General features: G+C 72.0%; 48 protein-coding genes, 1 tRNA gene and 1 pseudogene. 30 read left to right on the forward strand and 20 right to left on the reverse strand.

Annotated features, from left to right (window positions below; all coding sequences use genetic code 11):
* Positions 1 to 92 precede the first annotated feature (92 nt).
* Positions 93 to 635: an isopentenyl-diphosphate Delta-isomerase gene (gene idi / locus N798_RS10110; RefSeq protein ID WP_035948177.1), complete on the forward strand. Its 543-nt coding sequence runs from the start codon at positions 93 to 95 to the stop codon at positions 633 to 635.
* On the opposite strand, the gene N798_RS10115 is transcribed toward idi, so the two are convergent.
* The gene (locus tag N798_RS10115; RefSeq protein WP_035948178.1) at positions 586 to 1,014 is read right to left on the reverse strand and encodes an SRPBCC family protein; all 429 of its coding nucleotides are present in this window, start codon (positions 1,012 to 1,014) and stop codon (positions 586 to 588) included. The genes idi and N798_RS10115 overlap by 50 nt on opposite strands.
* A 117-nt stretch (positions 1,015 to 1,131) precedes the next feature.
* Here N798_RS10115 and N798_RS10120 point away from each other — a divergent pair, with 117 nt between their 5' ends.
* From N798_RS10120 to N798_RS10150, 7 genes are all read left to right on the forward strand, one after another.
* Positions 1,132 to 3,108 (forward strand): cytochrome c oxidase assembly protein, encoded by a 1,977-nt coding sequence (locus N798_RS10120; RefSeq protein WP_052117147.1) that lies wholly within the window; start codon positions 1,132 to 1,134, stop codon positions 3,106 to 3,108.
* Between the two features lie 2 nt (positions 3,109 to 3,110).
* On the forward strand, positions 3,111 to 4,028 hold the full coding sequence (locus tag N798_RS10125; RefSeq protein ID WP_035948179.1) for a carbon-nitrogen family hydrolase: 918 nt from the start codon (positions 3,111 to 3,113) through the stop codon (positions 4,026 to 4,028).
* Positions 4,029 to 4,156: 128 nt separating this feature from the next.
* Positions 4,157 to 4,804, forward strand: coding sequence for a fasciclin domain-containing protein (locus N798_RS10130; RefSeq protein ID WP_035948180.1), 648 nt, complete (start codon positions 4,157 to 4,159; stop codon positions 4,802 to 4,804).
* 41 nt (positions 4,805 to 4,845) lie between these two features.
* Complete coding sequence (locus N798_RS10135) at positions 4,846 to 5,658, forward strand: DUF4397 domain-containing protein (protein WP_035948181.1); 813 nt, start codon at positions 4,846 to 4,848, stop codon at positions 5,656 to 5,658.
* A 1-nt stretch (position 5,659) separates the two neighbouring features.
* Entirely contained in the window at positions 5,660 to 6,406 is a 747-nt protein-coding gene (locus N798_RS10140) for a class F sortase (RefSeq protein ID WP_229708398.1), read from the forward strand.
* A 22-nt stretch (positions 6,407 to 6,428) separates the two neighbouring features.
* On the forward strand, positions 6,429 to 6,986 hold the full coding sequence (locus tag N798_RS10145) for an RNA polymerase sigma factor (RefSeq protein WP_229708397.1): 558 nt from the start codon (positions 6,429 to 6,431) through the stop codon (positions 6,984 to 6,986).
* A complete protein-coding gene (locus N798_RS10150; protein WP_035948183.1) occupies positions 6,983 to 7,927 on the forward strand; it encodes an anti-sigma factor in 945 nt (314 codons plus the stop codon). Before N798_RS10145 ends, N798_RS10150 begins: the two co-directional genes overlap by 4 nt.
* Positions 7,928 to 7,987: 60 nt before the next feature.
* Here the strand turns inward: N798_RS10150 and N798_RS10155 are convergent, their stop codons facing one another.
* Both N798_RS10155 and N798_RS10160 read right to left on the reverse strand, forming a co-directional pair.
* On the reverse strand, positions 7,988 to 8,797 hold the full coding sequence (locus N798_RS10155; RefSeq protein WP_035948184.1) for a PIG-L deacetylase family protein: 810 nt from the start codon (positions 8,795 to 8,797) through the stop codon (positions 7,988 to 7,990).
* Between the two features lie 66 nt (positions 8,798 to 8,863).
* Entirely contained in the window at positions 8,864 to 9,538 is a 675-nt protein-coding gene (locus tag N798_RS10160) for an ankyrin repeat domain-containing protein (protein WP_229708395.1), read from the reverse strand.
* 63 nt (positions 9,539 to 9,601) lie between these two features.
* Here N798_RS10160 and N798_RS10165 point away from each other — a divergent pair, with 63 nt between their 5' ends.
* From N798_RS10165 to N798_RS17390, 3 genes are all read left to right on the forward strand, one after another.
* Positions 9,602 to 10,996, forward strand: a complete 1,395-nt coding sequence (locus N798_RS10165) for an FAD-binding oxidoreductase (RefSeq protein WP_035948186.1) — start codon at positions 9,602 to 9,604, stop codon at positions 10,994 to 10,996.
* A gap of 53 nt (positions 10,997 to 11,049) precedes the next feature.
* On the forward strand, positions 11,050 to 11,310 hold the full coding sequence (locus tag N798_RS10170) for a DUF6458 family protein (RefSeq protein ID WP_035948188.1): 261 nt from the start codon (positions 11,050 to 11,052) through the stop codon (positions 11,308 to 11,310).
* Positions 11,311 to 11,613: 303 nt separating this feature from the next.
* Positions 11,614 to 12,246 (forward strand): hemerythrin domain-containing protein, encoded by a 633-nt coding sequence (locus N798_RS17390; protein ID WP_052117151.1) that lies wholly within the window; start codon positions 11,614 to 11,616, stop codon positions 12,244 to 12,246.
* An 18-nt stretch (positions 12,247 to 12,264) separates the two neighbouring features.
* Here N798_RS17390 and N798_RS10185 read toward each other — a convergent pair whose 3' ends face one another.
* Both N798_RS10185 and N798_RS10190 read right to left on the reverse strand, forming a co-directional pair.
* Complete coding sequence (locus N798_RS10185) at positions 12,265 to 12,618, reverse strand: YciI family protein (RefSeq protein ID WP_035948192.1); 354 nt, start codon at positions 12,616 to 12,618, stop codon at positions 12,265 to 12,267.
* A gap of 229 nt (positions 12,619 to 12,847) precedes the next feature.
* On the reverse strand, positions 12,848 to 14,719 hold the full coding sequence (locus N798_RS10190; RefSeq protein WP_035948194.1) for an acyl-CoA dehydrogenase: 1,872 nt from the start codon (positions 14,717 to 14,719) through the stop codon (positions 12,848 to 12,850).
* A 177-nt stretch (positions 14,720 to 14,896) separates the two neighbouring features.
* Here N798_RS10190 and N798_RS10195 point away from each other — a divergent pair, with 177 nt between their 5' ends.
* From N798_RS10195 to N798_RS18130, 3 genes are all read left to right on the forward strand, one after another.
* The gene (locus tag N798_RS10195) at positions 14,897 to 15,598 is read left to right on the forward strand and encodes a hypothetical protein (protein ID WP_035948196.1); all 702 of its coding nucleotides are present in this window, start codon (positions 14,897 to 14,899) and stop codon (positions 15,596 to 15,598) included.
* 314 nt (positions 15,599 to 15,912) lie between these two features.
* Positions 15,913 to 16,839: a serine/threonine-protein kinase gene (locus tag N798_RS10200; protein WP_052117153.1), complete on the forward strand. Its 927-nt coding sequence runs from the start codon at positions 15,913 to 15,915 to the stop codon at positions 16,837 to 16,839.
* Positions 16,840 to 17,063: 224 nt separating this feature from the next.
* A complete protein-coding gene (locus N798_RS18130) occupies positions 17,064 to 18,044 on the forward strand; it encodes a peptidoglycan-binding protein (protein WP_035948197.1) in 981 nt (326 codons plus the stop codon).
* A gap of 61 nt (positions 18,045 to 18,105) precedes the next feature.
* Here the strand turns inward: N798_RS18130 and N798_RS10210 are convergent, their stop codons facing one another.
* The 3 genes from N798_RS10210 to N798_RS10220 form a co-directional block, all read right to left on the reverse strand.
* Positions 18,106 to 19,836 (reverse strand): hypothetical protein, encoded by a 1,731-nt coding sequence (locus tag N798_RS10210; protein WP_035948198.1) that lies wholly within the window; start codon positions 19,834 to 19,836, stop codon positions 18,106 to 18,108.
* Between the two features lie 134 nt (positions 19,837 to 19,970).
* Positions 19,971 to 20,044: transfer RNA gene (locus N798_RS10215), tRNA-Gly, on the reverse strand.
* 32 nt (positions 20,045 to 20,076) lie between these two features.
* Positions 20,077 to 21,078, reverse strand: coding sequence for a helix-turn-helix transcriptional regulator (locus N798_RS10220; RefSeq protein ID WP_052117155.1), 1,002 nt, complete (start codon positions 21,076 to 21,078; stop codon positions 20,077 to 20,079).
* Between the two features lie 62 nt (positions 21,079 to 21,140).
* Between N798_RS10220 and N798_RS10225 the strand changes: the two genes are divergently transcribed.
* The 4 genes from N798_RS10225 to N798_RS10240 all read left to right on the forward strand — a co-directional run bounded on the left by N798_RS10225 (position 21,141) and on the right by N798_RS10240 (position 24,296).
* Positions 21,141 to 22,655, forward strand: coding sequence for a DHA2 family efflux MFS transporter permease subunit (locus tag N798_RS10225; RefSeq protein WP_156971701.1), 1,515 nt, complete (start codon positions 21,141 to 21,143; stop codon positions 22,653 to 22,655).
* Positions 22,656 to 22,733: 78 nt separating this feature from the next.
* Positions 22,734 to 23,309: a dCTP deaminase gene (gene dcd / locus N798_RS10230; protein ID WP_035948232.1), complete on the forward strand. Its 576-nt coding sequence runs from the start codon at positions 22,734 to 22,736 to the stop codon at positions 23,307 to 23,309.
* Between the two features lies 1 nt (position 23,310).
* Positions 23,311 to 23,649 (forward strand): divalent-cation tolerance protein CutA, encoded by a 339-nt coding sequence (gene cutA, locus N798_RS10235; RefSeq protein ID WP_198030738.1) that lies wholly within the window; start codon positions 23,311 to 23,313, stop codon positions 23,647 to 23,649.
* Positions 23,646 to 24,296: an alpha/beta hydrolase gene (locus N798_RS10240; protein ID WP_052117157.1), complete on the forward strand. Its 651-nt coding sequence runs from the start codon at positions 23,646 to 23,648 to the stop codon at positions 24,294 to 24,296. The genes cutA and N798_RS10240 overlap by 4 nt, the downstream gene beginning before the upstream one ends.
* On the opposite strand, the pseudogene N798_RS10245 reads toward N798_RS10240, so the two are convergent.
* Together N798_RS10245 and N798_RS10250 are read right to left on the reverse strand one after the other, a co-directional pair.
* Positions 24,293 to 24,727: pseudogene (locus N798_RS10245) on the reverse strand (ATP-binding cassette domain-containing protein); the annotation flags it as partial. The gene N798_RS10240 and the pseudogene N798_RS10245 overlap by 4 nt on opposite strands.
* A 156-nt stretch (positions 24,728 to 24,883) precedes the next feature.
* Positions 24,884 to 26,311 (reverse strand): MFS transporter, encoded by a 1,428-nt coding sequence (locus N798_RS10250; RefSeq protein ID WP_052117159.1) that lies wholly within the window; start codon positions 26,309 to 26,311, stop codon positions 24,884 to 24,886.
* Positions 26,312 to 26,343: 32 nt separating this feature from the next.
* Between N798_RS10250 and N798_RS10255 the strand changes: the two genes are divergently transcribed.
* Entirely contained in the window at positions 26,344 to 27,783 is a 1,440-nt protein-coding gene (locus N798_RS10255) for an amidase (RefSeq protein ID WP_035948201.1), read from the forward strand.
* 13 nt (positions 27,784 to 27,796) lie between these two features.
* Here N798_RS10255 and N798_RS10260 read toward each other — a convergent pair whose 3' ends face one another.
* From N798_RS10260 to N798_RS10270, 3 genes are read right to left on the reverse strand one after another with little or no spacing between them, the layout of a single operon-like run.
* Positions 27,797 to 29,227, reverse strand: coding sequence for an ABC transporter substrate-binding protein (locus N798_RS10260; protein ID WP_084100470.1), 1,431 nt, complete (start codon positions 29,225 to 29,227; stop codon positions 27,797 to 27,799).
* 29 nt (positions 29,228 to 29,256) lie between these two features.
* Positions 29,257 to 30,132, reverse strand: coding sequence for a carbohydrate ABC transporter permease (locus N798_RS10265; protein WP_084100473.1), 876 nt, complete (start codon positions 30,130 to 30,132; stop codon positions 29,257 to 29,259).
* Positions 30,129 to 31,103, reverse strand: a complete 975-nt coding sequence (locus tag N798_RS10270; protein WP_229708393.1) for a carbohydrate ABC transporter permease — start codon at positions 31,101 to 31,103, stop codon at positions 30,129 to 30,131. Before N798_RS10270 ends, N798_RS10265 begins: the two co-directional genes overlap by 4 nt.
* Positions 31,104 to 31,289: 186 nt before the next feature.
* On the opposite strand from N798_RS10270, the gene N798_RS10275 reads away from it, so the two are divergent.
* From N798_RS10275 to N798_RS10295, 5 genes are all read left to right on the forward strand, one after another.
* Positions 31,290 to 32,408: an ABC transporter ATP-binding protein gene (locus N798_RS10275; RefSeq protein ID WP_035948204.1), complete on the forward strand. Its 1,119-nt coding sequence runs from the start codon at positions 31,290 to 31,292 to the stop codon at positions 32,406 to 32,408.
* A gap of 1 nt (position 32,409) precedes the next feature.
* Complete coding sequence (locus N798_RS10280) at positions 32,410 to 33,057, forward strand: ABC transporter permease (protein ID WP_035948205.1); 648 nt, start codon at positions 32,410 to 32,412, stop codon at positions 33,055 to 33,057.
* Positions 33,054 to 33,872 (forward strand): ABC transporter permease, encoded by an 819-nt coding sequence (locus tag N798_RS10285; RefSeq protein WP_035948206.1) that lies wholly within the window; start codon positions 33,054 to 33,056, stop codon positions 33,870 to 33,872. Before N798_RS10280 ends, N798_RS10285 begins: the two co-directional genes overlap by 4 nt.
* Positions 33,873 to 34,022: 150 nt before the next feature.
* The gene (locus N798_RS10290) at positions 34,023 to 34,946 is read left to right on the forward strand and encodes an ABC transporter substrate-binding protein (protein ID WP_035948207.1); all 924 of its coding nucleotides are present in this window, start codon (positions 34,023 to 34,025) and stop codon (positions 34,944 to 34,946) included.
* Positions 34,947 to 35,020: 74 nt separating this feature from the next.
* Positions 35,021 to 36,550, forward strand: a complete 1,530-nt coding sequence (locus tag N798_RS10295) for an LLM class flavin-dependent oxidoreductase (RefSeq protein ID WP_035948209.1) — start codon at positions 35,021 to 35,023, stop codon at positions 36,548 to 36,550.
* 78 nt (positions 36,551 to 36,628) lie between these two features.
* Here the strand turns inward: N798_RS10295 and N798_RS17395 are convergent, their stop codons facing one another.
* The 3 genes from N798_RS17395 to N798_RS10310 form a co-directional block, all read right to left on the reverse strand.
* Complete coding sequence (locus N798_RS17395; protein WP_084100478.1) at positions 36,629 to 38,068, reverse strand: HNH endonuclease signature motif containing protein; 1,440 nt, start codon at positions 38,066 to 38,068, stop codon at positions 36,629 to 36,631.
* A gap of 213 nt (positions 38,069 to 38,281) precedes the next feature.
* Positions 38,282 to 42,235, reverse strand: coding sequence for a heterodisulfide reductase-related iron-sulfur binding cluster (locus N798_RS10305; protein ID WP_035948210.1), 3,954 nt, complete (start codon positions 42,233 to 42,235; stop codon positions 38,282 to 38,284).
* Between the two features lie 214 nt (positions 42,236 to 42,449).
* The gene (locus N798_RS10310) at positions 42,450 to 43,427 is read right to left on the reverse strand and encodes an LLM class F420-dependent oxidoreductase (RefSeq protein WP_035948212.1); all 978 of its coding nucleotides are present in this window, start codon (positions 43,425 to 43,427) and stop codon (positions 42,450 to 42,452) included.
* Positions 43,428 to 43,686: 259 nt separating this feature from the next.
* Here N798_RS10310 and cysK point away from each other — a divergent pair, with 259 nt between their 5' ends.
* Together cysK and epsC are read left to right on the forward strand one after the other, a co-directional pair.
* A complete protein-coding gene (cysK, locus tag N798_RS10315; protein WP_035948213.1) occupies positions 43,687 to 44,622 on the forward strand; it encodes a cysteine synthase A in 936 nt (311 codons plus the stop codon).
* A gap of 4 nt (positions 44,623 to 44,626) precedes the next feature.
* On the forward strand, positions 44,627 to 45,259 hold the full coding sequence (gene epsC, locus N798_RS10320; protein WP_371870445.1) for a serine O-acetyltransferase EpsC: 633 nt from the start codon (positions 44,627 to 44,629) through the stop codon (positions 45,257 to 45,259).
* Between the two features lie 5 nt (positions 45,260 to 45,264).
* On the opposite strand, the gene N798_RS10325 is transcribed toward epsC, so the two are convergent.
* The 4 genes from N798_RS10325 to N798_RS10340 form a co-directional block, all read right to left on the reverse strand.
* A complete protein-coding gene (locus N798_RS10325) occupies positions 45,265 to 47,649 on the reverse strand; it encodes a CHAT domain-containing protein (protein ID WP_035948215.1) in 2,385 nt (794 codons plus the stop codon).
* A gap of 199 nt (positions 47,650 to 47,848) precedes the next feature.
* Positions 47,849 to 48,352, reverse strand: a complete 504-nt coding sequence (locus N798_RS10330; protein ID WP_035948216.1) for a hypothetical protein — start codon at positions 48,350 to 48,352, stop codon at positions 47,849 to 47,851.
* Positions 48,349 to 48,978, reverse strand: a complete 630-nt coding sequence (locus tag N798_RS10335; RefSeq protein ID WP_035948217.1) for an RNA polymerase sigma factor — start codon at positions 48,976 to 48,978, stop codon at positions 48,349 to 48,351. The genes N798_RS10330 and N798_RS10335 overlap by 4 nt, the downstream gene beginning before the upstream one ends.
* On the reverse strand, positions 48,975 to 50,573 hold the full coding sequence (locus tag N798_RS10340) for a S8/S53 family peptidase (RefSeq protein ID WP_156971702.1): 1,599 nt from the start codon (positions 50,571 to 50,573) through the stop codon (positions 48,975 to 48,977). Before N798_RS10340 ends, N798_RS10335 begins: the two co-directional genes overlap by 4 nt.
* Positions 50,574 to 50,787: 214 nt before the next feature.
* On the opposite strand from N798_RS10340, the gene N798_RS10345 reads away from it, so the two are divergent.
* From N798_RS10345 to N798_RS10360, 4 genes are all read left to right on the forward strand, one after another.
* Entirely contained in the window at positions 50,788 to 52,230 is a 1,443-nt protein-coding gene (locus tag N798_RS10345; RefSeq protein ID WP_052117162.1) for a chymotrypsin family serine protease, read from the forward strand.
* Between the two features lie 2 nt (positions 52,231 to 52,232).
* Positions 52,233 to 53,159 carry a phosphotransferase family protein gene (locus N798_RS10350; RefSeq protein ID WP_035948219.1) on the forward strand — a complete coding sequence of 309 codons (927 nt, stop codon included), beginning with the start codon at positions 52,233 to 52,235 and terminating at the stop codon, positions 53,157 to 53,159.
* Positions 53,156 to 54,052: a T3SS effector HopA1 family protein gene (locus tag N798_RS10355; RefSeq protein ID WP_035948220.1), complete on the forward strand. Its 897-nt coding sequence runs from the start codon at positions 53,156 to 53,158 to the stop codon at positions 54,050 to 54,052. The genes N798_RS10350 and N798_RS10355 overlap by 4 nt, the downstream gene beginning before the upstream one ends.
* Before the next feature lie 35 nt (positions 54,053 to 54,087).
* Positions 54,088 to 54,624 (forward strand): glycoside hydrolase family protein (locus N798_RS10360; RefSeq protein WP_156971703.1); only part of this gene is annotated, 537 nt, incomplete at its 3' end.

Genomic DNA, 54,624 nt, shown 5'->3' on the forward strand with positions numbered 1-54,624 from the left:
CGGCTGCGCGCCCTGCGCCGGGCCGTCGTCCCCGCGGCCCGCGTGGCCCCCGGCGTCTTCCGGGCCGCGGTCAACCAGCTGGCGCGGCCGGCATGAGCGCGCACCCCGGCACCGAGGAACGCGTCGTCCTGCTGTCCGAGGACGGGCAGCCCATCGGCGACGCCCTCAAGAGCGAGGTGCACCACACGGACACGCCGCTGCACCTCGCGTTCTCCTGCTACGTCCTCGACGACGCGGGGCGCCTCCTGGTGACGCGGCGCGCGTGGTCGAAGCTCACGTGGCCCGGCGCCTGGACCAACAGCTGCTGCGGCCACCCCGCACCGGGCGAGGAGGTCGAGGACGCCGTGCGCCGACGGCTGCGGCAGGAGCTCGGCCTCGAGGTCGAGGGACTGCGCGCCGTGCTGCCCGACTTCCGCTACCGCGCGGTGATGCCGGACGGCGTCGTCGAGAACGAGGTGTGCCCGGTCTTCGTCGCGCGGTGCACCGACCCAGGCTCGGTCGCGCCCGACCCCGACGAGGTGGCCGAGCACGAGTGGGTCGACTGGGCGACGTTCCGCGCCGACGCCCTCGAGGGGCGCCGTGAGGTCAGCCCGTGGTGCCTGCTCCAGCTCGACGTCCTTCCGCCCGAGCTCTGATCCGCCGCAGGCCAAGCCACAGGACGGGCGCGTAGGCGCTCGCCCACCACGGGGCCGACAGCTCCACGCGGCACCCGGACCCCCGCTCCCTCACGGTGTGTCCCGTGGCCGGTATGCCGCCCACGCGCCACGACCAGTGCCGCACCGCTCCCTCGGGGACCCAGTCCTCGACCCGGAAGGGAAGTGTGGGACCGGCCACGGTCCGGACGTGCCCGGTCGCGCCGGCGGTGAGGACGCCGCTTCCGTCGTCGAGCGTGGCCGCGCGCACGGTCGGCCCCCACGTCGGCCACTCGGCGAGCCGGACGAGCAGGTCCCACGCGACGTCGGCGGGCGCCTCGACGTCGAGGCCGAGGGTGAGGGAGGCGGTCGGAGGTCTCACGGCCGCCCCAGTCTCGCAGCACGAGAGGGCCGGTGGGCAGCGAGCGAGGACGGGTCGGGGCCGACCGGCCGACGGGTGGCGGACCGGGCCCGCCGCGCGCTGCCTACGCTGGGAGCCATGAGCACCGCGCCCGCCACCGCCCGCACACCGATCGGCCCCGCGGCCGTCGTGGGTGTGAGCGGCCTCGTCGTCGCCCTCGTCGCGGCGTCCCTCGCGGGTGTGCTCGCGCCGCTCGTCCTCGACGACCCGGGCCCGCTCGTGCGCTGGGCGCTGCCTCTCGTGCGCGTCGTGAGCGACCTGTCCTCGGCCGCAACCTTCGGCCTGCTCGTCCTCGCTGCCTTCCTCGTGCCGGAGCGACGCACGACCGAGCGCCGCGTCCAGGCCTCGCGCCTCGCCGCCGTCACCGGCGTCGTCTGGTTCGTCGCCGCGGGGCTCGGCGTCTTCCTCACCTTCGCCTCGCTCGCCGGCCTCCGCCTCGGCGACCCCGAGCTCGGCCGGCAGTTCCTGACCTTCGTGTGGTCGCTCGAGGTGACCCGCGTCCTCTCGATCTCGACCGGTGTCGCCCTCGTCGTCACGACTGGCGCGCTCCTCGCACGGACGCGGACGGCATACGCGTGGCTCGCCGCCGTCGCGCTCGCGGGCATCGTCGTCGTCGCGCTCACCGGCCACTCGGCCGGCAGCGCGAGCCACGAGGACGCGGTCAACTCTCTCGGCGTGCACCTCCTCGGCGTCACCGTCTGGGTGGGCGGGCTCCTCGCCATCGCCCTTATGCAGCCCCGCATCGGTCAGGACCTCGCCGCGACCGTCTCCCGCTACTCGGTGCTCGCGGGGTGGGCCTACGCCGCGGTCGCGGTCACCGGTCTCCAGCAGGCCGTCATCCGGCTCGGCGGGCCGTCGGGCGTCGCGTCCGCCTACGGCGCGATGGTCGTCGCCAAGACCGTCATCCTCGTGACGCTCGGCGTCATCGGCTGGCAGCAGCGGCGCCGGGTCATCGTCTCGATCAGCCGCGACGGCAGCGGGTTCGCCCGTCTCGTCCTCGTCGAGCTCGGGCTCATGGGAGCGGCGTTCGGGCTGGGCGCCGTCCTCAGCCGGACGCCCCCGCCCGTCCCCGACTCCGAGCAGTCGCCGAGCGCGGTGCTCTCGATCACCGGCTTCCCCGACCCCGGACCGATGTCGACGTCCGACTGGCTCACCCAGTGGCGGCCGAACTGGCTCATGCTCGCGATCGCCGCCGTCGCGGTCGGGCTCTATCTCGCCGGTGCCCGCCGCCTCGCCCGCCGCGGCGACTCGTGGCCGGTCCATCGGGTCGTGCTGTGGACCCTCGGCTGGCTCGCCTTCGTCTGGGCCACGAGCGGAGCGCCGGACATCTGGGGCCGCGTGCAGTTCTCGGTGCACATGGTCATGCACATGGTCGTCGCGATGATCGTGCCGCTACTGCTCGTGCCCGCGGCCCCGCTCACCCTCGCGCTGCGTGCCCTGCCCGCGCGACCCGACCGCACCTGGGGACCGCGGGAGGTCATCCTCCAGGTCGTCCACTCGCGGGCGATGCAGCTCTTCGCCAACCCGGTCGCCGCCGCCGTGCTCTTCTTCGGCAGCCTCGCCGCCTTCTACTGGTCGCCGCTCTTCGAGCTGGCCCTGACGACGCACACCGGGCACCTGCTCATGCTGGCCCACTTCCTCCTCACCGGCTACCTCTTCACTTGGGTGCTCATCGGCATCGACCCCGGTCCGCCGAAGTGGTCGCCGGCGATCCTGCTGCTCATCCTCTTCGCGACGATCACCTTCCACGCCTTCTTCGGGGTCGCGCTCACGGGCACGTCGTTCGTCCTCGCACCCGACTTCTTCGAGCAGATCAACCTGCCGTGGGGTCCCGACCCGCTCGCGGACCAGCAGCGCGCCGGCGAGATCGCCTGGGGCTTCGGCGAGGCGCCGACCCTGGTCCTCGCGATCCTCGTCGCCCGGCAGTGGTTCCGCCGCGAGAGGCAGGAGAGCGTGCGGCTCGACCGGCAGGCCGACCGTGACGACGACGCCGCGCTGCGCGCCTACAACGAGCGGCTCCAGCGGCTCGGCTCGCAGGCCAAGGAGGTCGACTGACGATGCGCATCGCCCTGGTCCAGGTGGCCTACGACGACGACGAGACGCTCGACGCCCGGGTCGAGCGGGTATCGACGATGGTGCGCTCGCTTGCGTCCGCAGATGTGGGGGCCAGGTCGTCAGAACGCCGGACGCAAGGGGCCCCGTCTTCCGTTGCGTCCGCAGGTGTGGTGGGTATGCCGTCAGAACGCCGGACGCAAGGGGCGTCGGGGGTTCCTGACCTCGTCGTCCTGCCCGAGCTCTGGGCCCCCACCGGGTTCGACTACCGGCGCTGGGAGGACGCGGCCGAGCCTCTCGACGGCCCGTGGGTGCAGGCGATGACGGCGCTCGCGGCCGAGACCGGGGTCACCCTGCACGCCGGCTCCTTCGTCGAGCGGCTGCCCGAGCCCGGGGCCGACGGGCGAACCCTCGCCAACACCTCGCTGCTCGTCACCGCGGAGGGTGGGCGGACGGCATACCGCAAGATCCACCGGTTCGGGTTCGGGTCGGGTGAACCCAAGCTGCTCGAGGCCGGCGCAGACGTCGTCACGGCCGAGGTGCCGTCGGGCGGCGACGGGTCGGTCACCGTGGGGCTGTCGACCTGCTACGACCTGCGCTTCCCCGAGCTCTACCGCCGGCAGGTCGACGCGGGCGCGCAGGTCTTCCTCGTGCCGGCCGCGTGGCCGGCAGCCCGCGTCGGGCACTGGACCCTGCTCGGCCGTGCCCGGGCCATCGAGGACCAGGCGTTCGTCGTGCAGTGCAACACCGCGGGCACGCACGCCCGCACCGAGATGGGTGGTCACAGCCAGGTCGTCGCTCCGACCGGCGAGGTGCTGGCCGAGGCCGGCAGCGGTGAGGAGGTCCTCATCGTCGACATCGACCCGGGGCTCGTCGCGAGCACGCGTGAGGGCTTCCCGGTGCTCCCCGACCGCCGTCTCTGAGGCTGTCGCGGAGCCCTCGAGAAAATTCTTGTACAAAGTTTGTCCAAGGTGCATCCCTGCGTGGGGTCGGCCCGGAAGTAGGGGCATGGACGCCTCCCCGGCGCCCCCGAACCCAGGGAGTACCACCGATGTCAGCTCGCAGGATCCTTTCCGCCCTCGCCGTGGCCGGCCTCGCCGGTGCGCTCGCCGCCCCCGCCGCGTCCGCCGCCCCGACGTCCACGACCGCACCGACCGGGACGCGTAGCCTCGCCGCCGTCCTCACCGCGGACGGCAACCAGTTCGACCGCAACTGGTACGACTACGACATCGTCACCGAGGCGGCCCTCGCCGTCCTCGGCGCCAAGCCGACGAGCAAGGTCGGCGTCCTCGCCGACGGCACCGTCCCGCTCACCGCCTTCCTCCCCAACGACCGGGCGTTCCAGTCGCTCGTCGCCGACGTCGCGGGCTCGCGGTTGTCGTCCGAGAAGGCCGTCTTCGACGCCGTCGCCGGGCTCGGGATCGACACGGTCGAGACCGTGCTGCTCTACCACGTCGTGCCGGGCGCGACGATCACGTCGAAGCAGGCCGTCGCCGCCAACGGCGCGGTCCTCACCACCGCCCAGGGCGGCACCCTCACCGTCCGCTCCTACAGCCGCTACCTCCCGATCATCGAGCTGCGCGACAAGGACACCGACGACCGCAACCCCTTCGTCAACCCGTTCGCCCTCGACGTCAACAAGGGCAACAAGCAGATCGCCCACGGCATCACGGGCGTCCTGCGTCCGGTCAACCTCTGACGCCAACCACCGCACCACCACCAACCCGACAGGAGAACGCCATGCGCACCACCCGAACCCTCGCAGTCCTCGCCGTCTCCACCGGTCTCGGCGCCGTCCTCGCCGTCCCGGCCCACGCCGCCGACGCCAAGGTCTCGATCCTGCACGCCGTGCCGGGAGCGACCGTCGACGTCTATGCCAATGGTGACGCCATCCTCGAGGACTTCACGCCCGGCACCCTCACCGACCCGCTCACCCTCCCCGAGGGCAGCTACGACCTCAAGGTCACGGCCGCCGGCGCCGGTCCGGACGGGGCGGCGGTCATCGAGGCCAACGACGTCGCCGTCCCCGGTGGCGCCAACGTCACCGTCGTCGCCCACCTCAACGCGAGCGGCACTCCCATCCTTACTCCCTTCGTCAACGACACCAAGGCGACGAAGGCCGGTCAGGCGCGCATCACGGTGCGCCACACCGCTGCTGCGCCTGCGGTCGACGTGCGTGCCAACGGTGAGGTCGCCTTCGAGGGACTCACGAACCCCAAGGAGGCCAAGGCGGACCTGCCCGCCGGAGCCATCAAGGCCGACGTCGTGCTCGCCGGCACCGACACGGTCGCGATCGGCCCGGCCGACGTCGACCTCAAGGAGGGCACGAACACCATCGTCTACGCGTGGGGTTCGGCCGCCGACGACAACCTCGAGCTCGCGGTCCAGACCATCGACGGCCTGCACAGCGCCCCGAGCGGCGTCCCGAGCGGTGTCGGCGGCAAGGCGGACACGAACTCCTGGCAGCCGCTGACCCTCGTCGGTGGTGCCGCGTTCCTCGCCGGTGGGATCGCGCTCCTCGCGACCCGCCGCCGCCAGGAAGTGCGCGGCTGACGTGAGCCCCTCGTGGAGCTCCGGCCCGAGGAGGGCGGTCGTCGTCTTGGCGGCCGCTCTCCTCGCCGGGCTGCTCGCCTGGGGCACGTATGCCGTCCTCTCACCCGAGCGGCTCACCGACCCTGCCGACGTGACGGCCGCCCTCGACCCGACGCCCACCGCGTCGGGGTCGACGGAGGCGCCGTCCGCCGCGCCGTCGCCGACGGGACGCCCCTCACCGTCGGCGACGGCCTCCGGCGGACCTGTCGCGGTGCCCGTGCGACCGGCAACGCCATCACCTCCGCGCGACCGGCGCCAGACCAGCACCGGCTTCGAGCTCGCGATCCCCTCACTCGACGTACGCATGCCCGTCGTCCCCGTCGGCGTGGCGGAGAACGGCCAGATGGCGTTGCCGGACGATCCCGACGTCGCCGGGTGGTACCGCTTCGGCCCGGCGCCGACCTCGGCCGAGGGGGCCAACGTCATCTCGGCGCACGTCGACTCCCGCGACGGGGTCGGTCCGCTGGCGAAGCTGCCGAAGCTCGACGTCGGCGCCCGGATCGTCGTCACGGTCGACGGCGCGCGGGTCGAGTACGTCGTCGAGCGCGTCGACCAGTACGCCAAGAAGGCGCTCGACGTCGACGCGCTCTTCGCCCGATCCGGCCCCGCTCGGCTGCACCTCGTGAGCTGCGGCGGCGAGTGGAACCCGAGGACCCGCCACTATGACGACAACGTCGTTGCGATTGCCCGCCGCGCCTCCGTCGCGTGAGGTGTCGCCTATCGTGAGGTGGGTGCGAAGTGATGCGCCCCCCGAGACGAGTGACGCCGAGCTGATGCAGCGCGTCGCCGACGAGGACCGGGACGCGCTCGCGGAGGTCTACCGCCGGTTCGGGCCGCTCGTCCACACCATCGCGGTGAGGTCGGTCGGCAGCCACCACGACGCCGAGGACGTCACCCAGCAGGTCTTCGTCGCGCTGTGGCGCAGCCGCCACTCGCTCGACCCCTCGGCCGGCTCGCTGGCCGGGTGGCTGGCCACGGTGACCCGCCGCCGGTGTGCCGACCACCACGCGCAACGCAGTCGGCGGGAGCGGGACGAGCGGGTGATGTCGGTCCCGTCCGAGGTCGCCACCGGGGCGCACCCGGAGGACGCCGCGGATCGAGTCCTCCTGGCCCGGGAGCTCGACGCCCTGGGAGAGCCGCGGGGCACGATCATCCGGATGGCGGTCGTGGAGGACCGTCGGCAGCAGGACGTCGCCGACGCGCTCGGCCTGCCGCTGGGAACCGTGAAGAGCCACATCCGCCGCGGTCTGCTCGACCTGCGCGCCCGACTCGAGGAGGTGACGGCATGATCCGCCCGCCCGCCCACACCCGAGGTGACGTCCTGCCCACGGAGCACCTCGCCGACGAGCGCCTCGTCGACCTCGCGCTCGACGAGGACGCGCTGACTCACGAGCGCGCGCACCTGGGTGTGTGCGCCCTGTGCCGCGACGCGCTGGCCTCCCTGAGCCGCACGGTGGGTGTGACGCGCGAGGCCTCGTCGGTCGAGCTCGTCACGCCCGGTCCGGGGCTCTGGTCACGGATCGAGGCCGCCCTCGATGACCCCGCCCTCGACGATCCCCACGCCGTCGACCCCGACATCGTCGACCCGGGCGTCGACGACCCGGGCGTCGACGACCCGTCCGCGGCGCCGGACGAGGTCCCGGTGCCGGCGGCGCTCCGCACCGAGCCGATGCCGGACGTCGCCGTCCTGCCCCCGGCGCCGACCGAGGCCTCCGCGTCCCCTGAGGTCGTCGTGCCCCTGCGCACCGCGGGCGGCAGAGGCCAGGCGAGTCGTCCCCGCCCTGCGCTCGGGTGGCTCGCAGCCGCCTGCGCCGCCGGCGTCCTCCTCGGCGCGGGTGGCATCGTCGTCGCCGACCGCCTCCGGGAGCCCGCGGTCGACCCGGCGCGCACGGTGGCGACCGCGGAGCTCGACACGCTGGACACGGCCCAGCGCCTCGGCACGGCGACGGTGAGCGAGCGCGCCGATGACGTGACGCTCGAGGTCGCGGCCCGCGACCTGCGCCCCGCCGACGGCGGCTACGTCGAGGTCTGGCTCATCAACCGCGACCTCCAGCGGATGGTGTCGGTGGGGGTCCTCGACGAGAAGAGCGCCGACCAGACGTTCCCGATCTCGCGCAGGCTGCTCGACGAGGGCTACGTCATCGTCGACCTGTCGCGCGAGCAGTTCGACGACAAGCCGCAGCACTCCGGCGACAGCCTCGTGCGCGGCTCGTTGACGACCCGGGCCTGACAGCGGCCGTCTCCACCGCAGCCTCGCGCCCCGGTGACCGGCTCGTCGCTCGAGGGCCGGTCAGCCGGCGTCGAGGTCCTCGAACGGCCAGCCCTCGACCATCCCGGGCGCGCGCCCGGGCTCGATGTAGAACTCGGTGCCGAACCACTCGCGGAACACGTCCTCCGGCATCTGGAGCATCATCCCGACGTCGCTCGTCTGGCTCGCGTGGCAGGCGAGGGCCGCGCGCTTGGCCTCGAGGTCCGGGCTGACGTCGACCCGCCACGAGATCTGCGCCTCGGGCGTGCCGAGGGGCTCACCACCGTCGATCGGCTCGTCGGGGTCCCAGCTCTGGTCGGCCTGCCCGGCCTCGACGGCGCGCTCGTAGCCCTTGCGCATCTCGTCGCGGTTCATCGTCGACTCGAGCAGCCGAGGCCGCTGCGCCGCGAGGTCGGCGGCGCGATGGACGACGTGGTGGACCTTGACGTGGTCGGGGTGGCCGTAGCCACCGTGCCAGTCGTAGCCGACGAGGACGTCGGCGTCCTCCTCGTCGAGCACCTCGACCAGGCGGCCGGCGGCCTCGTCGAGGTCGGCGCCGTGGAACGAGCCGTCGTGGCCGTTCTGCTCCCAGCCGTGCATGCCGGAGTCGTGATAGCCCAGCCAGACGATGCGCTCGGTGCCGGTGACCCGGGCCGACGCCTCGGCCTCGCTACGACGGAAGTCGGCGAGGGTGCTGCCCTCGGGCAGGTCCTCGGGCGAGGTGCCGAGCTCGCCGCCTGTGCCGTAGACGACGACCACGCGATGGCCCTCGCGCGACAGCCGGGTCATCGTGCCGGAGGTGCCGGACGCCTCGTCGTCGGGGTGGGCATGGAGGAAGACGATCGTGGCCATGCGCCCATCCTGCCGTGCGCCTCGGACACCGTGACCCGTGCCGGATACGCCTGCAGCGAACCCGCCTCAGCCTCCGAGGATCGCCGCGACCTCGGTCTGGCCCCGGTCGCGGGCGTGATCGAGAGCGGTGACTCCGTCGCGGTCGGGGATCGATGGGTCGGCGCCTGCGTCGAGCAGGATCCGCACGATCTCCTGGTGGCGCGGCCCGCCGTCGCCGAGGATGACCGCCTCGAGCAGCGCGGTCCACCCGAGGTCGTTGACGTGGTCGACGTCGATGCCGGTCTCGACGACCCGACGGACGTAGTCCACGTGGCCGCGCTCGCTCGCCGGGATGACCGAGACGCCGCCGTAGCGGTTGCGGATCGTGAGGTCGGGCCCGGCGGGCAGCAGCGCCTCGAGCATGGCGACGCTGCCGGTCACACCGGTGACGAGCCACGGGGTGTCGTGGCGGTCGTCGAGGGCGTCCGCCGACGCGCCCCGCTCCACGAGGACCTCGGCCACCTCGACGTGGTCGTGGGTCGCGGCGAGCAGCAGTGCGGTGCGCCCCTGCTCGTCGCGCCTCTCGATGTCGGCGCCGGCCTCCAGCGCGGCCCGCACCCCCTCGACGTCTCCGGACGAAGCGGCGGCGAGGAGGTCGGTCGCGGGACTTGTCACGTCGTCATCCTGCCGTGCCGTGCACCCGCCCACGAGCAGCAGGCACCCCATCGCGAGGGCGAGGACGGCGACGACGAGCCGGCGCACGGGGTCACCTCCTGGTCGGGCTCCGACGGGCACTCCCAGTGTCCCCGTTCCTAGGATGACCGGGTGACCGATCGCAGCGCCGCCGTCGCAGAGCTCGCCTCCTCCCTGCCCGAGGGGGTCGTCGCCACCCGCCCGGAAGCGCTCGAGAAGTACCGTTTCGACTGGGCCAAGGACCCCGAAGCCGGTATGCCGTGTGCGGCCGTCCGTGCCGAGACCGCCGAGCACGTCCAGGTGGCCGTGCGCTGGGCCGCGAGCCACGGCATACCCGTCGTGCCCCGCGGAGCGGGGTCGGGGCTCAGCGGCGGAGCCTCGGCCGTCGAGGGCGGGATCGTCGTCAGCCTCGAGCGGATGACCGCGATCGAGATCGACCCAGCGGCGCGCTGCGCCGTCGTCGAGCCGGGAGCGTTCAACGCCGCCGTCAAAAAGGCCGCGGCCGAGCACGGCCTCTGGTACCCGCCGGACCCGAGCTCGTTCGAGATCTGCTCGATCGGCGGCAACGTCGCGACCAACGCCGGCGGGCTGTGCTGCGTGAAGTACGGCGTGACGACCGACTACGTCCTCGGGCTCGACGTCGTCCTCGCCGACGGGCGCCTCGTCACGCTCGGTGGCAAGACGATCAAGGACGTCGCCGGCCTGTCGCTGCTCAAGCTCTTCGTCGGCAGCGAGGGCACGCTCGGCATCGTCACGAGGGTGACGCTCCGTCTCGTCCCCGCGCAGCTCGCTCCCTCGACCCTCGTCGCCACCTTCGATACCGTGCGGGCCGCGGCCGACGCCGTCGTCGCGATGGGCCGGGTCGTGCGGGCCTCCATGGTCGAGCTCATGGACCGTCCCACGGTCAACCAGGTCGAGGACCACGCGCCCATGGGGCTCGACCGCGACCGCGCGCTCCTCCTCGTCCAGTCCGACGCCCCCGAGGGCGCCCGGGAGCAGGAGATGGCGGTCATCGAGAAGGCCTGCGTCGAGGCCGGGGCGGTCGACGTCTTCGCGACGCACGACCCGGCCGAGGGCGAGTCCTTCGTCCGGGCCCGGCGCCTCGCGTTCCCCGCCGCGGAGGCAGCCGGTTCGCTGCTCCTCGAGGACGTCGGTGTGCCGGTGCCGCAGCTGCCCGACCTCGTCGCCCGCGTCGAGCAGATCGGTGTCGAGCGAGGCGTCGACGTCGTCTGCGTCGCGCACGCCGGCGACGGCAACACCCACCCGATCGTCATGTACGACGCCGCCGACGAGGACTCGACGACCCGCGCCCGCGCGGCGTTCGAGGACATCCTCACGGCGGCGATCGAGCTCGGCGGGACCATCACCGGCGAGCACGGCGTCGGACGGCTCAAGCGCGACGCGCTGCCCGCGATGCTCGGGCCCGACGTCATGGAGCTCAACTCCCGGATCAAGGCCGCCCTCGACCCCCAGGGCCTGTTGAATCCGGGGGCTCTCCTCCCCGTCGTTCCCGCAGGTCAGGGGTAGAGTCGGGGCCGATCCGGGCACCCTGCGCCCGGACACGGCCACAAGGAGTGACCATGTACATCGGACTCGGAATCGTCCTCATCGTCCTCGGCGCGATCCTCGCGTTCGTCCTTCAGGTGGACATCCCCGGCATGGATGACGGCATGCTCGGCTGGATCCTCATCGCCGCCGGAGTCCTCGCGATCCTCCTCTCGTTCGCGATGCGCGGCCGCACCCGGCCCGCGGGCTACACGACGACCCGCTCCTCACAGGTCGACCCCGCCTCGGGCTCGCGCATCGAGGAGACCCGCGTCGACCCCGACTCGCGCCTCTGACGCGAGCGCACGACGCGCGCACCGAGACCCCGGCGACCACGGTCGCCGGGGTCTCGCGCGTCCGGGCCGGCGCACCCGCACGCCGTGCAGGTCCAGGGGAGCGCTCCCCATCGACAGGGTCCGGTGGCGCTGGAAGGGTTGGCACCAGAGCGGATCGGGGGAGCCGCTGTCCGGCCCTCGGGTCGGGCGACGACCGAGGCGCCTGCTCGTGGAGGGGAGAGCAGGCGCCTCGCCCGTCCGTGCCAGACGGCGTCATCCGCACGAGGTGTACTCGCCTCGTCCGGTGGCCGCTACGTTCGGACGATGGCCGAGATGAGCATGAACGAGATCATCCACGCGGCGGTCCGACGCGACCTCGAGCGGTTCGAGTCCGCGCTGCGCTCGTTCCCCGCCGGTGACGCCGGCCGTGCCCGCCAGCTGCGCCGAGCCTGGGCCACCGTGGACCGGCAGCTGCACCACCACCACGAGACCGAGGACGCCTACGTCTGGCCCTACGTCCGCAGCCTCGACGTCGCCGACCCCGCACTGCTCGACGACATGGAGGGCGAGCACCGGGCGATGGCGCAGGGCCTGGGCGCCGTCTCGGCAGCCCTGGACGCCCTCGTCGCCGACCCCACCGCCGAGCGCGCAGCGGCCGCGGCGGACACCGTGGCCGAGACGGCGCGGGTGACCAACGGCCACCTCGCCCACGAGGAGTCAGACGTCATGCCGATCATCAACGATCGCCTCGAGACGCCGGAGTGGAAGGCCGTCGAGCGGCAGCTGCGCAAGGGCAGCCCGGCGATGGCCGGCGAGCTCTTCGCGTGGATCCAGGATGGCGGCGACCCCGCGGCCCAGGCCTCGCTGGCGCGCACGGTCCCCGCTCCGGTGCGCTTCGTCCTCGCACGCATCATCGGACGCGGCTACCAGCGCGAGGTCGCCCCGGTCTGGCGCTGACCGCCCTTCAGAGACGCGTCACAGCTCCGGGACCGCCCCGAACCTGCGGACCTCCTGCGGCCAGCCGCAGCCCTCGGCCACCCGCCCCGCCCACATCTTCGCCGTCTCGTCGTTGGGGACCTCGACGACGCAGAACCCACCGAGCTGCTCGGTCGTCTCCACGTAGGGCCCGTCGGTGATCGTCACCTCGCCGCTCGTCGCGTCGGCGGCGTAGACCGGCGCGCCCTCCTCGAGTCCGCCGGCGAAGACGTAGACCCCCGCGGCCTTCATCTCGTCGATGACCGCCATCGACGGCCGCACCCGCGAGAGGAACCACTCCTGCGAGTGGTCGCCGACCCACTGCTGGTTGAAGTAGATGAGGTACTGCGCCATGTCGTGCTCCTTCGTCGTCGACGGACCCGTCGCCCGTCCCGCCCCGATGACGATCGGACCGCGCCGGTTTCGACACCCATCCTCGACGAACCTGCCCCAAAAGGCCGGTATGCCGGCCGCGCGAGGTGCGCGGCCGGCATACCGGCGGTCGTGCTCTCTCGACTTCTTGCCCGGATGGGACAGGCTCGCTGGCGCTCGCCTGTCGCATCCGGGCAAGAAGTCGAAGCTGTCAGAAGGCGGACTCGGGCACGTCCATGAGCTCGTTGTCGGTCGCCTCGGCCATGGTGCGCTCGGCGGCGAGGCGGGGGAGGACCTGGCGGGCGTAGAACTGCGCGGCCGCGACCTTGCCGGTGTAGAAGTCCTTGTCCTTCTCCGACACCTCGCCCTCGAGGGCCTTGAGCGCGACGTCGGCCTGGCGCAGGAGCAGCCAGCCGACGACGAGGTCACCGGCACCGAGGAGGAGACGCGTGGTGTTCTGGCCGACCTTGTAGAGGTTGGCGACGTCGCCGCCCTGACGCGGGTCGGACTTCATGAGCTCGCCGACCATGTAGCCGAGGATGCCCTGGACGTTCTCGAGGGCCTCGCCGAGCAGCTCACGCTCACGGTCGATCTTGCCGTCGTGGCCGCCGAGGTCCTTGGCGAACTCCTGGATCTGCATGGCGATCGTCGTGAGGGCCTGGGCCTTGTCCTTGATGATCTTGCGGAAGAAGAAGTCGAGGCCCTGGATCGCGGTCGTGCCCTCGTAGAGGGTGTCGATCTTGGCGTCGCGGACGTACTGCTCGACCGGGTAGTCCTGGAGGAAGCCGGAGCCGCCGAACGTCTGGAGCGACTCGGTGCCGAGGAGCACCCAGGCACGCTCGGAGCCGAGGCCCTTGACGATGGGCAGGAGCAGGTCGTTGACGCGGTTGGCGAGCCCGGCGGCGGAGTCGTGCTCGACCTGCTCGGCGCCGGTGCGCAGCTGCTCGGTGTCGACGACGTCCTGCTGGCTGGCGGTGAAGAGGACGAGCGCGCGCAGGCCCTCGGCGTAGGCCTTCTGCAGCATGAGGCTGCGGCGCACGTCGGGGTGGTGGGTGATCGTCACGCGCGGGGCGGACTTGTCGGTCTGCTGGGTGAGGTCCGCGCCCTGCACGCGCTCCTTGGCGTACTCGAGGGCGTTGAGGTAGCCGGTCGACAGGGTGGCGATGGCCTTGGTGCCGACGAGCATGCGGGCGTTCTCGATGACGCGGAACATCTGGGCGATGCCGTCGTGGACGTCGCCGAAGAGCGTTCCGGTGGCGGGCTTCTCGCCGCCGAAGGTGAGCTCGCAGGTCGTCGAGACCTTGAGTCCCATCTTCTTCTCGACGTTGGTGACGTAGACCCCGTTGCGTTCGCCGAGCTCGCCGGTCTCGAGGTCGACGGCGTACTTCGTGAGGATGAAGAGTGACAGGCCCTTGGTGCCGGGGCCGGCCCCCTCGGGGCGGGCGAGGACGAAGTGGACGACGTTGTCGACCATGTCGGACTCGGCGCTCGTGATGAAGCGCTTGACCCCGGTGATGTCCCAGGTGCCGTCCTCGTTCTGCGTGGCCTTCGTGCGGCCGGCGCCGACGTCCGAGCCCGCGTCGGGTTCGGTGAGGACCATCGTGCAGTGCCAGTCCTTCTCGATGATCCAGCGCGCGAGCTTCTTCTGGTCGTCGGTGCCGAGCAGGTAGAGGAGCTTGGCGAAGGAGTAGGACGCGTTGAACATCGCGAGCGCCGGGTTGGCGCCGAGGACGAGCTCGTTCATCGCCCAGCGCAGGCTCGGCGGGGCGACGGTCCCGTCGAGCTCGCCGGGGACGTCGACGTTCCAGAAGCCGCTCTCGCGGTAGGCGGCATACGACTTCTTGAAGGACTCCGGCATCGTCACGGCCTGGGTCTGCGGGTCGTAGACGGGCGGGTTGCGGTCGGCGTCCTGGAAGGACTCGGCGATCTCGTTCTCGGAGAGGCGCGCCACCTCCTTGAGCATCTCGCGCGCGGTGTCGGTGTCGACGTCGGCGTAGGGGCCCTGCCCCAGGACGTCGCCGCGACCGAACACCTCGAAGAGGTTGAACTCGATGTCGCGCAGGTTGCTCTTGTAGTGGCCCATGCAGCCATGGTGCTACCGACGAGTAGCGAGCGGCAAGATGAGCGACCGGTTTGTGACTAAGCGCACGCTTAGTGGGCTGGGTCACGTCGCGGACATGGCCGGCATACGGTCGATGACGCCGTATGCCGTGTGTGCCGGTCCTCATCTCGGGTGCACGCGTGTGGTTCGCTGGCTGTCATGCCCGCCGGACCCAGCGACCCCGCACGCCGAACACAGGACGAGGACGCGACGACCGCGTCGGCCCCGACGACCGCGACCGCCAAGAAGGTAGCCGCCGAGAAGGCTCCTGCCACGGTCCCCGCGAAGGCCGAAGAGAAGGCCGCCGCAGATAAGGCAGCGGCCGAGGCCCCGGCGAGCAGCGCCGCGGTGACCGAGGCGACCGCCGCCGTCGAGCGCCGGGAGCTGTGGGTGGCCCGCGACGTGCTCGCCGCGCACGTGCGCGAGGAGCGTGACATCGAGGCGCTGCGCCTGCTCGGCGAGGTGCACCACGGGATGGGCGACCTGCCCGCCGCGGGCGCTGCGTGGTTCGGCGCCGGCGTCAAGGGCCCCGAGGTCGACGCGGCCGTCGAGGCCTGGCGCGCGTCGCACGGTGACGACTTCGCCGCGATGTGGCGCTCGCTGCCCCGGTCGGTCCGCCAGGAGCCGCGGTCCAAGAAGGTCGAGGCGCTGCGCGCCAAGGCGCTCGAGGCGCGCGACGCCCAGGACGCCGCGGCCTCGGCGTCGTCGAGCGCCGTGGTCCCGGCCGCCGCGGGCGAGTCTCCGGGCAGCGGAGGCATCGACGCGGCCCAGATCATCGCCTGGGTCATCGCGGCGTTCGTCGTCGTATGCGCGGTCGTGGGACTCGTCCAGATCCTGCGCTGGATGGTCCCCGGGGGCTGATCGACGTCGGTTCGCACGGACGCGGACCGCACGGACGCGGACCGCACGGATGGGCGACGGGCGACCCTCCGGCATACGCCGCTCTTCGTGCTCGTATGCCGTCCGCGCGCCGCGCGTGGCGACGTCCGGGTAGGTGAATGTTTGACCACTTCGCCGTGCTCGATGTCCACCGAACGGGCCGCGACCTGCGACAATGGGTTCAGCCGTCCCTCCGTTGTGGAGGGCGCCCACCCTGCCAGGACTTCCGTGAACTCCGCTCTCCCCTGCTTCCCGATGTTCGGCGCCTTCCGCGCCGGCGTCGCCGGTTCCCCCTCGTGAACTACGTACCGGGACTCCTGCTCAGCGACCGCTATCGCCTCGAAGAGGTCATCGCCGAGGGCGGGATGGGCCAGATCTGGCGCGCCCTCGACGAGCGGCTGCAGCGACCCGTCGCCGTCAAGGTCCTGCGACCCGATGCCGGCGGCGACGACACCTTCATGGAGCGGTTCCGGATCGAGGCGGTCAACTCCGCCGCGCTCCAGCACCCCAACATCGTCACCGTGCACGACTTCGGCGAGGGAGAGACCTCGGCGTTCCTCGTCATGGAGCTCATCGAGGGCCGGCCGCTGTCGACGATCATCCGCGAGCGGGGTCCCCTTCCCGCCGACCAGGTGAGCGATATCCTCCAGCAGTCGGCGTCCGCGCTCCAGGCCGCCCACGACGCCGGGGTCGTCCACCGCGACGTCAAGCCGGCGAACATCCTCGTCGACGACGACGGCTATGCGCGGCTCACGGACTTCGGCATCTCCAAGGCGATGGCCGGCTCCGCGCTCACCCAGACCGGGGAGATGCTCGGCACCGCGCACTACCTCTCACCGGAGCAGGTGCAGGGTCGTCCCGCGACGCCCGCCAGCGACCTCTACGCACTGGCGGTCGTCGGGTTCGAGATGATCACGGGCAGCCGGCCGTTCGCCGGGGAGTCGATGATCGTCACCGCGCTCGCGCACGTCGGGCAGCCGGCGCCCGAGCTGCCCGACTCGGTGCCCGAGCCGCTGCGCACGACCGTGCTCTCCGGACTCGCCAAGCTGCCGGAGAAGCGGCCGAAGGACGCCTCGGCGTTCGCCGACGCGCTGCGCCTGCCGGCGGGCACGGTGCCGGAGGAGCTGGTGGAGGGTGCCGAGTCCGCGGTCGGACCCGTCGTGGCCGGGCTCCCGGACGGGATGTTCACGCCCTACCCGCCGCAGCGCGCCGAGGGCGCCTGACCGTCGGGTTGCCGGCCGGTGGGAGTGGCCCGTCGGGGCCATGAGCCACGCCCACTGACGGCTCCTTCGCGCGCCGGCGCGTGGGTCGCACTGGCTCTGGTCGCGCCGAGTCGCCGGTCCGACACTGGCCTCGTCGGCACCGAGAGGGGGTGCTGACCGGAGGAGCGTCGGGTTGGCGACGGCTCCCCGCGCCCACGTGCCCCACCTGACCACCGGAGCCGGCGATGGCTGTCACCGCACGCACCCGACCCGCATTCGTCCACAGGCTCGTCGCAGCCGTCGCCGTCGCGGCCGTGCTGTCCGGGGTGCCGGCCCTGGGTCCACCCGGTCTCGCTCCCGGCGCCCGGGCCGCGGTGCAGTCGTGCTCGTCGAGCACACCGATCGCCGACCGACCGACGCTGCGGCGTGGCGACACGGGCAGCTGCGTCCGGGTCCTCCAGCAGCTGCTCCTCGCGAAGGGCTACTCGGTGGGCAGCGCCGGGGCCGACGGGTCCTTCGGCGGGGCGACGTGGCTGGCGGTCCGGCGCTTCCAGTCCGACCACATCAACCTGGCGATCGACGGGGTCGTGGGCCCGCAGACGTGGCGCACGCTCGTGCTCGGCGGCACGCGCTACTCCCGGACACGTGGACCCAACCTCACGAGCAGGGTGGTCCTCAGCTTCGACGACTGCCCCAGGAGCTACACCGCGTTCCAGAGCGCGGTGCTCGGTGCCGAGCGCCTCGGCGTGGCCCTCGTGCTCTTCCCGACGGGGAACTGCCTCCTCTCGGGCCGTTTCAGTGCGGCCTACGCCCGCAGCCACGGGCACTACGTCTTCAACCACTCCGTCTCGCATCCCGACCTGAGGACGTTGAGCTACTCGGGTGTGCTCTCCCAGCTCGGGTCGCCGGGTGTGGTGACGTCCTACGGGCGGCCGCCATACGGGGCCTACAACACCACCGTGCTCAACGGCTACGCCGCCAAGGCGATGCGCGTGTGGACGTGGACCGTGGACACGCAGGACTGGACCGGCAGGACCCAGTCGGCGGTGGTGTCCCACGCGGTGTCGTCCTCGAGCGCCGGGGGGACGGTCCTCATGCACATGGCGTGGAACGCGTTCAACACCACGGCGATCTCACAGATGAAGTCCGGCCTCGCCAACCATGGGCTCGGAGTGTGCCGCAACCTCGGCCCGACCGCCGTGGCGCCACGGACGCTGTCCTGTTGAGGACCTGACCCCGAGCCGACCGCTGCGTGCCAGCCCCGGCCGCCGATCAGCCGGCCGTCGGTCAGCGGGGCGGTCCCGCTGCGGTGAGCCGCCACACCTTCGCGCCGTTGCGTTCGGCGACGACGCGGAAGTCCTCGGGGAAACGGAGGTCGCAGCTCGTCAGGGCGGCCTGCAGGCGACGGGTCTCGGTCCTGATGAGGGCCCTGGGGGTGACGGGCTGGATGACGAAGAGGTCCTCGGGCGTCTCGCGGCGGCAGCTGCGTGCGATCGACGCCTGCCAGGAGCCTCCGGCCCACGGGCTCGCCCATCCGCTGCGGTTGAACATGAAGAGGTATCCGGGCGTCGCCATGGCCACTGCCGGCACACCCTCCGCCTCCTGCTCGATCGCCGTGGCGTGCAGCCAGTTCGCCACGGCGGCCTGGTCGTCGTTGAGCGCGATGCCACGCAACGGTGGCACGCTCGTCGGCGATGTCTGGTCGAGCAGGGGGAACGAGCGGTAGGGGTGGACCGTGACCTCCTCGAGGACCGCCGCGGTCGCGAGGGCGACGACTGCGCCCGCGAGGAGCACGGGAGCGGCGCGCACGACCGGTGGGGCGACGCGGGCGAGCAGGCAGAGAGCCACGCCGCACAGGACCGCCCACGGCATGGCCGAGAAGACGGTGTGAGCCCAGATGGCGTTGTTGGTGCCGATGGGTGCGATGAGTGGGGTGGCCAGGGCGAGCAGCACCACGAGCACCAACCGCCACGGTCGTGGTCCGGCGGAGGCTCGCGACGACTCGGTGCGGGCCACCACCGCGAGGGCGCCTCCTGCACCGAGGCCGAGGCTCGTGGCGATGGCGCCGAGACCGGGGAACGTGCCTTCCACGGCCGCTCCGGCCTGGACCGCGACGAAGGCGGCCGCCAGCACGCCGGCGGCAATGACGGCGAGCCACCGACGCCGGCCGGACAGGGTGCACACCAGGGCGAAGGCCAGCAGCAGCAGCAGCGGCAGGACGACGGCCCGCAAGGTGGTGCGCGTGGAGTCGAGGTAGGTGTGGATGATGACGTCGATCGAGTGACGGCTCGCCTGCTGGGCGGAGCTGTCCGTGAGCATGTGCAGGGCATTGCGAGTCACGGTGACGAAGGGGACCCCGAGAAGCCTCATGACGCCGAGGCAGAGGACCGCGCCCGCGGTGGCGCCCGCGAGCCGCATCCATCTCGCGCTTCCGGTGACCGGCAGGGCAAGGGCCACGAGAAGGACGACCATCCACACGACGGCTGCCGTGAACTTCGCCATGGTGAGCGGCACCACGAGAAGGCCGGCTACGAGCCAGGGAGCGACACGTCGTCTCCGGTCGTCGTCCTCGAGCGGCACGAGACCCACGGCGAGTGCAGCGCAGAGGAGCGCGCTGAGCCACGCCGAGAGCTCGTTGTAGCCGAGATAGCGCGGCGGGTATGTCCAGACGAGCAGCGTTCCGGCCTGGGCCACGAGCAGGACGAGCCCGCGCTCCCGTCGGTTGAGCCGCACGCCGGCCGCGGTGAGCACCCGGATCGCTGCCCACGTGACTACGACCGACACGGCGAGGTAGCCGAGCAGCCGCAGGACGCGCATCGTGAGGACCGTCTCCCCGGTCAGCGTCCACACGGGATGCAGCAGGTGCTGGAACCCCCAGGCCTCACCGGCCGCCACGCGGTCACTGGCGATCATCGTCCAGACGAAGGCCTCGTCGCTCCAGTCCATGCCGTGGGGGAGGCCTGCCACCACGAGGGCGATCCCCGACAGGGCGGCAAGCCCGGCAGGGACCAGCAGCACCGGGTGCCACCGACCCTCCCGAGGCAACACAGAGACCCTCTGTGCCATGGAGACGATGGTGGCGCGATGTCCGGTCGCAACGCCACCCCCTCCGAAGGGTTTCGGTTGGGCGATGCGCTGGTGACGAGCCGTGGTGGAGCCGGTGACGGGAATCGAACCCGCGTGTCCAGCTTGGGAAGCTGGCGCTCTACCATTGAGCTACACCGGCAAGCGCCCCCGTTCGAGGGCGCCGACGAGAGTTTAACCCACCGTCCCGGCCGTCCCGCGACCACCGTCGGCAACCGCCGCCGCGAAGTTCGTCGCCCACGACGCCATCGCGTCGCGCACCTCGGCGTCCGCCTCCTCGACCGTGAACGGGGCACCCGCGAGCCCCATGCCGAGCAGCAGGAACCCGATCTCGCGCGTCTCGGCCTCGACCCGGCAGCGTCCGTCGCCCAGGTCCGTCACCGTCGTCCACCGGCCGATCCGCTGCTCGACCTCGACGGCCGGCGCGGACACGACCGTGACCAAGCGGTGGGCCTCGGTGCGCCCTTGCAGCCCCGCCCGCACGTATGCCGCCGCGTCGCCGCCCGGGATCTCTCGCCGCCGGAAGAGCGACTTGGTCCCCTGTGGCTCGGTCAGCCGGTCGAGCCGGAACGAGCGCCAGTCGGAGCGCTCGAGGTCGAACGCCAGCAGGTACCACCGCCGCCCGACGGTGACGAGCTGGTGCGGCTCGACGTGGCGTCGCGCCTCCGCCCCGGCAGCGACTCCGCCACGAGCGGTGTAGGAGAACCGGATCCGCTCCGAGTCGCGGATGGCCTGCGCGATCGCACCCAGCACCGAGGCCTCGACCTCCGGCGCCTCGGCGAACGGCGCGTCGACGGTCGCCGAGCGCAGCGCCTCCGCACGACGACGCAACCGGGCAGGCAGCACCTGGACGACCTTGGACAGGGCGGACAGTGTCGAGTCGGCCAACGCACCCGACTGCGCCGAGGCGGTCTGGCCCAGCGCGACGACCATCGCGATCGCCTCGTCCTCGTCGACGACGAGCGGCGGCATCGACCCGCCCGCCCCGAGCTGGTAACCGCCCTCCACCCCGCGCGACGACGAGACGGGGTAGCCGAGCTCGCGAAGCCGGTCGATGTCACGGCGCAGGGTGCGCTCGGACACCTCGAGCCGCGACGCCAGCTCGCCGCCCGGCCAGAACCGGTGGGTCTGGAGCAGCGACAGCAGCCGGAGGGTGCGAGAGCTCGTGTTCGCCATGGATCCAGAGTCGCAGACACAGCGGACAGAAAGTGGCCGGAATGCTGAATAGCGTCGTTGACATGACCACAGCAACAGCACCCGAAGCCGCCTCCTCGCCCGTCGCCGACGCCCAAGCCGTCGCCGACACCCGAGCCGTGGCCGACACCCCGATCAGCGGCCGCGCGCGCACCCTCGCGCTCGTCAGCCTCCTCCTCGCCTCGATGATGGAGCTCATCGACATCACGATCGTCAACGTCGCCCTCCCGACGATCGAGTCGACCCTGAGCGCGAGCGCGGGCATGCTCCAGTGGGTCGTCGCGGCCTACCCGCTCGCGTTCGGCGTCTCGCTCATCACCGGCGCGCGCCTCGGTGACCGGTTCGGCCGTCGCCGGCTCTTCCTCGTCGGGCTCGTCGGCTTCACCGTCGCCTCGGCCGCGTGCGGGTTCGCTCCGGGCATCGAGACGCTCGTCGCCTCCCGCGTCCTCCAAGGCGTCGCTGCGGCGGCGATGGTGCCGCAGGTCCTCACGAGCATCCAGGTGATGTACGCCCCGCACGAGCGCGGCACCGCGATGGGCATCTTCTCCGGGCTCGCCGGCATCTCCGCCGTCCTCGGCCCGATCCTCGGTGCCGTCCTCACCGAGGCGGCCGGCTGGCGCTGGGTCTTCCTCGTCAACGTCCCGATCGGCGTCGTCGCCCTCCTCGCCGCGCTGCGCTTCGTCCCCGAGTCGCGCGCCGCCCGCGCCCCGCGCATCGACCTGCGCAGCGCCGCGATCCTCTCGGCGGGCCTGCTCGCCGTGCTCTACCCGCTCGTCATGGGTCACGAGCTCGGCTGGCCGACCTGGACGTATGCCGTCATGGCAGCGGGTGTCCTCGTCCTCGCCGCCCTCGTCCGCTCGCAGCACCGTCAGGGCCGTCGCGGTGACGACCCGATGATCGCGACCGAGCTCTACGCCGGCCGGGCCTTCACCGGCGGCACCGTCGTCGGCGCCCTCCTCTTCGTCGCCAGCGCGGGCTACTTCCTCGCCAACACGCTCTACTTCCAGCTCGGGCTCGGCTGGAGCGTCCTCAAGGCCGGCCTCGTCGGCATCCCGTTCGCCGTCGTCTGCACGGTCACCGCGGGTCTCGGCGCGGCCGTGCTCATGCCGAAGGTCGGCCGGGCCGTCCTCAGCCTCGGCGCGGTCGTCATGGCGCTCGGTGCCGGACTCACCGCGGTCGCGGTGGTTGGCGCCACGCCCACGACGAGCTTCTGGGTCTTCGTCCCGGGCATCGTCGTCATCGGCGCCGGCTTCGGCTTCGTCGTCTCCTCGACCGCTCCGCTCGGGCTCATGCACGTCGAGGGACGCCACGCCGGCGCGGCCTCGGGCCAGTTCAACACCACCGGCCAGCTCTCCAACGCGGTCGGCGCGGCCGCGCTCGGCACCCTCTTCTTCGAGGTGGCGAGCCGGCAGAGTGGTGAGGTGCCCACGGACCTGCTCGGGCCGGCATACGTCGTCGTGCTCGTCGTCGTCGCAGCGCTCTCGCTCGTGACGGCGGTCGCGACCCGGATCATCCCGGCGGACGCGCACGTCGGCGCGGACCCCACGCAGGCGCACTGACGCAGACCGACGCGACGTCCGGTGGGCAGCCCGGCTGCCCACCGGACGCGCGGCGTGCTCGCCGACTACTGTGGCGTCGTGCTGCTGAGCGACCGTGACATCAGGACCGAGATCGACAACGGACGGGTCGTCCTCGACCCGTGGGACCCCGAGATGATCCAGCCGAGCAGCATCGACGTGCGCCTCGACCGCTACTTCAGGCTCTTCGACAACCACAAGTACCCCTACATCGACCCCTCCGAGGACCAGCCCGACCTCACCCGCCTCGTCGAGGTCGAGCCCGACGAGCCGTTCGTGCTCCACCCCGGCGAGTTCGTCCTCGGCTCGATCTTCGAGACCGTCACGCTCCCCGACGACGTCGCCGCCCGCGTCGAGGGCAAGTCGAGCCTCGGCCGTCTCGGCCTCCTCACCCACGCGACGGCGGGCTTCGTCGACCCGGGCTTCAGCGGTCACGTCACCCTCGAGCTGAGCAACGTCGCCACGCTGCCGATCAAGCTCTGGCCGGGCATGAAGGTCGGCCAGCTGTGCTTCTTCCGCCTCTCGAGCTCGGTCGAGAACCCCTACGGGTCGTCGAAGTACGGCTCGCACTACCAGGGCCAGCGCGGACCCACCGCCAGCCGCAGCTTCAAGAACTTCCACCGCACGCAGGTCTGACGTGTCCGGCGGCAGCAGCCTGCTCGAGGTCCGCATCGCGGCCCCGGCCGACGACGCGCCCCGCATCGCCCGGCTGCTCGTCGAGGAGCGGCTCGCGGCCTGCGCCCAGGTCCTGCCCGGCATGACGTCGACCTTCCGCTGGGACGGGGAGGTGACGACCGCCGACGAGCACCTCGTCCTCGCCAAGACCACCCGTTCGCGCTTCGACGCCATCCTCGACCGCGTCGGCGAGGTGCACCCCTACGAGACGCCCGAGATCATCGCCGTGCCGATCGTCGAGGCGAGTGCCGCGTATGCCGCGTGGCTCGTCGACGAGGTCTCCGCGACCGAGCGCTCGTGAAGGACCCCCTGCGCCGGCTCGTCGCCCACGACCTGCGGGGCACGATGCCGCCCGCGCCCGAGGGTGTCGTGCTCGTCCTCCACGGCGGGGGCGAGAAGGGCTTCGGCCCGATGCCGTGGTGGGAGGGGCCGGTGCTGCGCATGTGGCCGTTCGCGAAGGCGATCGAACGGCGGGCCGGCGACCGGCTCGCCGTCGTCCGGCTCAAGAACCGCTACTTCGGCTGGAACGGCACCGAGCAGACCCCGCTCACCGACGCCCGCTGGGCGCTCGAGCGCATCCGCGAGAGGTATGCCGGCCTGCCCGTCGCGGTCATCGGTCACTCGATGGGTGGCCGGGTCGCGACCCACCTGGCCGCCGAGCCCGACGTGACGACCCTCGTCGGTCTCGCCCCGTGGGTCGAGTCCGGCGACCCGCGCCCCGGCCGGCCGGGGCTGCGCGTGCTGCTCATGCACGGCGTCGACGACCGGACGACCGACCCCGCACGCACCGTCCGCCTCGGCGACGAGCTGCGCGCCAAGGGGGCCGACGTCACGTGGCGACCCGTCGACGGCGAGGGCCACTCGATGCTGCGACACGCACCGACGTGGCACCGCGAGGTCGCCGAGTTCGTCACGGACTCGCTGCTCGACGGACCGGATGGGGCCTAGGCGCTCGGGATAGCCGACAGCAGCTCGCGCGTGTAGTCCGCCTGCGGGTCTCCGAACAGGGCCTCGGGAGAACCGGACTCGACGATCCGGCCCCGCTGCATGACGTGCACCTCGTCCGAGATCATCCGCACGACGGCGAGGTCGTGGCTGATGAAGAGATAGGCAAGCCCGAGCTCGGACTGGAGCCGCGCGAGCAGCTCGAGGATCTGCTGCTGCACGAGCACGTCGAGCGCGGAGACCGCCTCGTCGAGGACGACGAGGTCCGGCTCCAGCGACAGGGCCCGCGCGATCGCCACGCGCTGGCGCTGCCCACCCGAGAGCTGGTGCGGGTGGCGGTCGACGGCATCGGCCGGCAGGGCGACCTGCTCGAGCAGGGGCGGGCGATGCGGATCATCGTCGATCTCCTGTGCCTTCGGGTGCTGTCGCAAGGGCGGGCGACCGGAGAAGCCCTACAGTTGCTCTCTCGCGAGCGAAAGATTCCTACATCGCTGTCTCGCCGGCGCCGGGGTGCCGAACGGGAGGAATTGGTGAGTTGTGCACGTCACCCCGGCAGGCCCGAGGCGTGCCGAACGGGAGGAATTGGTGAGTTATGCACGCACGGTCTCGTCGTCGGGCGCCGTCTGGGAGGTGCCCGCGAGGCCGAACCAGCTGACGACGCCACCGGTCGTGAGGAGCACCGCGCACACGACCATCGCCGCCCGGAAGCCCGAGGTCATCGCCGCAGCCTGCTGGTAGTCGTCGCCCGAGAGGCCGACGATCGCCGGGAGGGCGGCGACCGCGAGGAGGGACCCCGCGCGGGCGACGGCGTTGTTGACGCCGCTGGCGACACCGGCATACCGGTCCGGCGCGGCCGCGAGGACGGTCGAGGTGAGCGGGGAGACGAGCAGGGCCAGCCCGAGCGCGAAGACGACGAGGCCGGGGAGCACCGTCCACCACGTCGCCCCGCGCCCCGCGGGGAGCAGGAGGAGCGCGCCGACCGCGCACACGACCGGCCCCACCGACATCGGGATCCTCGGCCCGATCCGCTCGGCGAGCTGGGAGGCCCGCGACGACAGGAACATGAGGGCGATCGTCACGGGCAGCCCGGTGAGGCCGGCCGACAGGGCGGACCACCCGGCGGAGACCTGGAGCTGGAGGACGAGGATGAAGAAGACGACGCCGAGCGCGCCGTAGACGACGAAGGTCATCGCGTTGGCCGCGGAGAAGACACGGTCGCCGAAGAGCGACAGCTGGACGAGCGGCGTGTGCGCGCGCGACTCGACGACGACGAACCCCACCGCCGCGACGACGGCGACGACGGACACGGCGACGAGCAGCGGCCGGCTCATCGTCGCCGACGCGGTGAGCGCGTAGGTGAGGCCGCCGAGCGCGAGCACGGTGAGTGCGGCGCCGAGGACATCGAACCCACGCCCGGTCGCCTCGGTGTCGCGCGACTCCGGCGTGGCATAGAGCGTGAGCGCGATGACGGCGAGGCACAGCGGGACGTTGATGCCGAAGATCCACCGCCAGCCGCCGTTGTCGACGAGCCAGCCGCCGACGAACGGGCCGATGGCGGCCGCGATGCCGGACAGCCCAGCCCACGTGCCGATCGCGGCGGCGCGGTCCTCGCGCCGGAAGGCCGACTGGATGATCGCGAGCCCGCCGGGGGTGAGCAGGGCGGCACCGATGCCCTGGAGGACCCGGGTTCCGACGAGCTGACCCGGTGTCTGCGCGACGGCGCACAGCGCGCTCGCCACGAGGAACCACACCATCCCGACGAGGTAGACCCGGCGCCGGCCGAGCCGGTCACCGAGCGCACCGCCGACGAGGACGAGCGAGGCGAGCGCGAGCATGTAGCCGTTGATGACCCACTGGAGCTGCTCGAGCGAGGCGTCGAGCTCGGTGCCGATGGTGCGCAGCGCGACGTTGACGACCGAGCCGTCGAGGATCGCGATGCCCGACCCGAGGGTCACGGCCGTGAGGGTGAGGCGGCCGCGGGTCTCGTCCCGGGCGAGGAGTTCGGTCACACCGGCCATTGTCACTGGCTACCGTCCGGTAGGACTGGGGCATGACTGCTGCGACGCGGATCAGCGCGTTCACCGACGACGCCCTCGGCACAGACGACGCGAGTGGGGTCGCCGCCCGGATCGCCTCGGGTGAGATCTCGGCCCTCGAGGCCGTCGACGCGGCCATCGCACGGGTCGAGGCGGTCAACGGCGAGCTCAACGCCGTCGCCGCGTGGGACCGGGACCGCGCCCGTCGTCGCGCCTCGTCCGGACGGGTCCGCGGTGCCTTCGCAGGCGTCCCGACCGCGACGAAGGAGAACATCCACGTCGCCGGTATGCCGTCCGCCATGGGTTCGCGGGCCGTCCCGTCCGCGCCCGGCGAGGTCGACGGCGCCTTCACCCGACAGCTCCTCGACGCCGGGGTCGTCCCGGTCTGCTCGACGACGATGCCCGAGTTCGGGTGGACGGCGTCGACCGAGCGTGTGGGCGGTGACGTCACGCGCAACCCGTGGGACACGGCATACAGCAGCGGTGGCTCGTCAGGAGGCTCGGCCGCGCTCGTCGCGTCCGGCGCGCTTCCGATCGCCCACGGCAATGACGGCGGAGGCTCGATCCGGATCCCGGCGGCCGCGTGCGGTCTCGTCGGGCTCAAGCCGTCGCGCGGCCGCCTGCGGCTCGACGAGGGCAACGCCACGATGCCGGTCAAGGTCGTCGTCGACGGGGTGCTCACCCGGTCGGTGCGGGACACCGCACGGTTCTTCGAGGCGGCGGAGCGGAGCTGGCGCAACCCTCGGCTCCAGCCGATCGGGCGGGTGGACGACGGGCCAGCGCGCCCGCTGCGGGTCGGCGTCATGACCGACTCGCCCTTCGCGCCGCCGTCGGACGACGACACCCGGGCCGCGGTCGAGCGGACCCGCGACCTGCTGGAGTCACTGGGGCACACCGTCGTCGAGTACGCCCCGCCGATTCCGAGGTTCTTCAAGACCGACTTCGAGGACTACTGGTCGCTGCTCGCCTGGGCGGTCTCGAGGAACCGGGGTGGCATGTTCGGGCCGGACTTCGACGCGGCTGCCCTCGACCCGCTCACGCTCGGGCTCGCGAAGCGGTTCCGGCGACGCGCGCACAGGGCACCGCTCTTCGTCACGCGGCTCGCGGCCTCGGGGCGGGTCCAGGAACGGACCTTCGGCGACGTCGACCTCGTCCTCACGCCGGTCCTCGCCCACACGCCGGTCCTCGCCCACACGCCGCCGCGGATCGGGCACCTCGGGGCGGACCAGTCGTTCGAGGAGCACTTCGAGAAGCTCGTCGCCTACGCCGCCTTCACGCCCCTTGCCAACGCGACGGGCGCCCCGGCGATCTCGCTGCCGCTCGGCCGCACCGGCGACGGCCGCCCGGTCGGGGTCATGCTCTCCGCACGCCTCGGGGACGAGCGACGCCTCCTCGAGATCGCGCTGGATCTCGAGGAGGCGTCACCGTTCCCGTCGCTGGCCGACGTCGGCTAGCGCTGGGTGGGGGTTACTCGACCGAGGAGTTGTACTGGTCGATCTGGCTCTTGAGCGACTCGGCGGCCTTGGTCATGGCCTCCTGGGGGTCGGTGCCGTTGAGCGCGGCCTCGAGACCGTCCTCACTGGCCTTGCGAGCCTGCGGCATGACGCCGAGGAGGCACCCCTGCGTGGCCTTGCTCAGCTTGGTGTTCTCGAGCTGCTTGACGGCGACGTCGAAGAGCGGGTTGGCCTTGCGGTACTCGACGTCCGACGGCTCCTCGAGCGCGCCCTTGCTGATCGGGAAGTAGCCGGTGCCGATGTGCCACTGGGCCTGGCTCTTCTTGTCGGCGAGGAACTTCACGAAGCGCCACGCCGCCTCCTTGTTGGCGTCCTCGTGGTTCTCGCCGTTGATCCACAGCGACGCGCCACCGATGATCGGACCGCCCTCCGTGCCCGCCTTGATGTGCGGGTAGTTGGCGGCGCCGAGCTCCCAGCCGCCCTCCTTGGCGGCCTTGCTGAAGCCACCGAGCTGTCCGGTCGACTCGAGGGTGATCGCGAGCTGGCCGGACTTGAAGGCCGCCTGCGCCGCCTTGGTGTCACGACCGGTGTTGGCGGCGAGGCCGTCCTTGACCATCGTCTGCCACCACTTGACGACCTCGACCGACTCGGGTGAGTCGAACTGGACCTTGGTGGCCTTGCCGTCGCGGCCGTTGCCCTGGTCGCAGTACTCCTTGCCGTCCGTGGCGATGAACTGCTCGAGGAGCCAGCCGTAGATCGCGGCGCCGAAGCCGTAGTCGGCGGGCCCGCCGGCCTTCTTGGACAGCTTCTCGGCGGCGGTGCGGATCGCGACGAGGTCCTGCGGCGGCTTCTCGGGGTCGAGGCCGGCCTTCGTGAAGAGCGACTTGTTGTAGTAGAGCACCGGCATCGAGGTGTTGAACGGCATCGAGTTGAGCTTGTCGTCGATGCTGTAGTAGCCGGTGATGTTGGGCTGGAGGTCGCTCACGTCGAGCTTGTCGCGGTCGATGAAGGCCTGCATCGGGATCGTCTGCTTGGCGTCGATCATGAAGCGGGTACCGATGTCGTAGATCTGGATGACGTCGGGCGTGGACTTGCTCTGGATCGCCGCCTTGTACTTCGTGATGGCGTCGTCGTACTTGCCCGCGTAGGTCGCCTTGACCTCGATCTTTCCCGTGTTCTGGGCGTTGAAGTCGGAGACGAGCTTGGTGAGCGCCTCGGCGTTGGTGCCGTCCATGGCGTGCCAGAAGGCCACCGTCGTCACGCCGCTGGCCTTGTCGAGGACGTCGGCTGCGGGAGCTCCTGAGCTGCCCCCGTCGCCGCCGTCTCCGCCATCCCCCGAGCCGCCGCCGCAGGCGGCGAGGAACAGTGACGCGGACGCCACGGCCGCGGGGACGGCATACCGAAGCCTCGTGCGCCTCGCGGCGCTGGAAGTCGTCGTTCTCACGTGAAACTCCTTTGTTCTCTGAGCGGTGCTCACTTGACGGCGCCAGCGGTGAGCCCGCGGACGATGAAGCGCTGCCCGAAGATGACGAGCAGGAGGGTGGGGAAGAGCGCGAGCATGACGCCGGCGAGCACCATGCCCGGGGAGTCGGAGTCCGAGCTCTGCAGCTGGCTGATGCCGATCTGGATCGTCTGGTGCTTCGGGTCCTCGGTGGCGAGCAGCGGCCAGAAGTACATGTTCCAGGCCGAGAGCGCCGACCAGATGCCGAGGGCGGCGAGGCTGGGACGCGACAGCGGCAGCAGGATCGAGAAGAGGAAGCGGAAGTGCCCGGCGCCGTCGACGCGCGCCGCGTCGCGCAGCTCCATCGGGAACGACAGGAACGACTGCCGCAGCAGGAAGGTCCCGAAGCCGGTCGCGAGGAACGGGAGGGTGAGGCCGGCGATCGTGTCCTTGAGGCCCCACTGCGAGATGAGCAGGTAGTTCGGGATGATGATCGACTCGAACGGGATCATCATCGTCGAGAGGAAGACCCCGAACCAGAACGCCCGCCAGCGCAGGTTGAGGAAGACGAAGGCGTAGGCCGCGAGGGCGCTCGTCACCATCTGGCCGAGGGTGATGCCGAGGGTCTGCAGGACGCTCGTGAGGTACTGGTTGCCCAGCGGGATGATGTCGAGCGCGTTGGAGTAGTTCTCGGGGTGCAGGCCGTTCTTGGGCCACAGCGCCGGAGGGAAGCTGTTGGTGTCGCGCTCGCCCATGAACGACCCGACGAGGCCGTAGTAGACGGGGAAGAGCACGACGAGGAAGAGCACCCCGAGGATGAGGTAGGTGCCGATGTTCGACGGCTTGGTCGACGAGCGCCGCTTCGGCTTCTGCGTCGAATTCGTCGTCGTCTGTGAGGCGGTGGTCACCGGTAGAACACCTTCCTCTCGAGGACGCCGAACTGCAGCGCGGTGATGATGAGCACGATGATGAGCAGCACCATCGCCTGGGCCGACGCGTAGCCGTAGTTGCTGTTGTTGTTGGCGAACGCCTGCTCGTAGATCGAGTAGACGAGCGTCGTCGTCCGGTCCTCGGGCCCGCCGACGGTGAGGATCTTGATCTGCCCGAAGCTCTGCAGCGAGTGGATCGTCCCGACGACGACGAGGAAGAACAGCTGCGGCGTGAGCAGCGGCATGACGATGCTGCGCTGAAGCCGCAGGCCGGAGGCGCCGTCGAGCCGGGCCGCCTCGAGGACGTCCTCGGGGAGGGCGCCGAGGCCGGCGGAGAGGACGAGCAGGTTGTAGCCGATCTGCATCCACACGGTCGCGCCCGAGACCGACCAGAGAGCGAGGTCGGGGTTGGTGAGCCACTGGACCTTGTCGACGCCGAAGGTGTTGAGGATGCCGTTGAGGACGCCGCTGGCCGGGTTGAAGAGGACCCCGAAGATCACCGACGCCGTCGCCACCGAGAACGCGAACGGCAGCGCGAAGGCCGTGCGGAAGAACCGAACTCCGCGGATGCGCGACTGGAGCAGCAGCGCGATGAGGAGGGCGATGGCGATGCTCGGGATGACGGTGAGCACGGTGAACGCGAACGTCACCCACAGCACCTGGAGGAAGTCCGGGTCGCCGAAGAGCCGCGTGTAGTTGACGAACCCGACGAACCCGCTCGGGTTGCCGAGGATGTCCGTGCCCTGCACCGACAGCAGGATCGACTTCACGAGCGGCCAGAAGATGAAGAGCCCGAAGATCACGAGGGCCGGCAGCAGGTAGCCCAGCGCCACCCACCGCTCCCGCTTGGCCCCGCTGCCTGCCGCGTTGTTCGACTGCGCCTGCGGTGGTTGGTTCGGCCGGTCGGGGTCGTGCTCGGCGAGCACCGGTTCACCGGTCGTCGTCGTCACGTCACACCTGCTCCCTCGTCGTTGTGGGTGGTCGGCGTCATGCTAGGCGGGTTCCTCCACTTTCTGTCGCTCCGGGATGACTACACGGGGGTTTTCTTCCCGGCGATTCGCAGCGTCCTGAACAGCGTGTATGCCGTGTGCCCCGGTTAGTTTGGAGGTCACCATCCGTTCGGCGAGGGGCACAGCATGATCCGGTTCGACGGCGTGACAAAGAAGTACCCGGATGGGACGGTCGCCGTCGACGACCTCAGCCTCACCGCTCCCACGGGCAAGATCACCGTCCTCGTCGGCCCGTCGGGATGTGGCAAGACGACCTCGCTGCGCATGATCAACCGGATGATCGAGCCGACGAGCGGGCTCATCTCGCTCGACGGCCAGGACACCGGCCGCATGAACGAGGCCCAGCTGCGCCGCGGCATCGGCTACGTCATCCAGCACGCCGGGCTCTTCCCTCACCGCACCGTCGTCGACAACGTCGGCACCGTCCCCCGCCTGCTCGGCTGGGACAAGAAGGAGACGCTCGAGCGCTCGCGCGAGCTGCTCGACCGGGTGGGGCTGGCGCCAGAGCTGGCCGACCGCTATCCCTCGCAGCTCTCCGGTGGCCAGCAGCAGCGCGTCGGGGTCGCCCGGGCGCTCGCAGCCGACCCGCCGGTCATGCTCATGGACGAGCCGTTCAGCGCGGTCGACCCGGTCGTGCGCGACCAGCTCCAGGACGTCTTCCTCGACCTGCAGTCCGAGCTCGGCAAGACGATCGTCTTCGTCACCCACGACATCGACGAGGCGATCAAGCTCGGTGACCAGGTGGCGGTGCTCCGTGTGGGAGGCAAGCTCGCGCAGATCTCCGACCCGGCATACCTCCTCGCCCACCCGGTCGACGACTTCGTGGCGGACTTCGTGGGACGGGACCGGGGCTACCGGTCGCTGCAGTTCCAGCCCGCGCCGAAGCTGCCGCTCACCTCCGAGCGCACGCTGCTCCTCGGCGAGTCGACGGCGGGCGTGAGTGGCGACTGGGTGCTCGTCGTCGACGACTCGCACCGACCGCTGGGTTGGGTCGAGCCCGCGCGGGTCTCGGGCGAGGTCACGAGCGAGCACCTGCACCGTGGTGGGACCGTGGCGCGGGCGTCCGGGTCCTTGAGGGGTGCGCTCGACGCGGCGCTGTCGTCACCGTCGCGGCGTGGGGTCGTCGTCGACGACGAGGGTGAGCTCGTCGGCACGGTGCGCGCCCACGAGGTCCTCTCGCTCATCGAGGCGACCGACCGACCCGACGAGGACCGCGCCGACGCCTTCGCGGAGGAGGGCGCCTGAGATGGAGTGGGTCAACGACCACTGGGGCGACATCTTCGCGCTCGCCCGCAGCCACGTCTGGCTCGCGGGGCTGCCCTTGGTTCTCGGGTTGCTCATCGCGCTGCCGCTCGGGTGGGCGGCACGGCGCTGGTCGCGCCTCTATCCGGTGCTCATCTCGGCGTCGGGTCTGCTCTACACGATCCCGTCGCTGGCGCTGTTCGTCCTCATGCCGCTCATCCTCGGGACACGCGTCCTCGACCGGGCCAACGTCGTCGTCGCGATGACGATCTACACCGTCGCGCTGCTCGTGCGGACGGTCGCCGACGGGCTGGGGTCGGTGCCCGAGGCGACGCTCCAGGCTGCGCGAGCCATGGGCTACAAGGGTTTGCGGCGGTTCTTCGGGGTCGAGCTGCCGCTCGCGGTGCCGGTCATCGCGGCGGGCCTGCGGGTCGCGGCGGTGTCGAACGTCAGCATCGTGTCGGTCGCCTCGCTCATCGGCGTCTCGCAGCTCGGCAACCTCCTCACCGACGGCTACGACCGGTTCATCACCGCCGAGATCGTCGCGGGGATCGTCGCGTGCGTGGTGCTCGCCCTGCTCTTCGACGGGCTGATCCTGCTGGGCCAGCGGCTGCTCACGCCGTGGGTCCGGGCGCAGGGAGGCCGGGCATGATCGCCAGCATCCTCGAGTGGCTGACGTCCTCGGCGACGTGGTCGGGGGAGGCCGGGCTGGGCGCGCGGATCGTCGAGCACCTCTGGTACTCGCTGCTGGCCGTCGTCATCGCCGCTGCCGTCGCTGTCCCGTTGGGGCTGTGGGTCGGTCACACCGGCCGCGCCCGCTGGCTCGTGTCACTGGCGAACTCGCTGCGCGCCGTGCCGACGCTCGGCCTGCTCTTCGCGGTGGCGCTGTGGCTCGGCCCGAAGATCTCCGGTGAGCTTGCGTTCCTCATCCCGAGCGTCGTCGTCCTCGTGATCCTCGTGATTCCGCCGATCCTCTCCGGCGTGTATGCCGGCGTCGAGGCCGTCGACCCCGCCACCCGTGACGCCGCGCGCGGCATGGGAATGCGCGGGATGGAGGTCGTCCGGCAGGTCGAGATCCCGAACGCGCTGCCGCTCATCCTCTCCGGCCTGCGCTCGGCCTTCCTCCAGGTCATCGCGACGGCGACAGTCGCGGCATACATCGGTCTGGGTGGGCTGGGGCGCTACCTCGTCGACGGGATCAAGACCGGCGACTACGTGTCCACGGCCGGTGGCGCGGTCGTCGTGTCCGTGCTGGCGTTGCTGGTCGACGGCGTGCTCGCCCTCGTGCAGCGGCTCGTCGTCTCGCCCGGGCTCACCGGCGGTCGCACGGGTCGGACCCGGCGGGGACGGTCCGAGCCGACGACCGCGTCGACATCGCCGACCACGTCGACCGGCTCGAGCACGAGATCACCCGCGCGATCCGGAATGTCGGCGGGCGATGGTGGAGTTGACTCCCATGCGACGTGACCCCGCGCGGCGATGTCGCACGCTCGACCGTCGTGGTCGCGTTGACCGCCTTGTCCGCTGCACCGTGCCGTCTCCGTTCGTCCCTCCCGACCCGCTCCACGTCTCGTCCCCAGCACCGCCGTCAGACCGATCGCAACCGAAGGACACCCCATGAAGCGCATGACTGCCGTACTCGCTCTCACCACCACCGCGATCCTCGGTCTGTCGGCCTGCGGTGGCGGCGGTGACCCGCTCGCCTCCGAGTCGCCGACCGCCTCGGGCTCGGGCTCGTCCGGTGGTGGCGGCAGCGTCGTCGTCGGCTCCGCCGACTTCCCCGAGTCCGAGCTGCTCGCCGAGATCTACGCCGGCGCCCTCAAGGCCAAGGGAGTCGATGCGACGACGAAGCCGCGCATCGGCTCGCGCGAGATCTACCTCAAGGCGCTCGAGGACGGGTCGATCCAAGCCATCCCGGAGTACACCGGCGCCCTGGGCTTCTTCTACGACAAGAACTTCAAGGAGACCGACCCCGAGAAGGTCTACACCGCGGTCGAGGGTCTCCTGCCCGCCGACTTCGCGATGCTCGAGAAGTCGGCCGCTGAGGACAACGACTCCATCGTCGTCACCAAGGAGACCGCCGACTCCAAGAAGCTCAAGACCATCGCGGACCTCAAGGCCTCCGCCGGCGAGATGTCGCTCGGTGCCCCGCCGGAGTTCCAGAAGCGCCCGCAGGGTGTGCCCGGTCTCCAGTCGACCTACGGCGTGACGTTCAAGACGTTCCGCCCGCTCACCGGCCAGGGGCTCGTCCAGGCGCTCAAGAACGGTCAGGTCGACGCCGCCAACATCTTCACGACCGACCCGTCGATCGCGGAGAACGGCTTCGTCTCGCTCGAGGACACCGAGAAGCTCTTCGGTTCGCAGAACATCGTCCCGCTCGTCGCCAAGGACCAGTCCGAGCAGATGGCGCCGGCGCTCAACGCGGTCTCGAAGGCCCTGACGACCGAGGTCATCGCCGAGCTGCTCAAGCAGACGGTCATCGACAAGAAGGACGCCAAGGACGTCGCGGCCCAGTTCCTCAAGGACAACAACCTCGGCTGACCCGTCCCCTCGCTCGTCCCTGACGCCCCTCCCGACCCGGTCGGTGAGGGGCGTCAGGCTGTCAGACTGCGAGCATGCAGATCCCCGACCCGGCGCTGGTGCTGCTCGTCGGTGCGGCCGGCTCGGGGAAGTCGACCTGGGCCGCGGAGCACTACCGACCGACCGAGGTCGTCTCGTCCGACGCCCTGCGTGCGCTGGTCGGGAGCGGAACCGCCGACCTCGACGCGTCGAACGACGCCTTCGAGATCCTCGACCGAGTGGTGACCGGACGGTCCCGTCGCGGTCTCACCGTCGTCGTCGACACCCTGGGTCTCGACGCCCAACGGCGTGCCGCGTGGGCGGCGCTGGCCCGCAGCGCCGGCCTCCCGACCGTGGCGGTCGTGTTCGACACCCCAGCCGCTGTCTGCCGTGCGCGGAACGCGGCGCGGGACCGGCCGGTCCCCGCGTCGGTGCTCGGCACGCAGCTGCAGCGCGTGCGTGACGTCCGCACCGAGCTCGAGGCGGAAGGGTGGGAGGTGCACGTCGTCGGTGGCGAGGCGTCCGAGCCCTCGTCGCTGGGGTCCCCGGCATCCTCGTCGTCGACGGGCTCCTCGGCGGCCACGACGACGCCTTTGCCGACGATGGTGAAGGCGGCGAAGACGGGGGCGCAGCCCTCGCCGGTGCTGCCGTCGGGCGCCCACGGACCACGGGTGATGCTCCAGATCTCGCGCTTCCCGTGGGGGGAACACCCTCTCGACTGGCTGCGTGGCATCGCACTCGCGGCGGACGAGGCCGGTTTCGCCGGCCTCGCCCTCATGGACCACCTCATCCAGATCCCACAGGTCGGGCGGGCCTGGGATCCGATCCCGGAGCCCTGGGTGACGTTGGGCGCGCTCGCCGCCCTCCCCACCGACCTCCTGCTCGGCACGCTCTGCACGCCGGCCACCTACCGCCCAGCGGGCATCATCGCGAAGGCGGCGGCCACCCTCGATGTCCTGAGTGGAGGGCGCGCCTTCTGCGGGGTGGGCGCGGGTTGGTGGGAGCGAGAGCACTCGGCGTTCGGCGTGGGCTTCCCCTCCACGACCGGTCGGGTCGACGAGCTCGATGCGGCCGCGGAGACCTTGCGGGCTCTGTGGGCACCCGGCACCAAGGCCTACAACGGCGAGCGGGTCTCGCTGCCCGAGACCACGTGCTACCCACGCCCCGTCGGCTCGCTGCCACTCATCATCGGCGGGGGTGGCGAGCAGCGCACGTTGCGCATCGCGGCCACATGGGGCGACGCCTGCAACGTGCAAGGAGACCTGGACGTCGTCAGGCACAAGATCGACGTCCTGCGTCGCCACTGCGACGAGGTAGGACGACCCCGCGACGAGGTAGAGGTCACGGTGCTCGACGTCGCCGTCGTCGGCTCCGACCGTGATGACACCTGGACGAGAGTCGAGCGGCTGCGCGGACGCACCAAGGCGGCGGTGTATGCCGCCAGACACCACGCGGGAGAGGTCGCGGCTCACCGTGAACGGCACGACCGGCTCTTCGAGGCCGGGGTCGGAACGGTGTTCCTGGCGCTGCCGGACCTGGCAGGAGCGCGCGACGTCGAGAGGGTCGCTGCGCTGGCCCGGCGCTGATGCCGCGCTGCCGAACTGCAGAAGCCCCCAGGCATGCCGGTGCCCCCGGCGCCTGTGTGGCGTCGGGTGCGGGCGGGGTCATGGTCGGTGTCGTCGTTCGTGTTCGCCGGCCGCGGGGCGGTGGTGGTGCGCGTTGGGCGGGGCTTGCTGGCGTGTGGCGAGGGCGTCGTCGTAGGAGCCTCGGGTGAGGTCCCAGGTGACGTGTTGTCGTCCGTCGGTGTCGGTGGTGAAATGCCCGTGGAGGCGTCTGCTGTGGACGATGGTGTGGTGGCGTTGGCAGAGCAGGGCGGCGTTCGACAGGTCGGAGGCGCCGCCGTCGGCCCAGTGGGTGAGGTGGTGGGCGTCGGTCCAGGCGGCCGGGGCGTCGCAGCCGGGGTAGGTGCAGTGCCGGTCGCGTAGCCAGAGGCGTTTGATCTGGGCAGGGGTGAAGAGGCGGGTCGCTCGGCCGAGGTCGACGACGTCGCCGACCGGGTTGAGGACGGTGGGGATGATCGTGGCGTCGCAGGTCCAGCGGCGGACGGTGTCGGGGGTGACGAGGTCGCCGCTGGTGAGCGCGCCGAGCAGGGTCCCGGCACCGGCCGTACCGCAGGCACCTGCGGCATCGGCTGGTTCGGTGGCGCCGCTGTGCTGGGTCCGGTGGGTCTGGTGGGTCTGGAGGTCGCTGAGGGCGATGGTGACGAAGACCTGGGCCTTGGTCGAGGACCAGGTGCTGTCGCCGGCCTTGAGGGCGCGGGAGACGACGGCAACCAGGGCTTCGGCGCGCCTTTGCGCCGCGGGGCGTTCGTCGGGTTCGCCGTCGGGTCCGGGCGCGGGTGCGGATCCGGGGCCGATGGCGGCTTCGAGCAGGGCGCGGCCTTCGCGGGTGACGCGCAGCAGGTACTCGTACGTTCCGGGGGCGATCTGTCGCCCGGGGGTGAGGGCGGCGCCGGGTCGGGCTTTGTCCTCGCTGTCGTCGAAGGCGTCGTCGCGGCCGTGGGCGGCCAGGAGCCGTTCGCGCAGCTGCCGGACGGTGCGGGTGTCGTGACACTCGCCGAGGGTCATGAGGGCGCGCCAGATGGTGTCGACGGCGTCGGGGTTGTCGGGGTTGAGGTGGGGTCGCAGGAGCCGCATCTCGGTGAGCGCGACCTGCGCGGCGACGACGCCGACCCGTCCGGAGATGACCGCGTCGGCGAGGATGGCGTGGCGGGGGTCGCGGCAGGCGTCGGCGACGGCGACGAGTCGGGAGGCTCCGGCGACGGCATACCGGCGGTGATGACTCATGACCCACTCGCGTGAGCTCTGCGGTGGTGAGGCGCAGCCGGGTTCGCCGCGGTCGATGGCGTCGCGGGTGATCGCGACCTCGGCTCCCTCGCACACGGCGGCGAGCTCGCCAAGCGCTTCCATCCCGGCGGCGAGGTCGGCGCCGGACGCCTGCCACAGCACCGTCGGCAGGGCGGCGGCGGCTTCACGCGCGGCCTCGAGCCGGCGCACGCACTCGGCGTACCCCAGGCTCGCTGTTGGCGTGGTCCCCTCCGTCATGAACCCAACCTACGAGCCGCCACCGACAGCCACCGGCACGCGAATACGGCTGTGGCGCAGCCTTATTCGTCCGTAGGCATGGATCGAGCCACTCGCGTCACACTCGTCGCAGGGGTTGCGCTTCGGGTGGGAAAGTCGCGCCCGAAAGTGGATGGACATACATCGAGCCCCCACCGGCATGACGCCGGTGGGGGCTCGATGCAGGAGCGCCGGTCAGTCCCAGGGGTCGGGTGCGTTGAGCAGCTCCTCGGCGTTGGCCGGAGTGGCCGGGGCCTCCGGCTTGCGGCTCGCCTCGTCCTCGGCACCCGCGTCCCCGTCGCTCGTCCCGACGTCGTTCTGGGTGTCGACGCTCGCGGTCTCGGCCTGGTTCTCTGCAGGCTCAGGCGAGGCCGTCTGGTTCTCGGTCTCGGTCGCGGTCTGGGACTCAGTCTCGGAGTCGGTCTCGTCCTCCGACTCGGACGTCTCTTCTGTGCCTTCTGCCGCGACCTCGTCGGGTGCCGTGCCGACGGGTGCTGCGGGGTCATCCGTCGACGCGGACGCAGTCACAGGGTCGGCGTTGGAGTCGGCGTTGGAGACCTCCGTGGCTGCTTCGCTCGTGACGGTGGCCCGCTCGGACAGGTCGCTGGCGTCGTCCCACGGGTCGGGGGATGCCAGCAGCTCGTCACGGTTGGATGCGTCCCCGGGCACGGCTGAGTCGGACAACTCGGCGGCTGGCTGCTCCGATGCTCCTTCGTTGGCCGCCGAGGACGTCTCGGTCTGGACTCCGGAGTCGGACTGCGGCACCTCGGCCACGGGGGTCGGAGTGGCCGGCTCGTCCCACGGGTCGACGTCGTCGGGGGACGCAGCAGTCGGGGAGGTTGCGTCGTCCTCCGCTGCGGCCCGATCGACCTCGCTCGGCTCGGCCGTCGGCTCCTCGGCCGTTGCCTCGGCGCCGGTACCGGCCTCGTCCAGGGCTCCTGCGGGCGTGACTGGTTCGTCCCAGGGGTCGACGTCGTCGCTGGCTGGTGCCGTGACGGGGGAGGCCGGCTCGTCCTTCGGCTCCTCGGACTTGGCGGCAGGGGTGGCGGGCTCGTCCCAGGGGTCGACGTCATCAGTCGAGGCCGCGGCTGCGGTCTCCAACTTCTGTGGGGAGGGTGCGCCCTCGGACGCGGATGCCTTCGCCTCGGTCTCGGGCGCCTCTGCCTTGGAGGCCGGGACGGACGGCTCGTCCCACGGGTCGACGTCCTCGGCCGGTGCGGCAACCGCCGGCCCCTGGGTCTGCGCCGTCGCTTCTGGGGTGGTGGGGTCGTCCCACGGGTCTGCCTCGGCGGCAGCGGCGGCGGGAGCCTCGGCCTTGGGCTCCTCGGCCTGCGTGGGCTTGGCGGCGGGGGTGGCGGGCTGGTCCCACGGGTCTGCCTCGGCGGCAGCGGCGGCGGGAGCCTCGGCCTTGGGCTCCTCGGCCTGCGTGGGCTTGGCGGCGGGGGTGGCGGGCTGGTCCCACGGGTCTGCCTCGGCGGCAGCGGCGGCGGGAGCCTCGGCCTTGGGCTCCTCGGCCTGCGTGGGCTTGGCGGCGGGGGTGGCGGGCTGGTCCCACGGGTCCGCCTCGGCGGCAGCAGCGGGAACCTCAGTCTTGGGCTCCTCAGCCTGTGCAGGCGTGGCGGCGGGGGTGGCGGGCTCGTCCCACGGGTCCGCCTCGGCGGCAGCAGCGGTGGGAGCCTCGGCCACGGGCGCCTCGGCCACCGTGGCCGTCCCGACAGCAGCACCAGCACCAACCCCAGCCGCAGCGGCACCGGCGGCGGCAGCGGAACCGGACTGGCCGGCATACGACTCCGACTCGGAGGCGACGGCAGCGGCAGCCGACTCGTCGACCGCAACGTCAGCAGTCCCGTCCTCGGACCCGCGACGCACGGCAGCCAGCAGCATCTGCGCGACGTCGACGACCTCGACGTCCTCGCCGACGCCCTCGGACTGCTTGGCCGTCAACCCGTCGGAGATCATGACGCGGCAGAACGGGCAACCGATGGCGATGCGCTCGGCACCGGTGGCCAGGGCCTCCTCGGTGCGGTTCATGTTGATGCGACCGCCGAGCTTCTCCTCCATCCACATGCGGGCACCACCGGCGCCGCAGCAGAACGACTTCTCCTTGAAGCGCTCCATCTCGCGCAACTCGACGCCGGGCAGCGCGCCGATGAGCTCGCGCGGCGGGGCGTAGACGTTGTTGTGGCGACCGAGGTAGCAGGGGTCGTGGTACGTGACGGACGGGGCGGTCGAGGCCGCGTTCTTCGCCGACGACATTCCCGGGGCATCGGCCGGACGGGCGACGGGCACGAGCTTCTTGTCGCGCACGAGCCGGTTGAGCAGCTGCGTGTGGTGGACGACCTCGAACGAGCCGCCGAGGTCGGGGTACTCGTTCTTGATCGTGTTGAAGCAGTGGGCGCAGGTGACGACGATCTTCGTCGCGCCGGCGTCGTTGAGGGTCGCGACGTTCTGCTCGGCGAGCATCGAGAAGAGGATCTCGTTGCCCGCACGTCGCGCGGAGTCACCGGTGCAGGTCTCGCCGTCACCCAGCACCGCGAAGGACACACCGGCGGTATCGAGCAGCTCGGCGACAGCGCGGGTCGTCTTCTTGGCGCGGTCCTCGTAGGCACCGGCGCAGCCGACCCAGAAGAGCCAGTCCACCTCGGACGCGGACTCGACGTCCTTGCCGAGGATCCTGACCTCGAACGGCAGGTCCTTGGCCCAGTCGAGGCGGGCGCGCGCACCCATGCCCCACGGGTTGCCCTTGGACTCGAGGTTCTTGAAGAGGCCGCCGAGCTCGGACGGGAACGCCGACTCGATGAGCGTCTGGTAGCGCCGCATGTCGACGATGTGGTCGACGTGCTCGATGTCGACCGGGCACTGCTCGACGCACGCGCCACACGTCGTGCACGACCACAGGACGTCCTCGTCGATGACCGCGGTCGGCTCACCGTCGGGACCGAAACCGAGAGCGTTGTATGCCGTGAGCGGGCTGTCGAGGTCGTAGCCGGTCTGCCCGACGAGCGGGACCTCCGCGAGTGCCGTCGTGGCCGCGGGGAGCGACGCGCGCGCCTCCTCGGAGGCCGTGAGCCACGGTGACTTCGCGTTCGCGTGGTCGCGCAGCGTCATCATGAGCATCTTGGGCGAGAGCGGCTTGTCGGTGTTCCACGCGGGACACTGCGACTGGCAGCGGCCGCACTCGGTGCAGGTGGAGAAGTCGAGCAGGCCCTTCCACGTGAAGTCCTCGACCTTGCCGACGCCCAGCACCGGCTCAGCAGCGGACTCGTCCTCGGACTCTCCGAGGGCCTCCATGGCCTCCATCGAGAACGGCCGGCCGTCGCCCATGGTCATCGGCTTGAGGTTGCCGAGAGCGGTCCGGCCCGAGGCCTCGCGCTTGAACCAGATGTTGGGGAAGGCGAGGAAGCGGTGCCAGGCGACGCCCATCGTCGGCGTGAGCGAGATGGTGATCATCCACGCGAACGAGATGAGAATCTTGATGGCCGCGACGACGACGATCCACGCCTCAAGCGCGCCGACCGACGTGCCGGAGAAGAGGCCCGACAGCCATCCAGTGAGCGGGAAGTGCAGCCCGACGGACTCCTCCGGGTGCTCGACCTTGGTCAGCGCGGCCTCGAGGACGCGCAGGGTGAGGATGCACAGCGTGACGCCGAGGATCGTGAGCTCGACGTAGTAGGCCTGCCACCAGGTCGACCCGAAGAAGCGCGAGCGACGCCCGTCGACACCGGCCGCCGAACGGGGGTGCTTGAGCTGGCGGATGACGATGAGCACGACGATGCCGACGAGGCCGGTCCACGCGAAGACCTCGGTGAGCCACTCGTAGGGCGGGAAGTGACCGATGAGCGGCAGCTGCCAGCGCGGCTCGATGAGCTGGCCGAAGGCGGTGACGAGGGTGCCGAAGAGCAGGAGGAACGACAGCGCGGTGAACCAGTGCGCGACGGCGACGACCGGCAGCCGCGACATCCGGGTGTGGCCGAGGAACTCCTTGGCGAGCGTCCACGTGCGCGACATCGGGGCGTCGCTCCGGCGCGGATCCGCCTGTCCCACACGGTAGAGCGCGACGAAGCGCCCGATCTGTCGGAAGAGCAGGGCCCAGCCGACGAGCATCAGCGGGAAGCAGATGGCGGCGGCGACGATCTGGAGCGCGGACATGTCGGCGAGTCTAACGAGGGCTAAGCGCTTGCTCACCGCTCAGTGACGGCCCTCGCACCTCTGTGTCAGGACTCACGAGACGGCTGTCGGACCTCCGCGAGCATGCGCATATCTCGCCATTGCCTCCCGTTCGGTACGACGGCCATGTACCGAACGGGAGGAATTGGTGAGTTGTGCACGGGAGGTGGGTGCAGGAGGCCGGTGCATGGGTGAGTCAGCGGCGCAGGCGCTCCAGCAGGGGGCCGGCAGCCTCGGCGAGGAACTGCTCCTGGTGGTCGCCGCCGATCTGGACGAGCGCGAGGTCGGTGAAGCCGGCCTTGTCGAACTCGGCGACCGCCTCGGCGATGGCGTCAAGGTCCGGTCCGCACGGAATCGACTCGGCGACGTCCTCGGGCCGGACGAACTGGGTGGCACCCGCGAACCCGGCCGTCGTCGGGAGGTCGGCGTTGACCGCCCACCCGCCGGCGAACCACCGGAACTGCTCGTGGGCGCGCTCGACGGCGGCCTTCTCGTCGGGGTCCCAGCAGATCGGGATCTGCCCGATGGCGCGCGCCCCGCCATCGCCGATCGTCGGCGCACCCTCGGTCGAGTTCCACCCGTCGAGCAGCTTCTTGTCGGGCTCCGTCGTGATCATGTGGTCGGCCAGGGGGGAGAACCGGGCGATGGACTCCTCGCCGCTCACCGCGACGCCGATCGGCACCCCGCCGTCGGGCAGGTCCCAGATCCGTGCGGACTCGACGGTGAACCACTCCCCGTGGTGGTCGACGAGCTCGCCGGTGTGCAGGGCGCGGATCACCTCGATGGCCTCCTCGAGGAGGTCTTGCCGGGTCGCGACGGCGGGCCAGCCCTCGCCGACGACGTGCTCGTTGAGGTTCTCGCCGCTGCCGAGCCCGAGCGTGAACCGCCCGTCGGCGAGCAGCTGCACGGTCGCGGCCTTCTGGGCGACGACCGCCGGGTGGTAGCGGATCGTCGGACATGTCACGTAGGTCATGAGGTCGACCCGCTCGGTGGCGTGGGCGACGGCCCCGAGGACCGACCAGGCATAGGGCGCGTGACCCTGCGCCGACAGCCACGGGAAGTAGTGGTCGCTCATGACCTCGAAGTCGAACCCGGCCTCCTCGGCGCCCACCGCCCACCGCACGAGGTCCTTCGGGCCGCTCTGCTCGGTCATGAGGGTGTAGCCGATGCGCATCCATGCTCCTCCGGTAGGGGCGGTCTTCCCTCTCGACCGTAGGTCCGCGAGGCGCAGGGCGCACCCTCCCAAGGGAGGGGCGCGGCACGCAGGCGAGCACCCGGCATACGAGATGTGTCCCGCACTGCGGAACCTTCAGGGATAACGTGGTGTTGGAATGCACATAAGCAGGACCAACGTTTCTGGAACACTTGGCTCGACAACCACCACTGTCCGCACCCGGCCACCGCGCCGGTCGACACGAAGCAACGGAGACCCCATGCCCATCCTCGATGACGTCACCCAGGCCGTCGGCAACACCCCGCTGGTGCGGATCAACCGCATCATCGAGGCGCCCGAGGGCACGACGGTCGCCGCGAAGCTCGAGTTCTACAACCCGGCCAGCTCGGTCAAGGACCGCATCGGCGTCGCGATCATCGACGCGGCCGAGGCCTCGGGTGCCCTCAAGGAGGGCGGCACGATCGTCGAGGCGACGTCGGGCAACACCGGCATCGCCCTCGCGATGGTCGGCGCGGCCCGCGGCTACAAGGTCGTCCTCGCGATGCCCGAGTCGATGTCGAAGGAGCGCCGCGCGCTGCTGCGGGCCTACGGTGCGGAACTGGTCCTCACCGACCCCTCGACGGGCATGAAGGGCGCGGTCGCCAAGGCCGACGAGATCGTCGCCGAGCGTGAGGGCGCCGTCCTCGCGCGGCAGTTCGCCAACGAGGCCAACCCCGAGATCCACCGCCGCACGACCGCCGAGGAGATCTGGAAGGACACCGACGGCCAGGTCGACATCGTCGTCGCGGGCATCGGCACCGGTGGCACGATCACCGGCGTCGGCCAGGTCCTCAAGGAGCGCAAGCCCGACGTGCGGATCGTCGCCGTCGAGCCCGAGGAGTCCGCGATCCTCAACGGCGGCCAGCCCGGCCCGCACAAGATCCAGGGCATCGGCGCCAACTTCGTCCCCGAGATCCTCGACACCGAGATCTACGACGAGGTCATCGACGTCAACGCCGGCACCGCCGTCGAGTGGGCGCGCAAGGCCGCCACCGACGAGGGCCTGCTCGTCGGCATCTCCTCCGGCGCCGCCCTCGCCGCGGCCAACGAGGTCGCGACCCGTCCCGAGAACGCCGGCAAGACGATCGTCGTCATCATCCCGAGCTTCGGCGAGCGCTACCTCTCGACCGTCCTCTTCGAGGGCCTCGTCGACTGACGCGATGCTCACCCCACCACCTTCCGGTATGCCGTTCGCCCGCCTGCGCTCGCGCCTCGCGCGGGCGCGGGCGAGCGTGCGCGCGGACGTCGACGCGGCGATCGCACGCGACCCGGCAGCGATGTCCCGGACCGACCTCGTGCTCAACTCCCCCGGCCTGCACGCCATCTGGTCCTACCGGGTCGCACACAAGCTGTGGCAGCGCGAGCACCTCAAGCCCGCGGCGCGGGTGCTGTCGACGGCGACCCGGGCGGTCACCGGCGTGGAGATCCACCCGGGCGCGACGATCGGCAAGAGGTTCTTCATCGACCACGGCATGGGCGTCGTCATCGGTGAGACGGCGGAGGTCGGCGACGACGTGATGCTCTACCACGGCGTCACGCTCGGTGGCCGCTCGCTCGCGAGGGTCAAGCGCCACCCCACCGTCGGCAGCCGCGTGACGATCGGCGCGGGTGCGCGCATCCTCGGTCCGGTCGAGGTCGGCGACGACGTGCAGATCGGTGCCAACTCGGTCGTCGTCAAGGACGTGCCGTCGGGTGCGATCGCCACCGGCGTCCCGGCGCGGATCCGCTACCCCGACCACGCGGGCGAGGACCCCTACGAGGCGCTCTTCCGCGAGCCCGCGCTCTTCATCTGACGCACTCAGTCGGTCTGCCAGGTGCTGCCGTAGGCGCAGAATGCCTCCGCTCCCGGCACCGCCTGCGCGGTCAGCCGCAGCGCGGACGCGACGTCGACGCCGACCGCCAGCCGCCTGTGCAGGTCGACCATGGCGGCTGCCGCGACGTCGTCGTGCACCGGGTTCGTCGCCGCGACGACGCACTGCACCCCGAGCCCGAGCAGCGCGGCCGCGAGGCCGAGCGGTTCGTCGCCCGGTCGTCCGCGGCTGCGGCCGACGTCGCACGCCGACAGGACGACGAGCTCGGCGGCGAGGGGAGCCCGCAGCTCGTGCGCGAAGACCGGGCCGTCGGCGAGGTCGAGCGACGAGAAGAGCGGGCTCTGGTCGACGTGGTGCCCGTGCGCGGCCAGGTGCACGACGCTCGCCGTCGCGAGGGCCGAGCGCACGTCGGCCGTGACCGCCGCGCCCTCCGCGACGACGGCCGCCCCGGCCTCGCCGGTCTGGACCGTGCTCGCCGTGCTGCGTGGTCGGACCCCCGAGCCGTCACCCGTATGCCGGCCCCACGCCTCGGCGACCGCGCGCACCTCCTCGCGCGCCCGCGGGAGACCAGGCCCCCACAGGGCGCCGATGGTCGGGTCGGCGCTCGCCGTGACCGGTCGGCGCACCCACGCCGTCGCCGACGGCGCTGCGACGACGGGGTGTTCGCGCAGCGTGGGCAGCGCCCGCCACGGGAGTGACGCGAGCCCGACCGTGGGGACCACGACGACCGTGCCCGAGAGCTCGACACCGCGCAGCAGCAGCCCGTCGACCTCGCGCAGCGAGGACTCGCGGGCACGGGCGAGGAAGGCCGCCATCGACGGCCTCGCGACGGCATACGCGCGCATGTCGGAGGTGAGGCGTGCACTCGCGGAGGCGACGTCGCGGACCGGGCCGAGGACGCTCTGGGCGGCTGTGCCGGAGCGGTCGACGACGAGCCGGACGACGGTGCCGCGGACCTCGTGGAAGGTGACGAGCGTGGCGTCACGCTCGGCGACCGCCCGCGCCGCCGCCTCGAAGGCGACCGCGCGGACGTCGGCTTCGTCGCGCTCCCCTCGGGCAGCGCGCAGCCGTTCGGTGATCTCGCTTTGGAGGAGGACGACCTCGCGCTGGGCGCTCGACAGGGGGGTGTCGTCCGCGCTCCGCCGCAGGCGGCGCAGGCGGCCGACGAGCGCTGCGGTCTCCTCGTCCTCGGGCGGGCGCAGGGGCGGGGCGCGGTGCGACGCGGCTCGCCACCGCTCGACGCTCTCGAAGAGCGCGGGCAGCGACCCGGAGTCGGTCGCGGCCTCGACGTCGGCGTCTCGGATGCGCGCGGCGTGGAAGGCCAGCCCGGCCCGGATCTCCATGCTGTGCACGCCGCCCTGGTCGAGGGCGAGCTGCTCAGCGGCCTCCTCGAGGATCCGCGTCGCCCGGTCGGCGTCACCGTCAGCGGCGGCGAGCCTCGAGGCGAGGAGGTGCTCGTGGAGACGGGCGCCGAGCGGCTGGGGCTGGTCGCTGCGCAGGCGCTCGAGCTCCACCCGCGCGGCCTGCCGGTCGTTGTGCGCGAGCGCCACCTCGGCGCGGATCCGGGTGGCGAGGCGTTCGGGCGGGGTCACCGGGGTGGTGGTGTCCCACTTCGCCGCGACGCGGGACGCGCGGGTGAGGCTGCGGCCGACGCCGAGGTCGACGGCCGCGCCGAAGAGCTCGACCTCCTCGGTCCGGCCGTCGGCGTGCAGCGCCCGGAAGGTGCGCACGGCGTGCCCCGCCCGGACCCGGGCCTGCGCCACGTCGCCGCGGAGCAGGGCCGAGCGGGCGAGGTCGAGCTGGACGTCTCCGCGCTCGAGCGGCTGCCGGTCCCGCCGCGCGGCGTCGAGCCCGCGGGCGAGGACGTCCTCGGCCTCGTCGATGAGACCGGCGTCGAGGAGCACCTTGCCGAGGTCGAGCAGGCCGCGGGCGCTCGTGATGTCGAGCGGCATGTCGGCGGCCTCGCGCATGAGCGCCAGTGCGCCGGGGATGTCGCCGGCGATCCACGCGACGCAGCCGAGGTTGTGCCGCGCCTTGTACTCCTGCGCCACGAAGCCGTGCTCGACGGCGATGTCGAGGGCGCGGTCGAGGTCGGCCCGTCCGTGCTCGAGGTCGCCGAGCGAGACCGACGCGAGCCCCCGGTTGAGCAGGGCCGAGCAGCGTTCGCGCGGCACGAGCTCGTCGAGGTGGGGCTCGACGTGGCCGAGCTCGTCGAGGGACTCGATCCAGTTGGAGCACATGACGTGGATCGCCCCGGCCTGCAGGTGCGCTTGCACCTCGAGCAGAGGGGCGTCGTGGCGGCGGGCGAGGTCGCGCACCGAGCCGAGGAGCGCGAGGGCGGCATCCGGTCCGTCGATGCCGAGGCGCGACACGGCCCGGGTGATGAGGACCCGTGCCCGCAGACGGGCGAGGTCCCGCGCCTCGTCGGCGCCCGCTGGCGTGACGGCGTCGAGGGCCGTGAGGGCGCGCGACAGCGCGGCGTCGGCTCGTCGGTAGTGTCCCGCCGAGTTCTCGGCCTTCCCCCTCTCGTGGAGGTCGCGAATGCTGTCGAGCGTCGTGGTCGGCCGCCCCTCAGATCTCGATCCCGGGCGTGATGACCGGGCGGGCGCCCGGCTCGTCGTGGCGCCTGATGACGAGGTGGACGGTTCCGCGTTCGACTCCCTCGAAGACGAAGCGCCCCTCGTCGTCGGCCGTCGTCGTCGCGGACCGGGCGCGCTCGCGCAGCTCGACCTCCGCGCCCGGCGCGGTGACCCACCCGCGCACGGTGGTCGTGCCGCGGTCGGCGTCCTCGAGCGTGACCATGATGCTCAGCCCGTCGCTCTCGAACGTCACCGTCGTGGCGCGGTCGTACTCCGTGGTGCGGACCGTGCCGGCCGGGGCGCCCTCGTTGATGATGTGGGCGACCTCCGCCTCGAGGCTGGCGACCGTCATCGCGAACTTCACGCGCTCGGCGAGGCCGCTGGGCACGGGGTCGGCGGCGGCGAGGTGCGTGCGGACGAGGGCAAGGGCGCGCTCGTCGTCGGCGTCCATCGGCTGGCCAGCGAGGACGTCCTCGGCCGGGTTCGGGGTGTTCATGCCGTCACCTCCCAGGCGGGGTCGGACGTGAGGGCGAGCCTCAGCTTGGCGAGGCACCGACCGCGCGTGGGCCCGATGCTGCCGACGGGCATCCCCAGCGCGGCGCTCACGGCGGCGTAGTCGGGGCGGTCGACGAAGGCGACGAGCCGGAGGAGCTGCTGGCAACGCTCGGGGAGGCGCTCGATGTGCCGCCAGATGACACCGGCGAGCTCGGACTCCTCGGTCGCGACGGCCGGGTCGGGGACGGTCGCCGCGGCGGTCGGGTCGAGTGTGGGCGTCTCCTCCCACGGCTCCCTCGGCACGGTCCGCCGACCGCGGCGCACCGCGCTCCAGGCCTCGCGCTTCGTCGTCATGAGCAGCCACTGGAGCACGGCCTGCGGGTCGGCGATGTCGTGGGTGTGCTCGACGAGCTTGAGCCACGTCGTCTGGACGACGTCCTCGGCGAGGGCCGGGTCAGCTCCCTGCGACCGGGCGGTGTGCCAGAGCAGCGGTGTCACGTCGTCGACGAGACGGTCCATCGCACTGGAGTCGCCCTCGCGGTGCAGGGTGAAGGCCCGCGCCGCGGTGAGGGCGAGGCTCGGCGCCGCACCCGCGGTGCCGGGCTGCTCGTCGCGTGCGGTGCTCACGGCTTCTCCTCGAGGGCCTTGGCCGCGGAGGCGAGGACCTGCTCGACGACCTCGCGGGCGCGGGACCCGAGCTCGTCGGCCCCCTTGGCGCCGTGACCGGCCAGACCGGACGCGATGTCGCCGGCGAGGGCCGGTGCGGCGAACGAGGTCCCGCTCCACAGCCCGAACCCGCCGCTGTAGTCGTCGGTGTCGACGGCGCCCCGCGTGGGCACGGAGGGGAGCACGCTCGCGTTCGCCTGCTTGAGGACCTCGCCGCGCCGCGAGGCGTTGAAGGTCACGGGCATCGTGCTCACGACGGAGGTCGCGGCGGAGTAAGCCCTCACCCAGCCTCCGGTGTTCGAGTAGACCGACACCGTGCGACGGTCGGGGTTGAGGGCGCCGACGCTCACCATCGGTGCACCGCTCGTCACCTGGGAGGCATAGGCGGCAGGGAAGAACTCGACGTCGCTGGAGTCGTTGCCCGCGGCCGCGACGACGGTGACACCGAGCGAGGCCAGGCCGCGCAGCACCCGGAAGAGCGCCTCCTCGTCGTCGAAGGCCCCCGGCGTCTCGTGCCGGTAGCCGAGCGAGAGCGTGACGACGTGCAGGGCCTGCGAGCGGTCGCCGCCGTCGCGCAGGGCGACGAGCTGGCGCAGGTAGAGACCGGTGAGGGCTCGCACGACGTCGGTCTCGTCGGCGACGCCGTCGCCCCACATGACCGGGACGGACAGGATCCGGGCGTCGGGACAGTGCTGGCGGATGACCCCGGCGATGAACGTCCCGTGCCCGGCAAGCCGGTCGAGGCGGCCGTTGACCGGGTCGGTCGTCACGCCGGCGTCCTCCGGGTCGTGCCCCGCCGGGAAGGTCACGCCGAGCGACCCCGCCGAACCGTCCGGGTGCCGCTCGACGCCGGTGTCGAACCACGGGTGCTTGCCCAGCCCGGTGTCGAGCACGGCGACGACCGGTCCGTCCTCGCTGCGTGGCCCCACGACCGGCGCCGACCACACGACCGGGATGCGGCCGCCGGACCCGCGACCGATGCCGTCGCCCCAGCCGATGCCGTCACCCCAACCGATCCCGTCCCCCCAGCCGATGCCGTCGCCCCAGCCGATGCCGTCGCCCCAGCCGATCCCGTCGCCCCAGCCTGCCGCTGTCATGACGTGGGCCAGGCCGATGCCGCGCGCCCCACGGGTCCGGGTCGACTGGAGGATCTCCCAGGCGTCCGCCGGGGCGGAGTCGCGCTGGGCGGGCACGAGCCGGACGGCCGTCTGCCCCACCGCGTCGAGCTGCTCCAGGAGGTCGTTGCGCCGCGCCAGACCGAGGAGGCCGTCGTCGGGAACCGGCTCCACGGCATACCCGCGTTCCTTTGCCGTCTCGGCGAGCACACTGAAGCGCTCGTCGAAGGAGAAGCCCTCGAGACCACTCACGAGCAGGACGTCGGCGACGTATGCCGTGGGGTCCGGCGCGCGCCCGTCGACCCGGACAGCGGTGGTCGGGTCGAGGAAGCGGGCGCCCAGGCGACGCACGGCCGTGCCCGGGACGACGGTGGTGGGGATGCGTCGCATGGCCCTGTCGGGGCGTTCGTCGTGGTTCATCTGTGCCTTCCGTGAGCTCACGTGCTGACTCGCGGCGGCTGGTGCCGTCAGTTCAGCGTAGGGATTGGCCGGTCACGTGGAAAGGAGTTCGGCAAAGCCGTCCAGATACGCGATCGGCACACGAATCTGTGCAAAAAGTCGCCGCCCCGCCGATGTATCTGGCCAGACGGGGCGGACTCCTTCTCGCTGTCGGGGCCGTGCAGGGGCGGCCCCGCACCCAGCCCGAGGAGCAGTCATGGCAACACAACCCGAACAGGCCGCCCAGCGCGCGGCGATCAGGCCGGTCAAGGAGTCCGTCGAGGACGAGCTCATCGCCAGGCCCGGCGTCGTCGCCGTCGACATCGCCGAGAAGGAGACCGACGGCAGGAAGACCGGCGAGCTGAGCATCGTCGTCTTCGTCGAGGAGAAGAAGCCGAAGGGCAAGCTCGGCAAGGGGGCCCTCATCCCGGCGGAGATCGACGGTGTCAAGACGGACGTCCAGGAGCTCGAGATCGAGCTCCAGCCGGCCTTCAAGCAGGTCGACGAGACCGAGCTGCTCGTCGACCCGGCCAACTACCCGACCCTCGCCGGCGGCATCAGCATCGGCCCGCGGCGCAGCGTCTTCCTCTCGCCGCCGGACGTCCCGGCGCCGGGGAACTACGTCTTCGTGGGCACGCTCGGTGCGATGGTCCGTGACCGGGCGACGGGGGCGACGATGGCCTTGACGAACTTCCACGTCGCGTGTGTCAACAACACGTGGAGCGTCGGCGACCGCATGGTCCAGCCCTCGCTCGTCGACGGCGGTGCGCCCACCGGGGAGTTCGGCTCGCTCACGCGAGCGGTCCTGTCCGACAACGTCGACGGCGCCGTCATCACCGTCGACACGTCGGAGCCGTGGACGGCCACCGTCACCGGGATCGGCGACGTCGTGGGCAGCACCGCGGCCACGGTCGGCATGGCCGTGCAGAAGCGGGGGCGCACGACCGAGCACACGTTCGGGACCGTCGCCTCGACCGACTTCACCGTCACGGTCGACTATGGGAGCGACGTCGGCTCGCGCACGCTGCGCCACCAGATCCGCATCGACACCGACACCGCGCGCAACCCGCGGTTCTCCAACACCGGTGACTCCGGGTCGGTCATCCTCGACGGCTCGCGCAACGTCGTCGGGCTGCTCTTCGCCGGTGCGACGAACGGGTCGATGACCTTCGCCAACCCCATCCAGGCCGCCCTCGACGAGCTCGCCGTCGACCTGCTCGTCCCGACGGCGCTCGTGACGCGACCCATCTCCTCGTGCCTCAACACCCGGATCTCGATCTGCCTGCGGACCCGTCCGGAGGTGTCGTGCCCGACGATCAGGACGCGGATCGCGGCGCTGTGCCCGACCCTGCTCACCCGGTCACCGATCTGCGACGCCGTCACCCGGCCGACGCTGTGCGACGTCACCCGGCCGGCGCTCTGCGAGATCGAGGTCACCCGGTTCGGCTGCCCGCTCCCGACCCGTGCGTGCGGCGGCGAGTGGGAGCGTCCGCCGGTGGAGTGGTCGATCGGCGGCCGGAGGAGCGCCTACGGCGCGTCCACGGACGACATCGAGTCCGCCGCCGACGAGGCGTTCTGGACCGGCTACCGCGCCGCGCTCGAGGAGGTCGAGACCCTCGACTCCGCCACCGACGGGTCCGGCCACCCGGGTGGTGCCTGACCGTGGCCGCGTCGCCCAGCCTGCTCGGCGCGGCCGTCCGTCACGGGCTCGTGCCCGTGGCGGACGTCCGTGCCGGCCGCGTGCGGGTGCGACCGGTGTCCCGCAGCAACGCCGTGCACGCGGTCGAGCGGGCCGGGGTCGCCGTCGGCTTCGTCAAGCAACCCGGCACGGCGGCGCGGCTCGACGGTGACGACACCGCCGCCGTCGAGGCCCGCATCCTGGGCGCCATCGCGCCCCTCCGACTCGCACCGGCCCCGATCCTGCAGGGGGGATCGGGGTCGGTGTGGATGACCGCGCTGCCGGGGGTCGAGCTCGCGGGCGTCGTCGGGGGCGCGATTCTCCGCCCCGTCGCCATCGATGTCGGGCGCGCGCTCGCCCGGCTCCACCGCTTCCCGGTCGCCGGGTCGGGCCTGCCCGAAGCGGCCACGCCCTGGCCGCTGCTGGACGCGCTGCCCGTCTCGATGGAGGGTGGCCGCGTCCGGCCCGACACCCGCGTCGTCCTCGACCGCCTCGCCGACCCGGCCTTCCGGCGTGCCGTCGATGTGGCCCGCGCACAGTGGCGGCCGACCCACCTCGTGCACGGCGACGTCGCGGCCGGCAACGTCATGGTCGAGACCTCGCCGGCCGGGGGCGTGCGGATCGCCCTCCTGGACTTCGAGCTCGGCGGACTCGGCAGCCCTGAGCACGACCTCGCCTCTGCCGCAGCGATGTTCGCCGCCCTCTCGCCTTCCGGCCTCGACCTGGCGGCGCTCTGCCTCGAGTCCTACTGGGCCGCCTGCGGCCCGGCCGAGCTCACGCCCGCGTGGCGCTGCGTGCGTGCCGTCATGACGGCCTGGCAGGTCGCCTTGGGTCGCGGCGACGCCGGCGCGGCAGAGGTCGCCCGGCTGCTCGCGGTCGCCGAGGCCGCCGCGGCCGAGGTGCCGTCATGAGCACGTGGGCGCCGGAGCACGCGAGCCGGGTGCTCACGGCATACAAGGTTCTTCGCGAGGCTCCCACGGACGCCTCGCCCGCCGACGTCCTCTATCGCGACTGGTATGCCGTCCGCCCACCTCGCAGCGCCCCTCATGACCGCTGGGCCGCGCCGGTCGCGGGCACGGCGCGGGCCGCCCACGCGGGGTCGGCACGCTGGTCGCAGGAGGACACCGAGGTCGTCGCCACGGGCATCGCCGGGATCGTCGTCGTCGCGACGCCGACTGGGCGCCGGGCCCTGTGCCGCGGCGAGTACGTCACGACCCGGGGCAGGCCCGGGTTCCCGCCACGCACCGGGGACCGCGTGCGGGTCCTCGACCGCCCCGGATCGGTCATCCAGGAGGGGTGGTGGCGGACCTGGGGCGGTCGATGGGACCCGAGCTCGGTGCCGGCGGGGCTGGTGCGCGTCTATCTCCGGCCCGCGGCCGGCGAGGTCGGCCGGCTCGTGCGCGCCGTGACCTCGGTGCTCGACGCCGACGGGTTGTGGATGCTCAAGGTCGCCGCCTCCGCCGAGCAGCTCGACCGGCCCGACGCCGTCGTGCTCTACCTCGCCGGACCGCGGCGCCACCGGGTGCGGCGCGCCGTCGTCGAGGCCCTCACCGGTCTCACGACAGGGGAGCCCCCGGCCCTCACGGCCCGGCTCGGCGAGGGCATCGGGTGGGCCGAGGACCCCGGGACGGGTGCGAGCTTCGGCGAAGTCCGGTGCGCGGCGGTCGCCACGGCATACGCTCGACTCGCCGGGGAGGTCGTCGACGCCGGAGCGTGGCTCGACCTCGTCGCCGACGAGCTGCGGAGCACCGGGGTGGACCCCTCTGCACCTCACCGGGGCACGCGGGCGACGGAGTCGGCGTGATGAGGGCCGCCCTGACCGAGACGGAGCACGACCTGATGCCAGGGAGCGACCCCACCGACGAGCCTGCCGATCAGCGCGCCGTCGTGCTCGCGGCCGCCCACCGGTGCGTCGACCTCCTCGTGCGCACCGCGATCCTCGACGACGACGGCGACCCGACCTGGCCCGCCTGGGAGACCGGACCAGAGGGCGCCATCGGTGTCGTCGCCGGCCGGCGCTCCCTCTACGACGGCGATGCCGGGGTGGTGTGGTCGCTGACCCACCTCGGCGAGGCCCTCAACCGCCCCGACGCCGTCGAGCTCGCCGCGTCGGGGATGCGAGCGCTCCTGCGATCGCGTCCTGACGAGCCGGACGCCCCCGCAGGGCTGCTCGTCGGCGAGGCCGGGGTCGACCTGCTCCGTCGCGGGCGCGCCTCGCGCGGCTGGTCCGACGGGAGCGACCTCACCGACGGGCTCGCCGGGATCCTGCTCTCACTGGCGCGAGCCCGCCACCACGAGGAGCACGCCGCCGCCGTTGTCGCCGAGCTGCGCCACCGCGCGCGCGTCGAGCCGTGGGGCCGCAGCTGGCCCGACCAC

Origin of the sequence: Knoellia flava TL1, from assembly GCF_000768675.1 — a bacterium.
GTDB lineage: Bacteria > Actinomycetota > Actinomycetes > Actinomycetales > Dermatophilaceae > Knoellia > Knoellia flava.

Bases quoted from the DNA above. Each gene is read 5' to 3' on its own strand.
- N798_RS10305 (WP_035948210.1), bottom strand. From the start codon at position 42,235: ATGTCCGCGCTCCAGATCGTCGCCGCCGCCATCTGCTTCCCGCTGATG.
- N798_RS10190 (WP_035948194.1), bottom strand. From the start codon at position 14,719: ATGGGCCACTACAAGAGCAACCTGCGCGACATCGAGTTCAACCTCTTC.
- N798_RS10280 (WP_035948205.1), top strand. From the start codon at position 32,410: ATGGAGTGGGTCAACGACCACTGGGGCGACATCTTCGCGCTCGCCCGC.
- N798_RS18130 (WP_035948197.1), top strand. From the start codon at position 17,064: ATGGCTGTCACCGCACGCACCCGACCCGCATTCGTCCACAGGCTCGTC.
- N798_RS10225 (WP_156971701.1), top strand. From the start codon at position 21,141: ATGACCACAGCAACAGCACCCGAAGCCGCCTCCTCGCCCGTCGCCGAC.
- N798_RS17395 (WP_084100478.1), bottom strand. From the start codon at position 38,068: ATGACGGAGGGGACCACGCCAACAGCGAGCCTGGGGTACGCCGAGTGC.
- N798_RS10290 (WP_035948207.1), top strand. From the start codon at position 34,023: ATGAAGCGCATGACTGCCGTACTCGCTCTCACCACCACCGCGATCCTC.
- idi (WP_035948177.1), top strand. From the start codon at position 93: ATGAGCGCGCACCCCGGCACCGAGGAACGCGTCGTCCTGCTGTCCGAG.
- N798_RS10220 (WP_052117155.1), bottom strand. From the start codon at position 21,078: ATGGCGAACACGAGCTCTCGCACCCTCCGGCTGCTGTCGCTGCTCCAG.
- N798_RS10330 (WP_035948216.1), bottom strand. From the start codon at position 48,352: ATGAACACCCCGAACCCGGCCGAGGACGTCCTCGCTGGCCAGCCGATG.
- cysK (WP_035948213.1), top strand. From the start codon at position 43,687: ATGCCCATCCTCGATGACGTCACCCAGGCCGTCGGCAACACCCCGCTG.
- N798_RS10170 (WP_035948188.1), top strand. From the start codon at position 11,050: ATGTACATCGGACTCGGAATCGTCCTCATCGTCCTCGGCGCGATCCTC.
- N798_RS10295 (WP_035948209.1), top strand. From the start codon at position 35,021: ATGCAGATCCCCGACCCGGCGCTGGTGCTGCTCGTCGGTGCGGCCGGC.
- N798_RS17390 (WP_052117151.1), top strand. From the start codon at position 11,614: ATGGCCGAGATGAGCATGAACGAGATCATCCACGCGGCGGTCCGACGC.
- N798_RS10125 (WP_035948179.1), top strand. From the start codon at position 3,111: ATGCGCATCGCCCTGGTCCAGGTGGCCTACGACGACGACGAGACGCTC.
- N798_RS10150 (WP_035948183.1), top strand. From the start codon at position 6,983: ATGATCCGCCCGCCCGCCCACACCCGAGGTGACGTCCTGCCCACGGAG.
- N798_RS10275 (WP_035948204.1), top strand. From the start codon at position 31,290: ATGATCCGGTTCGACGGCGTGACAAAGAAGTACCCGGATGGGACGGTC.
- N798_RS10345 (WP_052117162.1), top strand. From the start codon at position 50,788: ATGGCAACACAACCCGAACAGGCCGCCCAGCGCGCGGCGATCAGGCCG.
- epsC (WP_371870445.1), top strand. From the start codon at position 44,627: ATGCTCACCCCACCACCTTCCGGTATGCCGTTCGCCCGCCTGCGCTCG.
- N798_RS10250 (WP_052117159.1), bottom strand. From the start codon at position 26,311: ATGGCCGGTGTGACCGAACTCCTCGCCCGGGACGAGACCCGCGGCCGC.
- N798_RS10155 (WP_035948184.1), bottom strand. From the start codon at position 8,797: ATGGCCACGATCGTCTTCCTCCATGCCCACCCCGACGACGAGGCGTCC.
- N798_RS10120 (WP_052117147.1), top strand. From the start codon at position 1,132: ATGAGCACCGCGCCCGCCACCGCCCGCACACCGATCGGCCCCGCGGCC.
- N798_RS10185 (WP_035948192.1), bottom strand. From the start codon at position 12,618: ATGGCGCAGTACCTCATCTACTTCAACCAGCAGTGGGTCGGCGACCAC.
- N798_RS10130 (WP_035948180.1), top strand. From the start codon at position 4,157: ATGTCAGCTCGCAGGATCCTTTCCGCCCTCGCCGTGGCCGGCCTCGCC.
- N798_RS10255 (WP_035948201.1), top strand. From the start codon at position 26,344: ATGACTGCTGCGACGCGGATCAGCGCGTTCACCGACGACGCCCTCGGC.
- N798_RS10285 (WP_035948206.1), top strand. From the start codon at position 33,054: ATGATCGCCAGCATCCTCGAGTGGCTGACGTCCTCGGCGACGTGGTCG.
- N798_RS10310 (WP_035948212.1), bottom strand. From the start codon at position 43,427: ATGCGCATCGGCTACACCCTCATGACCGAGCAGAGCGGCCCGAAGGAC.
- N798_RS10195 (WP_035948196.1), top strand. From the start codon at position 14,897: ATGCCCGCCGGACCCAGCGACCCCGCACGCCGAACACAGGACGAGGAC.
- N798_RS10355 (WP_035948220.1), top strand. From the start codon at position 53,156: ATGAGCACGTGGGCGCCGGAGCACGCGAGCCGGGTGCTCACGGCATAC.
- N798_RS10135 (WP_035948181.1), top strand. From the start codon at position 4,846: ATGCGCACCACCCGAACCCTCGCAGTCCTCGCCGTCTCCACCGGTCTC.